The sequence below is a fragment of the Clostridium cibarium genome, assembly GCF_014836335.1.
Lineage (GTDB): Bacteria > Bacillota > Clostridia > Clostridiales > Clostridiaceae > Clostridium > Clostridium cibarium.
This window is the reverse complement of sequence record NZ_JACSRA010000006.1, coordinates 115344-173014: the sequence shown is the minus strand read 5'-3', so window position 1 is coordinate 173014 and position 57671 is coordinate 115344. Positions and strand designations below refer to the sequence as shown.

General features: G+C 29.6%; 50 protein-coding genes, 1 pseudogene and 1 other annotated feature (2 of these 52 cut by a window edge). Of the genes and pseudogenes, 40 read left to right on the top strand and 11 right to left on the bottom strand.

The annotated features are described in order from the left end of the window. Together H9661_RS05640 and H9661_RS05635 are read right to left on the bottom strand one after the other, a co-directional pair. Positions 1-226, bottom strand: partial view of an inorganic phosphate transporter gene (locus H9661_RS05640; protein ID WP_191767908.1) — the beginning only. It extends 773 nt beyond the left edge of the window; the window shows 226 of its 999 coding nt (coding positions 1-226); the start codon lies at positions 224-226; its stop codon lies off the left edge, out of view. After that, positions 219-845: a DUF47 domain-containing protein gene (locus H9661_RS05635; protein ID WP_143316684.1), complete on the bottom strand. Its 627-nt coding sequence runs from the start codon at positions 843-845 to the stop codon at positions 219-221. The genes H9661_RS05640 and H9661_RS05635 overlap by 8 nt, the downstream gene beginning before the upstream one ends. 178 nt (positions 846-1023) lie before the next feature. On the opposite strand from H9661_RS05635, the gene H9661_RS05630 reads away from it, so the two are divergent. From H9661_RS05630 to asnB, 4 genes are all read left to right on the top strand, one after another. Beyond that, entirely contained in the window at positions 1024-1731 is a 708-nt protein-coding gene (locus tag H9661_RS05630; RefSeq protein ID WP_143316685.1) for a response regulator transcription factor, read from the top strand. Further along, positions 1709-3166 carry a sensor histidine kinase gene (locus H9661_RS19995; RefSeq protein ID WP_143316686.1) on the top strand — a complete coding sequence of 486 codons (1458 nt, stop codon included), beginning with the start codon at positions 1709-1711 and terminating at the stop codon, positions 3164-3166. Before H9661_RS05630 ends, H9661_RS19995 begins: the two co-directional genes overlap by 23 nt. 80 nt (positions 3167-3246) lie before the next feature. Next, complete coding sequence (locus H9661_RS05620) at positions 3247-4497, top strand: hypothetical protein (RefSeq protein ID WP_143316687.1); 1251 nt, start codon at positions 3247-3249, stop codon at positions 4495-4497. A gap of 57 nt (positions 4498-4554) precedes the next feature. After that, positions 4555-6456, top strand: a complete 1902-nt coding sequence (gene asnB, locus H9661_RS05615) for an asparagine synthase (glutamine-hydrolyzing) (protein WP_143316688.1) — start codon at positions 4555-4557, stop codon at positions 6454-6456. A 68-nt stretch (positions 6457-6524) separates the two neighbouring features. Here asnB and cooS read toward each other — a convergent pair whose 3' ends face one another. Together cooS and H9661_RS05605 are read right to left on the bottom strand one after the other, a co-directional pair. Further along, entirely contained in the window at positions 6525-8399 is a 1875-nt protein-coding gene (gene cooS, locus H9661_RS05610; protein ID WP_143316689.1) for an anaerobic carbon-monoxide dehydrogenase catalytic subunit, read from the bottom strand. A 157-nt stretch (positions 8400-8556) separates the two neighbouring features. Then, the gene (locus H9661_RS05605; RefSeq protein WP_143316690.1) at positions 8557-8970 is read right to left on the bottom strand and encodes an RrF2 family transcriptional regulator; all 414 of its coding nucleotides are present in this window, start codon (positions 8968-8970) and stop codon (positions 8557-8559) included. 396 nt (positions 8971-9366) lie between these two features. On the opposite strand from H9661_RS05605, the gene H9661_RS05600 reads away from it, so the two are divergent. The 16 genes and pseudogenes from H9661_RS05600 to H9661_RS05525 all read left to right on the top strand — a co-directional run bounded on the left by H9661_RS05600 (position 9367) and on the right by H9661_RS05525 (position 26488). After that, complete coding sequence (locus H9661_RS05600) at positions 9367-11244, top strand: carboxylesterase family protein (RefSeq protein WP_143316691.1); 1878 nt, start codon at positions 9367-9369, stop codon at positions 11242-11244. A 279-nt stretch (positions 11245-11523) separates the two neighbouring features. Then, on the top strand, positions 11524-12351 hold the full coding sequence (gene licT / locus H9661_RS05595) for a BglG family transcription antiterminator LicT (RefSeq protein WP_143316692.1): 828 nt from the start codon (positions 11524-11526) through the stop codon (positions 12349-12351). A gap of 314 nt (positions 12352-12665) precedes the next feature. Beyond that, on the top strand, positions 12666-13514 hold the full coding sequence (locus tag H9661_RS05590) for a hydrogenase small subunit (protein ID WP_143316693.1): 849 nt from the start codon (positions 12666-12668) through the stop codon (positions 13512-13514). A gap of 15 nt (positions 13515-13529) precedes the next feature. Beyond that, positions 13530-14933 carry a nickel-dependent hydrogenase large subunit gene (locus H9661_RS05585; protein WP_191767907.1) on the top strand — a complete coding sequence of 468 codons (1404 nt, stop codon included), beginning with the start codon at positions 13530-13532 and terminating at the stop codon, positions 14931-14933. Then, on the top strand, positions 14933-15406 hold the full coding sequence (locus H9661_RS05580; protein WP_143316793.1) for a hydrogenase maturation protease: 474 nt from the start codon (positions 14933-14935) through the stop codon (positions 15404-15406). The genes H9661_RS05585 and H9661_RS05580 overlap by 1 nt, the downstream gene beginning before the upstream one ends. After that, on the top strand, positions 15399-15683 hold the full coding sequence (locus tag H9661_RS05575; protein WP_143316695.1) for a hydrogenase maturation nickel metallochaperone HypA/HybF: 285 nt from the start codon (positions 15399-15401) through the stop codon (positions 15681-15683). The genes H9661_RS05580 and H9661_RS05575 overlap by 8 nt, the downstream gene beginning before the upstream one ends. After that, positions 15643-16302 carry a hydrogenase nickel incorporation protein HypB gene (gene hypB, locus H9661_RS05570; RefSeq protein WP_143316696.1) on the top strand — a complete coding sequence of 220 codons (660 nt, stop codon included), beginning with the start codon at positions 15643-15645 and terminating at the stop codon, positions 16300-16302. Before H9661_RS05575 ends, hypB begins: the two co-directional genes overlap by 41 nt. Before the next feature lie 140 nt (positions 16303-16442). Then, positions 16443-18695 carry a carbamoyltransferase HypF gene (hypF, locus tag H9661_RS05565; protein ID WP_191767906.1) on the top strand — a complete coding sequence of 751 codons (2253 nt, stop codon included), beginning with the start codon at positions 16443-16445 and terminating at the stop codon, positions 18693-18695. Next, entirely contained in the window at positions 18696-18938 is a 243-nt protein-coding gene (locus H9661_RS05560) for a HypC/HybG/HupF family hydrogenase formation chaperone (protein ID WP_191767905.1), read from the top strand. Then, entirely contained in the window at positions 18926-19960 is a 1035-nt protein-coding gene (gene hypD, locus H9661_RS05555; RefSeq protein ID WP_191767904.1) for a hydrogenase formation protein HypD, read from the top strand. The genes H9661_RS05560 and hypD overlap by 13 nt, the downstream gene beginning before the upstream one ends. Positions 19961-19975: 15 nt before the next feature. Next, positions 19976-20980, top strand: a complete 1005-nt coding sequence (gene hypE, locus H9661_RS05550; protein WP_143316700.1) for a hydrogenase expression/formation protein HypE — start codon at positions 19976-19978, stop codon at positions 20978-20980. Between the two features lie 257 nt (positions 20981-21237). Continuing rightward, the gene (locus H9661_RS05545) at positions 21238-21681 is read left to right on the top strand and encodes a GNAT family N-acetyltransferase (RefSeq protein WP_191767903.1); all 444 of its coding nucleotides are present in this window, start codon (positions 21238-21240) and stop codon (positions 21679-21681) included. Between the two features lie 28 nt (positions 21682-21709). Continuing rightward, a pseudogene (locus H9661_RS05540) lies at positions 21710-22951 on the top strand (MFS transporter). Positions 22952-23015: 64 nt separating this feature from the next. After that, positions 23016-23648 carry a GntR family transcriptional regulator gene (locus H9661_RS05535; protein WP_143316703.1) on the top strand — a complete coding sequence of 211 codons (633 nt, stop codon included), beginning with the start codon at positions 23016-23018 and terminating at the stop codon, positions 23646-23648. 142 nt (positions 23649-23790) lie between these two features. Further along, positions 23791-24915, top strand: coding sequence for an ABC transporter ATP-binding protein (locus tag H9661_RS05530; RefSeq protein WP_143316704.1), 1125 nt, complete (start codon positions 23791-23793; stop codon positions 24913-24915). 1 nt (position 24916) lies between these two features. Further along, positions 24917-26488: an ABC transporter permease/substrate-binding protein gene (locus H9661_RS05525; protein ID WP_191767902.1), complete on the top strand. Its 1572-nt coding sequence runs from the start codon at positions 24917-24919 to the stop codon at positions 26486-26488. Between the two features lie 54 nt (positions 26489-26542). Here the strand turns inward: H9661_RS05525 and H9661_RS05520 are convergent, their stop codons facing one another. After that, complete coding sequence (locus H9661_RS05520; protein ID WP_243240343.1) at positions 26543-27889, bottom strand: jacalin-like lectin; 1347 nt, start codon at positions 27887-27889, stop codon at positions 26543-26545. A gap of 289 nt (positions 27890-28178) precedes the next feature. On the opposite strand from H9661_RS05520, the gene H9661_RS05515 reads away from it, so the two are divergent. Continuing rightward, complete coding sequence (locus tag H9661_RS05515; RefSeq protein ID WP_191767901.1) at positions 28179-30659, top strand: CoA-disulfide reductase; 2481 nt, start codon at positions 28179-28181, stop codon at positions 30657-30659. A gap of 76 nt (positions 30660-30735) precedes the next feature. On the opposite strand, the gene H9661_RS05510 is transcribed toward H9661_RS05515, so the two are convergent. After that, positions 30736-31527, bottom strand: coding sequence for a DeoR/GlpR family DNA-binding transcription regulator (locus tag H9661_RS05510; RefSeq protein ID WP_143316707.1), 792 nt, complete (start codon positions 31525-31527; stop codon positions 30736-30738). A gap of 362 nt (positions 31528-31889) precedes the next feature. Here H9661_RS05510 and ulaG point away from each other — a divergent pair, with 362 nt between their 5' ends. From ulaG to H9661_RS05475, 7 genes are all read left to right on the top strand, one after another. Continuing rightward, positions 31890-32954 (top strand): L-ascorbate 6-phosphate lactonase, encoded by a 1065-nt coding sequence (gene ulaG / locus H9661_RS05505; protein ID WP_143316708.1) that lies wholly within the window; start codon positions 31890-31892, stop codon positions 32952-32954. A gap of 36 nt (positions 32955-32990) precedes the next feature. After that, positions 32991-33425: a PTS sugar transporter subunit IIA gene (locus H9661_RS05500; protein ID WP_143316709.1), complete on the top strand. Its 435-nt coding sequence runs from the start codon at positions 32991-32993 to the stop codon at positions 33423-33425. Positions 33426-33561: 136 nt separating this feature from the next. Beyond that, positions 33562-35019 carry a PTS ascorbate transporter subunit IIC gene (locus H9661_RS05495; RefSeq protein ID WP_143316710.1) on the top strand — a complete coding sequence of 486 codons (1458 nt, stop codon included), beginning with the start codon at positions 33562-33564 and terminating at the stop codon, positions 35017-35019. 27 nt (positions 35020-35046) lie between these two features. Then, a complete protein-coding gene (locus tag H9661_RS05490; RefSeq protein ID WP_143316711.1) occupies positions 35047-35340 on the top strand; it encodes a PTS sugar transporter subunit IIB in 294 nt (97 codons plus the stop codon). A gap of 78 nt (positions 35341-35418) precedes the next feature. Further along, on the top strand, positions 35419-36447 hold the full coding sequence (locus tag H9661_RS05485; RefSeq protein WP_191767900.1) for a hypothetical protein: 1029 nt from the start codon (positions 35419-35421) through the stop codon (positions 36445-36447). A 54-nt stretch (positions 36448-36501) separates the two neighbouring features. Next, positions 36502-37206 carry an L-ribulose-5-phosphate 4-epimerase gene (gene araD / locus H9661_RS05480; protein WP_191767899.1) on the top strand — a complete coding sequence of 235 codons (705 nt, stop codon included), beginning with the start codon at positions 36502-36504 and terminating at the stop codon, positions 37204-37206. A 14-nt stretch (positions 37207-37220) separates the two neighbouring features. Beyond that, positions 37221-38075: an L-ribulose-5-phosphate 3-epimerase gene (locus H9661_RS05475; protein WP_143316714.1), complete on the top strand. Its 855-nt coding sequence runs from the start codon at positions 37221-37223 to the stop codon at positions 38073-38075. Positions 38076-38121: 46 nt separating this feature from the next. On the opposite strand, the gene rpe is transcribed toward H9661_RS05475, so the two are convergent. Together rpe and H9661_RS05465 are read right to left on the bottom strand one after the other, a co-directional pair. Beyond that, positions 38122-38766, bottom strand: coding sequence for a ribulose-phosphate 3-epimerase (rpe, locus tag H9661_RS05470; protein WP_191767898.1), 645 nt, complete (start codon positions 38764-38766; stop codon positions 38122-38124). Positions 38767-38781: 15 nt separating this feature from the next. Beyond that, positions 38782-39759, bottom strand: coding sequence for a sugar-binding transcriptional regulator (locus tag H9661_RS05465; protein WP_191767897.1), 978 nt, complete (start codon positions 39757-39759; stop codon positions 38782-38784). A gap of 224 nt (positions 39760-39983) precedes the next feature. On the opposite strand from H9661_RS05465, the gene H9661_RS05460 reads away from it, so the two are divergent. From H9661_RS05460 to H9661_RS05410, 11 genes are all read left to right on the top strand, one after another. After that, positions 39984-40796 (top strand): transketolase, encoded by an 813-nt coding sequence (locus tag H9661_RS05460; RefSeq protein ID WP_143316717.1) that lies wholly within the window; start codon positions 39984-39986, stop codon positions 40794-40796. Positions 40797-40809: 13 nt separating this feature from the next. Next, a complete protein-coding gene (locus H9661_RS05455) occupies positions 40810-41739 on the top strand; it encodes a transketolase family protein (RefSeq protein ID WP_191767896.1) in 930 nt (309 codons plus the stop codon). Positions 41740-41782: 43 nt separating this feature from the next. Continuing rightward, positions 41783-42433 (top strand): fructose-6-phosphate aldolase, encoded by a 651-nt coding sequence (gene fsa, locus H9661_RS05450; protein WP_143316719.1) that lies wholly within the window; start codon positions 41783-41785, stop codon positions 42431-42433. A gap of 254 nt (positions 42434-42687) precedes the next feature. Beyond that, positions 42688-44316 (top strand): flavin monoamine oxidase family protein, encoded by a 1629-nt coding sequence (locus tag H9661_RS05445; RefSeq protein WP_143316796.1) that lies wholly within the window; start codon positions 42688-42690, stop codon positions 44314-44316. A gap of 173 nt (positions 44317-44489) precedes the next feature. Next, positions 44490-46097 carry an FG-GAP-like repeat-containing protein gene (locus H9661_RS05440; protein WP_191767895.1) on the top strand — a complete coding sequence of 536 codons (1608 nt, stop codon included), beginning with the start codon at positions 44490-44492 and terminating at the stop codon, positions 46095-46097. Between the two features lie 126 nt (positions 46098-46223). Beyond that, the gene (locus H9661_RS05435) at positions 46224-47144 is read left to right on the top strand and encodes a magnesium transporter CorA family protein (RefSeq protein ID WP_143316721.1); all 921 of its coding nucleotides are present in this window, start codon (positions 46224-46226) and stop codon (positions 47142-47144) included. A gap of 76 nt (positions 47145-47220) precedes the next feature. Continuing rightward, on the top strand, positions 47221-48897 hold the full coding sequence (locus tag H9661_RS05430; protein ID WP_191767894.1) for a GH3 auxin-responsive promoter family protein: 1677 nt from the start codon (positions 47221-47223) through the stop codon (positions 48895-48897). Between the two features lie 215 nt (positions 48898-49112). Continuing rightward, positions 49113-50348 (top strand): peptidase U32 family protein, encoded by a 1236-nt coding sequence (locus H9661_RS05425; RefSeq protein ID WP_143316723.1) that lies wholly within the window; start codon positions 49113-49115, stop codon positions 50346-50348. A 162-nt stretch (positions 50349-50510) separates the two neighbouring features. Then, positions 50511-50758, top strand: a binding site (T-box leader). Between the two features lie 55 nt (positions 50759-50813). Continuing rightward, positions 50814-51449: a class I SAM-dependent methyltransferase gene (locus H9661_RS05420; protein WP_143316724.1), complete on the top strand. Its 636-nt coding sequence runs from the start codon at positions 50814-50816 to the stop codon at positions 51447-51449. Positions 51450-51591: 142 nt separating this feature from the next. Beyond that, positions 51592-52161, top strand: coding sequence for a beta-class carbonic anhydrase (locus H9661_RS05415; RefSeq protein ID WP_143316725.1), 570 nt, complete (start codon positions 51592-51594; stop codon positions 52159-52161). Between the two features lie 148 nt (positions 52162-52309). Continuing rightward, a complete protein-coding gene (locus H9661_RS05410) occupies positions 52310-53683 on the top strand; it encodes a cation:dicarboxylate symporter family transporter (protein ID WP_191767893.1) in 1374 nt (457 codons plus the stop codon). Between the two features lie 131 nt (positions 53684-53814). On the opposite strand, the gene H9661_RS05405 is transcribed toward H9661_RS05410, so the two are convergent. From H9661_RS05405 to H9661_RS05395, 3 genes are all read right to left on the bottom strand, one after another. Beyond that, positions 53815-56235, bottom strand: a complete 2421-nt coding sequence (locus H9661_RS05405; RefSeq protein ID WP_191767892.1) for a PGAP1-like alpha/beta domain-containing protein — start codon at positions 56233-56235, stop codon at positions 53815-53817. A 185-nt stretch (positions 56236-56420) separates the two neighbouring features. Further along, entirely contained in the window at positions 56421-56570 is a 150-nt protein-coding gene (locus H9661_RS05400) for a hypothetical protein (protein WP_185966798.1), read from the bottom strand. A 45-nt stretch (positions 56571-56615) separates the two neighbouring features. Then, entirely contained in the window at positions 56616-57353 is a 738-nt protein-coding gene (locus H9661_RS05395; protein WP_191767891.1) for a 3'-5' exonuclease, read from the bottom strand. 196 nt (positions 57354-57549) lie between these two features. Here H9661_RS05395 and H9661_RS05390 point away from each other — a divergent pair, with 196 nt between their 5' ends. Next, positions 57550-57671 carry the beginning of an aminopeptidase gene (locus H9661_RS05390; RefSeq protein WP_191767890.1) on the top strand. It continues 1000 nt past the right edge of the window, so 122 of the gene's 1122 nt are visible here — the first part of the coding sequence; the start codon lies at positions 57550-57552; its stop codon lies beyond the right edge, outside the window.

Here is a 57671-nt window from a genome sequence, read left to right as displayed (position 1 = left end):
CTTTACTGCTTACTATGTCATCACCTACAGTTTTAGCAACTGCTGTACCAGTAAAGGCACCAATAAAATTAAATATGGCACATAAAAGTATTGCGTTCTTTGGTTTTAGGGCTTTAGTAGTAATAGAAGTAGCAACAGCAGTTGCTGTATCGTGAAATCCGTTTATAAAATCAAATGCTAGAGTGAATACTACTATAAATATTGTTAAGATGATGGTGCTATGCATTCTTAATGACAACTCCCTCTACAATATTGGCAACTTTTTCACAGTTGTCTATAGTGTTTTCTAAGATTTGATATATTTCTTTCCATTTAATAACGGTTAATGGATCTGTGTCTTTTTGAAATAACTCTGCTATAGTTATTCTACCTATTTTATCTGCTTCACTTTCATACTTACTTATGTTTGAAATTTGTTCTGGAATATGCTTGGATTTATATCCATGTATTCTTAGTTCATCCATTAGTTCTACAAGACCTTTAGTAGCTTGTACTAATAAATCACCAATAATTTTAGATCCATCAGTACATTCTTCTATATTAAACATTATGAATCTGTGCATAGTTGAGTTAATTAAATCTAATATGTTATCCATTTCGTTTACGATTTCATATATATCTTCTCTGTCTATGGGAGTAATAAAAGCTTCGTTTAATTCTTTAATTACACTACGAACTAACTCATCTCCCTTGTCTTCTAAGTTTTCAGTTTTTATTACATCATCTTCCTTATTGGCTAAAGAGTCTAGATTTGCTCTTAATATTAGCGCAGCTTCATTTACATTTTTAGCTGAATCTGAAAACATTTTAAAGAATTTGTCTTCTTTTTGATTACTATTAAACATATGGTCACTCCTTCGTATAATATAGGAATACAATTTATACATACTCAAACACTATAAGTATATTCCTTTTGTGGAAAAATTGAAATAGTTTTTTTACTTGTAAAAAACTAATTTAGCTATATTTGTATATAGCCAATAACTTTTGTTATAATTTAACATAGGATATGGGGGTGCTAATATGAATGAAAAAATACTTATTGTAGATGATGAAAAAAGTATTTTAAATGTATTAACCTATGCATTAAAAAAGGAAGGTTACATAGTAGAAAGAGCCTATGATGGACAAGAAGCTCTTAATAAAGTAGAAAGTTTTAATCCACAGATTATAATTTTAGATTTAATGCTTCCTGTAATTAATGGTTATGATGTTTGCAAGAAATTAGAACATAAAAATATAGGAATTATTATGCTTACAGCAAAAAATGATATTGTTGATAAAATACTAGGATTAGAATTAGGAGCAGATGATTATCTAACAAAACCTTTTGATATAAGAGAAGTACTTGCGAGGATAAAATCATTATCAAGAAGAGTAAAGAAAAATAGTAACGAAAAACAAGATAAAAATATAATTAAAATAGGAGATTTATATGTTAACAAAACGCAAAGAACTGTGAGTATAAAAGAAGTAAAGATAGATTTTACTGCAATGGAATTTGATTTGATATATTTATTGTTATCTAATTTAGAGGTGGCTTATTCTAGAGAACAGCTTTTAGATAAAGTATGGGGAATTAATTATATTGGGGGGACAAGGACTGTAGATACACATGTTCAAAGGATAAGAAAAAAGTTAGGGGAGGATTATCAAAATTTGATACAAACTGTTCATGGAGTAGGGTATAAAGGGGTTGAACAAATAAGTGAAGATAGGAATCAAGTTTAAACTTATATCATTTACAGCTTTAGTACTACTACTTGTTATATCTTTTTTAAGTATTCTGGTACTGAGCGGAATTAAAAATTACCAAAATAAAGAGGCGGAATCTACTTTGTTTAAACAAAAAGATATGTTTGAACAATATTTTAGTGAAAGCTCTGATGCTGAAAATAATGGGATTAATAATAAGATGCAACAATCAGTTAGAGGAAGTATTTTTAATAAACCTTGGCTTAGAACAATACCCGCTAGTGTATATGATACAAAGGGAGAATTACTTTCAGGATTTAAATCAAATGGGAAATTCAATGAGAATAAAGATAAAGAAGAAATGATTAAAGTAGCTATTGATGGAAAAGTGTCTTATATAAAGGTTAATGATGTAATCTATTTTTATTCACCTATTAAGTATAGAAATGATATTGTAGCAATTTTAGAACTTGAATATTCAGTTAAAGAAAATGGTCTATTCTATAATAAAATTAAAAACTTATTTTATGGAACTGGTCTTATGGCATTAATTCTTGGAATACTAATTGGTATTATTTATTTCTTTAATTTTACAAGAGATATTTATAAAATGAAAAATTCAATAAAAAGCATTCAAAATGGAGAATTCAATAAGGTTGAACAGGTGCATCGTAATGATGAATTGGGAGAACTTAGTGAAGGATTATTATTTATGAGCAATACTATTGAAAAGAATATTGCAGAATTAAAAGTAGAAAGAGACTATTTAAGTATGGCTGTAAATAAATTAGAAGAAATGGACAAACAACAAAAAGAATTTATAGGAAATGTAACTCACGAATTTAAAACACCTATCACTACAATAAAAGCATATGCAGATTTAATTGGAATGTACAACAACGATTTAAGTTTAATTAATGAAGGATCAGTAAATATTTCTAAAGAGTGTGACAGATTAACGTCGATGGTAGATAGTGTTTTAAATTTATCTGCTTTGGAAAAATATGATTTTGAGGTAATAAAGAGTGAAGTGAATATAAAGGAAGCTTTTCATGATATTTGTGAAAGAATGATGGTAAAGGTTAGAAAGAATAATCTTACTATGAACTATGATATTGAGGATATTGTAGTTACAGTAGATGAAGAAAATATAAGGCATATTGTAATTAACTTAATTGATAATGCAATAAAATACAATAAGCCGGGAGGAAATATAGAAATTAGATGTTACAAAAATTATGACAGGATAGTGTTAAGTGTTTCAGATACTGGGATAGGGATTAAAGAAGAAGCTTTAGGTAAAATTTTTCAGCCATTTTATAGAGTTGAAAGTCATAGAAGTAGGGAATCAGGTGGCGTAGGACTTGGATTAGCATTAGTAAAATCTTTAGTAGAAAAATTAAATGGAACTATAGAAGTAGAATCCAATATAAATGAAGGAACTACTTTTTCTATGGAATTTCCTATATAGAGTTTACAAAATTGTGACATTCTTATTATATTTCTGTGATTAATATTTGTTAACATAGGAATGGTAAAGGAGAAAATTAGATGAATAGGAAAAAGGTTCTACTTATAATCTTGACTTTAGGAATTACAATTACCATGAGTTTTATTATAACTAAATATCTGGTGTTAAGTGATTATGAAGAAAAAATGAAGGTAATGGCATATATACCTTCTGCGGAAGTAAATGAAAGAGGATATCAGATTGATAAGTATGAAAAGATTAAAAGTATTGCTTGGTTAAGTAATAATGAAGTATTAACCTTGACTAGCAAAGATGGACAAGAAAAGGATGATGTAAGGGCTAAAGATATAAGTTATTGCAGTATTTATAATTTAAATACTAAGATGCATAAAGACTTTCAAGATGTGGATATAGCTGATTTTTTAGGAGTATCAGAAGATAAGAGATATGTACTCTATGGTGAAAAAATTATTAATTTAGAAGGTAATTTTCATAAGAATATAAAAGCGTTGGATTTATTTACAGGTGAAATTACAGATGTTGATACAGAGATGGCTAATGGCAATGCTGAGCTTAGGTGGTTAAGTGGAAATTACATTTTAGTGAACTATTTAAATAAGTGGGCAATAATTAATTTAGATGGGGAAGTTAATATAGAAGGTAATTACGAAAACAATTCAGGATATGCGCGGCTAACAGGTGTAGATGATATAAAAAACTCTGGAGATAATATAAGTGGTAAGTTTTACTATACACAAATAGATAATGAAAAAAATACTGCTAAAATATGTTCAATAGATATAATAACTAGAAATACAAAAATGATATACAAAAATGACATGATTTTCTATGCTGATAAAAAAGGGAAAAATATTATAGCAGATTATTATAAGAATAATGGAAAAAAATCTTCTAATGGAGTGTATTTGAATAGAAGTTTTGGACTCAATATTATTGATGATTCAGGTGAGATCACTAAAAGTATAGATTTGCCTATGGGAAGAATGTCAACATCTTATGTGTTGTCACCAGATGGGAGTAAAGCAGTTTATGTAGAAGGGCCAAATGGGATAAATTTAGGTAATAAAGATAAAGATTTTGCAGTTAAAGTCGTAGACATAAAAACTGGTGAGATAAAAGAAATAATTAAAGATTCGGGTTTAATTGATAAAAATACAGGGTATACTGGGAAAACTAGTGAGAAAACTGTATTTGGGAATATATCCAATATTAATTGGGATGATTCAAGTAGATCATTTTCCTTTACTTATGGAAGTTCAAATACAGGTGATTACAAGATAAGCACTTATATAGTTACTCTTGATAACTAGAGTATAAAATAGAAAATATTTTTCATTTGTGTTGAGCAAAAGAAAAGGAGTAGTAAAATGTGTGGATTTATTTCAGTCTTTAAAAAAAATCATTCAAGTAAAATAGATGAAAACAAAATAAGGAGATGCTTAGATAATATAGTTCATAGAGGACCTGATGATGAAGGTATTTATAATGATGAAGAAGCCATTTTAGGCTTTAGGAGGCTAAGTATTATTGATTTAGCTAATGGTCATCAACCTTTTGAAAAAGATTCATATGAAATTGTGTTTAATGGAGAAATTTATAATTATAAATCTATAAAAGAAAATTTGGAATTAAAAGGCTATGATTTTAAAACTAATTCTGATACAGAGGTGTTGCTTACTAATTACATTGAAAAAAAAGAAAAATCAATATATGACTTAAGAGGAATGTTTACATTTATTATATATAACAAAAATACAAAGGAAGTGTTTGGGGCTAGAGATCAGTTTGGAATAAAACCATTATATTATATAGATAACGAAGATTTTGTAGCTTTTGCATCAGAGTATAAGGCGTTAATGCCACTTATCAAAGAGCTGAAAGTGGATGAAAAAAGTCTACAAGAATATCTATCATTTCAGTATGTTCCAGGTGATAGAACTATGATAGAAGGTATTAAGAAAATTCCACCTGCTCATTATTTTAAGATTGAAGATAATAAGCTTGTTTTTAAGAAATACCATACTATTGATTTTAATGAACAAGATATAAGTAAAGAAGATGTATATAAAGTTATGGAGGATTCTGTTAATTCTCATTTGATTTCGGATGTGGAAGTAGGAACTTTTTTATCCGGTGGAGTAGATTCTTCTATAATAGCAGCCTTAGTTAAAAAGACTAATCCCAAAGTAAAATCTTTTACAGTAGGTTTTGATGTACCTGGTTATGATGAAATAGATATTGCAAAAAAGACCAGTGAAATTTTAGATATAGAAAATATTCATATTAATATAACAGAGGATGATTATATAAAAGCTATTAAGGAGGTAGTCTATAAATTTGACGACCCAGTAGCAGACCCTTCAGCAATAGGAGTGTATTATTTAACCAAAGAAGCGAGTAAACATGTTAAGGTAGTTTTATCTGGAGAAGGTTCTGATGAGTTATTTGGAGGATATAATATTTATAAAGAATATTTTTCATTAAAGCCAATTTTCATGCTTCCAAGGATAATACAAAAATTTATTAACTATATAGCAAAGAAGCTACCTAATAAAAAGGGTAAAAATTATTTAATTAGAGGTACTACACCACTTAGGGAAAGATATATAGGCAACGCAAAAATTTTTGATGATGAAGAGAGCAAGAAGGTTTTAGTAAATTATAAAGATGAGTATGGATTTAAAAATGTTGTGAAAGGAATTTTTGATGAAAGCAATATAAAAGGCTATAATTATGTTACTACAATGCAAAATGTAGATATCAACACTTGGTTAGAAGGCGATATTTTAGCTAAGGGAGATAAAATGGCTATGGCAAATTCTATAGAGCTTAGGGTACCATTTTTAGATAGAGAGGTGCTTGAAGTTGCTGAAAAAATTCCTTTAAATAAAAGAGTATCTAAAGAAAACACTAAATTACTACTAAGAGAAGCTTTTGAAGGGATAGTTCCTAAACATGTTGTAAATAGAAAAAAACTTGGGTTTCCAACACCTATTAGAGTGTGGTTAAATCAAAGATTGGGACAAATTGTTAAGGAAACAATAATAAATGCAAAAGTTAATAATTATATAGATAAAGAGTATGTTTTAAAGTTACTAGAAGATCATCAGAATCATAAAAGGGATAATTCCAGAAAAATTTGGGTTATATTTATTTTTTGCATTTGGCATCAAATTTATATAGAGAAAAACGCTGAAGAATTTTCTTTAGAAGAAGAAAATATTAATGGGTTTCAAGAAGATGATGAAAATGGTAAAGTTGCATTATAAGCATATTACAAATAAGAAGTTGCAGAATACTAGATAAATTGGGTAGTTTTCTGCAACTTCTTTTAGTTTTAAATATTAATTCCAATACGTCTATTTTTAATTATTTTTTCTAATTCGTCAGCAGCTTTAATAACATCTTCTTCAACGATAAGTCTACCACCAGTAATATTTACTAAATCTTCTTTTAGAACTTTAGTTACAACTTCACTTCCATCAATAAATGGAGAAATGGCAACATGTAGCGGTAATCCTAATGATAATCCAAAAGCAGCATCAGCTAATGCTTGTTCTTCAAGCCATTGAGGAGCTGATAATACAAGTGGAAGTTCTGGGATATCTATCCGTAAATTTTCAGCAAGTTCAGTTGCGACCATTTCAAGTCTTCCAATAGCAAGGCATGGTCCAAAGTTTAAAACAGGTGGAATACCTAGCGATTTGCATACAGCTTTTAAATTATCACCAGCAAGTTCAGCAGCTCCAGGAGACATTAGTCCAACATTCTCAAGTCCTCCTGAAGAACATCCAGCTGATAGAACTAAAATATCTCTTTTTATTAATTCTTTAGTAAGTTCTACTGTAAATACATCATGACCTTTAGCAGTTAAGTTTGAACAACCAACAACTCCAGCTATGCCTTTTATTTTTCCTTGTGCTATTAAATCTATAAGAGGTTTCCAATTGCCACCTAAAAATTCCTTTAATGAACCTTCACTAACTCCTGTAATTACATCATCATGACCATGATCTTTAGGAATATCAATAGTAACTGAGTTTCTTCTATTTTTATAACTTTCTAATGCCTCATTTATAATTCTTTCGCTTAAATCTTCTATGTTAATTGTATTAAAATCTATAAAATCAGCAGTTTTCTTTTTAGCTACATCATCGATACAAAGCATTTTCACATTAAATCTTTCTGCTACAGGCTCAAGTCCTGGTATCGTACAATTGAATTCAGATACTATTAAGTCTATTCCTCCTGTTGCAAGAACTGCTTCACTTGTGTAGTTGTTTCCAGCATGTCCTGAGAATACTTCAGTATAGTGTTCTCCTCTTAATTGCAAATCTTGACCAACACATGTGCATCCAACTAACCTAAAACCTTTTGCACCTAAAGCTATAGCTTTATCTTTTATATCTTTATCAATTAATCTATCTTGAAGATGTGATATATCAGAATGTTGATGTCCTGTTACCATAATGTTTATATAATTGGCGTCTATAACTTTAAAGCCTACTTTTGCCTGTCTTATTTTCGGCGCGCCTAAAATAACATCATTTAATAAGTTTGTTAACATTAGACCATACACACCTGTGGCAACACCAAGGCTTAAAGAATTTAGCAACATATCAATAGGATCACTGTTTAAATTTGTTGATGTTTTTACTATGGCATCGAAAACTTCTGATTTAGCTCCACCAGGCAGTATATTTAATTCTTCCCATCTTTTAAATCTAGGAGTATACGATAGTTTTTTTACTAGTTCCATTTTTTCGAATCTTGGTTTGTATAAATCTTTTAAAACTTCATCAGCAACTTTAATTGCTTTTTGATTTATATCATTTTCTTTAATATCAAAGATTTCTGCAATTTTATCTAATGTCTCTGGACTTTTGATTTTAAGATTTCCTTTGCCTTCACCTATATTTTTTAAGTTTCTTGCTGTATTTTCTACTACATGAAGGTAACATGCAGAGCCTGCAGCTATTGCTCTTAAAAAGTTTCTTGCAACAATAGTGTCAGCATCGGCTCCACAAACTCCTCTAGGAGATTTAGGTGTTATCTTACAAGGTCCATTTGAACAAAGCTTACAACATATACCTTCTTTCCCAAATTTACATTTAGCCTTTTGAGTTTCTACTCTATTGAAAGATGTTTCTACATCTTCTTTAGTTGATAAAAATTCACATAATTTGCAATCTGCTGATTGACACATAGACATAATAATTCACTCCTTTTAGTTTTTTATAAAAAATCATTGGTTTTATAACAAAATTAATGATTCTATAGATATTAAAATTTAAAGTATACTAACTAGGTATACTTTGAGATAAAATATAAAAGGCAAAGCCTAATATATTTTGGATAATTATTTAAAGTTACCAAGGATCATTTTTTAAATCTTCAAAATTAACTTTTTCTAATTTTTCAACCATTGTACTTTGAATATTGATTAAAGCTTTATGTATGGAACAATGACCCAGTTTATTTGCACTGCATGATTCTTTATCATAAACGCATCTAGTTACTATAATAGGGCCCTGTATAGCTTCAACTACATCTTTTAAAGTTATATTTATCGGAGCCTTTGCAAGAGCATAACCTCCATTCACTCCTCTAAAAGATTTAACTATTCCTGATTGGGTAAGTTTTCTAGTCAATTTTAATAAAAATCTAAGAGGGATGTTTCCTTTTTCCGATAGGGATTTAGCATCTAGTCTATTATCTAAACCTTCTTTTGAGAGCATAAGTATTATTCTAAATGCATAATCAGATTCTTGATTTATGTTCATAATATCTACTCCTTAAACTATACCTAATTAGTATAGTTTATGATATATTACTTTTGATTTTTTGTCAATACGTAGAAAATATACTATTATGAACCAAAGGTATTTTGAATTATATTTTTTAATTTATTGACAAATGGAATAGGAAAATGTATTATAAAATCAACAAAAATTAAACGATTACAACGGCGGTTGGATTGTTACTAGTTAGACTAGGCAAGACCTTAATTGATTGGAAGAAACGTTTTCCGATTAATTAAGGCTTTTATTTTCTTAAAATTGCTATAAATATTTATTTTGAGTTGCTTTATTAATATACAAAAGGAGGGGATGTTATGAGGTAAAAATGAAAATGTTTGTAAAATAATATAGTGAATCTAGTAACGAGGGGGAGAAAAAATGAATAAAAATCTTAAAAAGATATTTACAACTCTAGCAATAATTGCAGCTACTACAAATTTTGTTTTACCATCTACAAGGATTAAAGCAGCAACAGAGTCAATTATAACAGAGACTATTTCTGTACAAGCTATTACTGCAAATACCTATGTTGGTGATATGGGAGTAATGGTTGATTCTTTTGAAATAGATGTTAATGATATGTCAAAAACAGCAGATTTACAGGCGACAGATTTTGATATAACAGGGAATTATGATGGATACCCGTTAAATTCAGAAGGCAAAGTTTCACAAGATAATTATACTAATGACGAAATTAATCTTACAGTGGAAGGGAATAAGATTAAGTTATCATTTAAACCATTTAAATATCCAGGAGGAAATGTATCTAATTTTGGAGTAGTTTGCAACAAGTATCCAGAATTATCTTTTACTCAAACAAATGTTACAAAGGTTAATACACGTACTGTAGATGAATTTGAAAATCTAACATTCAAAGGAAGTAACGGTGTAACTATTCCGTATAGATTACGTACTGTAAATACAGGAAAGCCAGAACCGTTAGTAATATGGATGCATGGATCAGGTGAAGTGGGAATAGATAATTTTAAACCAATAACTGCAAATAGAGGAGCGGTAGCATTTGCAGAATCAGGATATGCAACAAATGTTATAGCAGCACAATATCCATATAAATTTTCAGTAGAACTTACAGATACAGAATTAAAAGATATGAAAAATTTCTTTAATGCATATGAAGAATTAATTAATAAGTTAGTTACTGAGGGAAAAGTAGATAAAAATAGAATATATCTTACAGGAGCTTCAATGGGAGGCGGATTAACATTAAGATTTTTATTAGAAAAGCCAAATCTTTTCGCAGCCTCTGTTGCAATAGCTAGTAGAGGAACGGTAAAAGATTTATCTGAATTGAATACAATTTCAAATATTCCAATATGGTTATTTCATGCAGAAGAAGATGGAACAAATAGCAGTACAATAAGTAAAGATATCTACAATAAGCTACAAGGATTGGGAAATGATAAGTCTAAGCTTACAATATATTCTACAGAATATATGAATTCATTAAAATTATATGGTGGGCTTCTTCATGGTTCTTGGGTACCTACTTTAAATAATAAAGAAATGATGAGTTGGTTATTTTCGCAATCTAAAGAAGCGGTAGGTGGTTTTAATAATAACTCTACTTCATCACAGAATATAGTTAGTAATATAACTAATAAAGATGGAGTGAATAAGATAACTATAAATAATCCAGATTTTAAAAGTGGAGTAAGAGTTGAAATAGCTGATGTTCAATCAGTTAAAGATGGAAAAGGCTCATTTGAAATAGTTGCGGAAAACAACATTGTTAGATTACCATTTTCAGTAATTGATGATAAGTTGTTGGTTAATGGAGCTAAGATAGTGTTTGATTTTAATGTTGAGGAAAATTCAGATATAACAAGAAATATAACAGGTCTTAAAAAGATATTTGTTTTCAATTTATCAGTTGTTAATGGAGATAGTAAGACACCAATTCATGGATTTAACGAAGGTCAAGCTGAAATAACTATTGTCTTAACTGATGAAGAAATGAAGGAGTTAGATAGAAATAACTTATCAGTATTTTATTATAATGAGTCTAGTAATAAATTTGAAGCTTTAGAAACTAGAGTTGAAGGAGATAATGTTATTTTTAAGACAATCCATTTTTCAAAATTTATAATAGCAGACTCAGCTTTAGATAAGAGTATGAGAGAAGTTATGCCTAAAACAGGGGATTTGCTAGACATAAATAAAATTGTGCTAATGATGATGCTTTCTTTAATAGGTATATTAATAGCAATAAAGAATAAAAAGTTAACTGCAAAATAACAAAATATAATCACTAGGAAGTAATGTTTTTTTAGTGATTATGTTTTTTAATTTAATTTGATAAAAAAATAGTAGAAAATAAGTGAAATATGTTGACAATAGGAATAAATAAATGTATCATTAAATTAAAATTTAAACGCTTACAAACGGATATTGAGATTGTTACTGATTCGATCAGGCGATACCTTAATTGATGAATAGAAATTCATGATATTTCTTTTTATTGGTTGAGGTTTTTATATTATATGGTAACATAATATAACAGATGGGAGGATAGGAATGGTAATAAAAAAAATATTTAATAATAACGCCATATTGGCAAAGGATACAAATAGACATGAGTTCGTTGTAATGGGATGTGGAATAGCATTTAAGAAAAATGTTGGTGATAAGGTTGATGAATCATTGATAGAAAAAACATTTATCCTTAAACATAAAGATGCTTCAGAGAAATTTAAATTACTATTAGAAGATGTTCCAACAGAACATGTTTCGCTTTGTTACGATATTATTGAATACGCAAAGAATATATTGGGTGTTGAATTAAATGATTATATTTACGTAACTTTAACTGACCATATTAGTTATGCAATAAAAATGTTTGATGAAAATATTAAAAATTCAAATGTATTAATATGGGAAATAAAAAAGTTTTATCAAAAGGAATTTGCAATAGGGGTAAAGGCATTAGAATTTATTGAGAGTGAACTTGGTAAGAGATTGCCAGAAGACGAAGCAGGAAATATTGCACTTCATTTAATAAATGCACAAGTCAATAATTCAACTAGCAAAGTAGAGGATATTGCACATCAAACAAAAATGGTTCAAGATATATTAAATATTGTTAAATATACATATAATATTACCCTTGATGAAAATTCCTTAAACTATGAAAGATTTGTTACACATTTAAGATTTTTCTTTCAGAGGCTAAATAAAAAACAAATTATAGAATCAGAAGATGACTTTTTATTAAAACAAGTTAAATCAAAATATAAAAAGGCATATGAATGTATGCTTAAAATAGAAAAGTATTTAGAAATGACATTATCAGAAGAAGAGCAATTATATTTAACTATACATATTCAGCGTGTAACACAGAGATAAATAATTTATATGTTTTTGCTGTTGAGTAAGTGAGACTATTAACATAGATAGGACAAATATTATTCTATCTATACTAATAGTCTTATTTTTATTTAGTTATTTTAGTGTTCTACAAAGGAGTGAAAGAATGAAGTATAAATCTTTATTTATACAAGCATTCATTTCAGGGATTTTTGGGAGCTAAATTGCGGAATTTAGATGGCTTTTTCTATAGAAATATACGCTAGAGATTAATTAATGCAAAGATTATTAAGAATAAAATAATTTTATTTAGAATAAGATTTAACATTGAGTAAGTATTTGAAGGTGCTAAATTGTCAATAAAAAAATGTCCTAGAGGTATAATAAATTCAACATTTCGTAGGATTAAAGAAAACAATTTAAAAAAAATAAATTTAATTTGGTTAGAGGCTTGCGGATGTTCAGGAAATATTATTTCTCTTTTAGATGCAAATGATCCAGATGTTCCTTACTTTTTAACTAAGATGGTCAATATGACTTATAATAATAGCATTATGGGAGCAGAAGGAGAAAGGGCCTTTGATAACTTTCTAGAAACATTAGATACAGAATTTATTTTAGTTGTAGAAGGTGCAATAACAACTAAAGATAATGGAATTTATAATATAGTTGCTGAACATAATGGTAAACTCATTTCAGGAGCAGAGGCAGTAAATTTGGCAGCTGGAAAAGCAAAATATATTATATCAGTTGGTACCTGTGCATCTTATGGAGGTCCATCAGCTGCTAGACCAAATCCGTCAGGCAGCGAAAGTGTACCTGATTTTATTAATAATTATAAAGTAATAAGGGTACCAGGGTGTCCAGCAAATCCTAGATGGGTAATTAGTACTATAGCACATTTGATTTCTTACGGAATACCAGAATTAGACTCAGATGGACGACCTTTATTCTTATATGGAGAAACAATACATACAAATTGTTCAAGAAGATCTTATTTTGATAAAAAAATATTTGCTTCAAAATTGGGAGATAAGGAATGTATGTTTAATCTAGGTTGCAGAGGGCCTATTACAAGGGCAGATTGTGCTATTGGTAAATGGAATGATAGAGTAAATTGGCCTGTGGAAGATAATACTCCTTGTATTGGCTGCGTAAATAGTGGATTTCCTGATGGGATGGAACCTTTTTTTAATCAATAAATTGGAGAAAAAATTATGACAGATAAGATTGTTATAAATCCTATAACAAGGATAAGTGGTTTTTTGCAGATAGAGGTAACTATAGAAAAGAATATAGTGATAGATGCTAAAAGTAGTGGATTCTTATTTAGAGGATTTGAAGAAATGTTAAGAGGAAGATCACCTTTTGATGCTATTTATTTTACTGAGAGAATATGCGGTATATGTTCAACTGCTCATGGAATAGTTTCTGCTACAGCTTTAGAGAATGCATTAAATGTTAAACCTGATAAAAATGGAAGTATGCTAAGGCAGATAATTCATGGATGTGAATTTCTGCAAAATCATATAAGACATTTTTATCAATTTACAATGCCAGACTATGTACAGATTGAAGTTAATCCAGCAGATGAAGGACGTGAAAGAAAGTATAAGTTGCCTAGTGATACTAATAAAAGGTTAAGTGAGCATTACAAAGAAGCATTCAAATACAGTAGAGATGCTCATAAAATGCTAGCTCTTTTAGGGGGGAAAGCTCCTCACAATCATGGGATTTTCGTAGGAGGTGCAACATCTAATATTGATGCTACAAAAATAATTGAACTTAAGTCTATATTATATTCTATTAAAGATTTTATTAATAATATTATGTTAGAAGATATAAGTGCAATATCAAAGTATTATTTGGAAGACTTTGAAAATGGAAAAGGGTATGGTAATTTTTTAAGTTATGGAGCTTTTCATGAGTATCTAAATGAACCTATGATTTATGTAAAAAGCGGAGTGTTTATTAACAATGTAAAAAAAAGTTTTGATAGAAATAAGATAAATGAAGATATTACTCATTCTTATTATTCAAATATAAAGAAAAATCTAGATGAAGATAATAATTTTGAAGCAGACACAAGTAAGAAAGATGCTTATAGTTGGGTTAAAGCAGCAAGATATGATGGCATTCCTATGGAAGTAGGCCCATTAGCAAGAATGTGGATATCTGGAGAATACATTAATGGAATATCAACTTTAGATAGGACTATTGCAAGAATTTTAGAAGCAAAAAAAATATGTAATATAGTTGAGGATCTTATAAATAAATTAGAAGTTACAGTAAATTCACAAGAAAAGTGGGAAGTTTCAGAAGTGGCTAATGGGGTAGGACTTAGAGATACTTCAAGAGGAGCTTTAGCACATTGGATAACTATAGAAAATAAAAAGATAAAAAATTATACAATAATAACTCCATCAGGATGGAACTTATCGCCAACAGACTCTAAAGGTAATAAGGGGGTTATAGAAAGAGCATTAATTGGGACTTATGTGGAAGATGTTAAAAATCCAGTTGAAGTTGGTCGTGTAGTAAGATCCTTTGATCCTTGTGTTTCGTGCGCCACTCATATAATAAGCGACAAATTCAAGGACTTTAGTATAAGGGTTGTATGATGATTAAGGTTATAGCAATAGGAAATACATTGATGAGTGATGATGGGATTGCAATTAAGGTAGTTGATAATATTCATGAAGATTTAGAGAAACTGGGGATAAAGTGTGTAAAAGCTGAAACTGATTTTAATTTTGCACTAGATAATATAGAATGTGGAGATTTTATATTTATTGTAGATAGTACATTATTTAATTTAAATTGTGGACAAATTACGCAAATTTCTTTAAACAAAGTGGATAAATATTCAAAACATTTGCTTTCTGCTCATAATATGAATCTAATATGGTTAATTAACAATATGGGCGTAGATGTAAAAGGAATAATTTTAGGAATAGAGATCCATGATATTAAATTTGGCATAAAAATTTCAGATGGATTGGAAAGAAAATTTTCTGAAATATGTAATGCGGTTTTTAGAATAATTAAGGAGAAAAGTTTGGAATGTTATAAGGAAGGAAAAAGTAATGCATGAGGCATCTATAGCTTTTGAGATATATAAAATAGTTGATGAAAATATAAAAAACTACAATCTTAAAAATGTAATCTCAATATCTATCGTAGTTGGAAATTACAATGGAATAAACGAAAGTTCACTTAAATTTGCATTTAAGGCAATAAGTAAAGGAACAATTTGTGATGGGGCAAAAATAGTAATAAAGCCAGTTAAAGGTTTTGAATTATTAATTGAAGGGATAGAGGGGGAAGAGTATGAAGAGCATAGCAGTACAGAAAAGGATATTACAATCTAACACTGAATTCGCAGATAATAATAGGAAGCTGCTAATGGAAAAAGGTATATTTACTATGAATATATTTGGATCACCTGGTTCTGGAAAAACTTCAATGCTTGAAAAAATAATAAAGACATTAAAAGATAAAATATCACTAGCAGTAATCGAGGGCGATTTATATACAACTAGGGATGGCGAGAGAATTGAAAAGTATGGAATTCCTGTTGTTCAAGTCAATACCTGTGGAGCATGTCATTTAGATGCATCTATGATAGAAAAATCGATTAAGGCTTTGGATATAGATAAGCTAGATTTGATTCTTATAGAAAATGTAGGAAATTTAGTTTGTCCTGCATCATATGATTTAGGGGAAAATAGTAGAATGACAGTATTAAGCATAGCAGAGGGAAATGATAAGCCGCTTAAATATCCATTTATTTTTCAACAATCAGATGTTGTAGTGTTAAATAAGGTAGATATTTTGAATTTTACTGATTTTGATTTAGATGAATTTTATAAAGATATTTACTCTCTAAATAAAGATATAAAAATTTTTGAGATATCAGCTAGAACTGGAGAAGGGATAATAGATTTATGTAATTACTTTGTAGGAAAAGTTCTAGATAAAACTCAATAATAGTATTAGTGTTTAAAAAATGTGAATTTATTTATAAAAACATCACAGCTTCGTGATGTTTTTTCTTTTTATGAGTCATAATAAATAAACTATTAAGTATATGATAATAGAAGATTTTGATTCTAGGAGAGTGCAGTGCGGTGGTTAGAAAATATATATTAGTAACTGGGTTAGTACAAGGAATAGGTTTTAGACCTTATATATATAAAATAGCATTAAAAAACAATTTGAAGGGTTTTGTTAAAAATAGTAATGTTGGTGTAATAATCGATATTGAAGGAGAAAAAAGTTCTATAGGAAATTTTCTTTATCAATTGAAAGAAGGAGGACCAGAAGCTTTAAGTATAGATAAAATAGTAATAGAAGATAAAGAATTAATTAATTATAAAGTATTTAAAATAGAAAAAAGTTCAAAGGAAAGTAGAGGAATTACTTTTATATCACCTGATTTAGGAACTTGCAAGGAATGTTATAAAGAAATAATGAATAAAGAAAATAAGAGATATATGTATCCATTTACTAACTGTACAAAATGTGGGCCAAGGTACTCTATAATTAAATCACTTCCTTATGATAGATTTGCAACAACTATGAATTTTTTTAATATGTGTAATGAGTGCAATGAAGAATATAAAAACATATTAAACAGGAGATTTCATGCAGAAAGTAATTGCTGTGCCATTTGTGGACCTAAGTTGCAACTAATAGATAATGAAGGAAGGGTAGTGAATACTTTAAATCCTATTGAAGAGGTTATTAAGTTTCTTAAGGAAGATAAGATTATATCAATTAAAGGTATAGGAGGATTTCATTTAGTTTGTAACGGAAAAAGTGAAAATACAATTGAACTTCTTAGAAAAAGAAAGTATAGAGAGAGAAAGCCTTTTGCCGTAATGATTAAGGATATCGAAACTGTAAAAAAATACTGCTATTTATCAAAAGAAGAAGAGAAGATATTATCAAGTAATAAAAGACCAATAGTGGTATTGGATACAATTGAAGATAAGTTACCTTTAAATATAGCTCCAGGAAATAATACGTTAGGAGTTATGTTGCCATACTCTCCTATACATTACTTGCTTTTTCAAAAAGAGTTAGAAGTACTAGTTATGACAAGTGCAAATCTTAATGGAATGCCTATAGTATATAAAAATGAAGATGCTATTAGTCAATTATCTGAAATAGTGGACTATCATCTTATTAATAATAGAGAAATATATAATGCAATAGATGATTCTGTAGTTAGAGTTATCTTAGGAGAAGAAAGAGTAATTAGGAGAGGAAGAGGCTATTCGCCAACATATTTAAAAGGAGATGGATTTAAGGAAAGTATAAGTTTAGGTTCTTATTTGAAAAACAATTTTTGCCTAGTTACTAAAGAAAATATAATCTTAAGCCAATATATAGGTAATTTAGATAATGTAGAAACCTTAAAAAGATATTATATGTCAATAAGAAATTTATCTGGTATCTATAATGCAAAACCAGAATTAATAGTATATGATTTTCATCCAGGTGGCTTTTCAAAGGGCTATTTAAAAACATTTAAAGGGAAAAAAATTGGAGTTTATCATCATCATGCACATTTAGCAAGTGTTCTTTTTGAGAATAGAGAAAAGGATAAAGTTATAGGAGTAGCTTATGATGGATCAGGCTTTGGTGAGGATGGAGCAATATGGGGAGGAGAATTTTTAATAGTTGATTGCAAAAAATTTAGTAGAGTTGGGCATTTAAATTCGGTGCAGATGCCAGGAGGCGATAAAGCTGTGAAAGAACCAGTTAGAATGGCTATTTCATATCTTTATAAGACGTATAAAAACAAAATAGATGAAGTGCTAAATTTAATTAATTTTAATCTTATTGAAAAAAAATATATACAAATTATAAGAAAAAACATAAACTGTCCTAAAACATCCAGTATGGGAAGGCTTTTTGATGCAGTATCCTATTTATTAGGTTTCAATAGAAATGTTACTTATGAGGGAGAGGCTGCAATATATTTAGAGAATATATCTATAGCTGGTGTAGTAGAGAGTTATTATTTTGACATAGATTTAAAAAATCAAAAGTATATTATTAATACAGATAAAATTATTATAGGAGTAATTGAAGATATAAAGAAGCAAATCAAACCGGGGATAATTTCTAGAAAATTTCACAATACGATAATAAAGTTAACATTAGAATTATGTTTACAAATATCAAATGTCAATAAAATAAAAAAAGTTGCTCTTAGTGGAGGGGTATTCCAAAATAAAATACTTCTTGAGGGGGTATATAATGCTTTAAAACAGAATGGATTTATAGTTTATATTAATAAGCAAGTTCCTTGTAATGATGGGGGGATTTCTTTGGGTCAAATAGTAATAGCAAATGCAAGGGAGATGGAATAATTGTGTATTGCAGTTCCTTTAGAAGTAATTAAGTTATGTGAAGGCAATGAGGCAATAGTACATTATAAAGGAGTGAGTATGAAAGTGAATATAGGTCTTTTAGAAAATGTGGTTTTAGGAGATATTTTACTTGTACATGCAGGGTGTGCTATAGAGAAACTAAATAAAAAAGAGGGGAAGAAGACACAAGAGTTGTTTGATGAATTACCTATTTTTGAAGAAGGCGATATATGGAATGCTTAAAAATAAATAGAGAAATAAGGATAATGGAGGTTTGTGGCACTCATACCTTAGCTATTTTGAGAAGTGGGATAAGAAATATTATACCTAATAATATAAAGATAGTTAGTGGACCAGGATGTCCAGTATGTGTAACAAATCAAGGATATATAGATGCTTGTATTGAGCTAAGTAAAAGGGAAAATATAATTATTACAACTTTTGGGGATATGATTAACGTACCTGGAACTAATAGCTCACTAAAGGTTGAAAGAGCATTAGGTAATGATATTAGAATACTGTATTCACCGTTAGATGCAATAAATACTGCTAAAAAGAATCCAGACAAAGAAGTTGTATTTTTAGCTATTGGGTTTGAAACTACAGCACCATTAATTGGTCTCGCTATAGAAAAAGCAAAGATAGAAAATTTAAAGAATTTTAGCGTGTTTTGTGGTGTGAAAACAATGCCACAAGTAATTAGAATGCTAATAGAAGATGAAAAAGTTAATATTGATGGTATCATTTGTCCAGGTAATGTAAGTACTATAATCGGAGGAGACTCTTTTAAGTTCATTAGCAAAGAGTTAAGCATACCAGCAGTTATAGCAGGATTTGAAAATAGAGATGTTATTGCAGCTATATATTTACTTATAGATATGCTAAAGAAAAATGAGTGTGGAGTTACAAATATCTACAGAAGGTTTGTGAAAGCTGAAGGTAATAAAAAGGCAAAAGAGATAATGAATAAAGTTTTCATGCCTTCTGATTCTTTATGGAGAGGTCTTGGACTTATAAAAAATAGTGGTTTGGAGATTAGAGAAACATACAGTGATTATGATGTAAAAGTTAAGTTCAATATAAAAATAGAAGATTCCCCTTTAGTTAAAGGATGCATATGCGGAGATATATTAAAAGGAGAAAAATCTCCGGAAAATTGTATGCTTTTTGGGAATATGTGTAGTCCTAATAGCCCAGTTGGAGTTTGTATGGTATCTCGGGAGGGAGCCTGCAAAATATATTATCAATATATAAATAATTATTAGAAAGGGGTTTGTAGAATGGATATTATAACTTTATCACATGGTAGCGGAGGAAAAAGTACTCATGATTTGATTAAGAAAATATTCTATAAATATTTTCATAATGAAATACTTTTACAGCAAGGAGATTCTGGTATAGTGGATAAGTTAAATGGTAAGATAGCTATTACTACAGATTCATATGTAATAAAACCGCTATTTTTTCAAGGAGGGGATATTGGTAAGTTATCAATATGTGGGACAGTAAATGATTTAGCTGTTAGTGGAGCAAGGCCACTTTATATTAGTGTTGGATTTATTATAGAAGAAGGAATGAAAATTAGTGAACTTGAAAGAATTGTTGAGTCTATGGCTAAAACAGCAGAAAGTTGCAATGTAAAGATAGTTACTGGAGATTCGAAAGTTGTGGAAAGAGGAAAAGGTGACAAACTTTATATTAATACTGCAGGTGTAGGTATTGTTGAAAATAGTTTTGACATATCAGGAAGATCAATAAATGAGGGAGATAAGATTATTGTAAATGGAACTTTAGGGGATCACGGGATAACAATACTTTGCGAAAGAGAAGAATTGAATTTTAAAACTCAAATAGAAAGTGATTGTAATGCGTTATATCCTTTAGTTCAAGATATTTTAAGTGTTACTAAGAAAGTTAAATTCATGAGGGATATTACGAGAGGAGGGTTAGCTACTATACTTAATGAGATAATTAAGGAAAGAAAGCTAGGGGTAGTATTAAAAGAAAATTCTATTCCAGTTAATGACGAGGTTAATGTAGTTTGTGAAATGTTGGGATTTAATCCTCTCTTTATAGCTAATGAAGGGAAATTGGTTGTTGTGGTTTCTAAAGAAGAGGCGCATGATGTACTTAGGATAATGAGAAGTAATCCATTAGGTAAAAATGCTGCAATTATAGGAGAAGTAATTCAAGATAATGCTGAGAAAGTTTATTTAAATACTAAAATCCATGGAACAAGGATTTTAGGTATGCTGGAAGATGATCTTATACCTAGAATATGTTAATAATCATTAATAAAAGTGTTGAAGAGCAAATAATCTTCAGCACTTTTTATTTATTATCTGCTTTAAAATGTAAATAATATTTGATATAAATGAAGTTAGAGTATTGAACACTTTGGAATATTATTACATTGATTCTAGAAATGTTAGCGCTTACAATATACTTAAATGTAATTAAAATGGGAACAATTAAATTGGGGATATTAAGCAAAATAGAAATCTAATAAAACTTATAATGGACAGAGGAGAAAATTGGGGCTATGAATAAAATTAAATATAAATTTATAACATGTAAGGATAGAGAATTTGATCAAGTAATTGATTTAAGATTTTCTATACTTTTTGAGCCATATAATATTATTGAGAAATATGATTATGATAAATTAGATGAAATAAGTTTCCATTTAGTAGCATTAAGTGGAGATAGAGTTGTAGCTTATTCGAGGATGACAAATATAAATGGAAAAGGTAAGATTACCAATGTTGTTGTTAGTTCTAATTTTATTAATAAAGGAATTGGATTAGAAATGATGAAAAGTCACATTAGTAATGCAAAAAAAAACAATATAGATTATTTATATTTAAATGCTAGATTGGATACTATTGATTTTTATATAAAGGTTGGATTTAAATGTGATGGTTCAATAACTAGATCTGAAAAGAGTGGATTGGATTTACAAAGAATGTTTATTGAAAAAATATAAATTACTAAGGTTGAAAGAAGGATGTTAGATGAATGTTGGGAATGGGGTTATAAGTAAAATCAATAATCCATTTGTTTCTTTAAAACACAGAAATTTTAGATATTATTGGATAGGGATGTGTGTTTCACTTATAGGTACCTAGATGCAGAATATAGCTCAGCCTTGGCTTGCATATAGTTTGACAGATTCACCTTTTTTATTAAGTCTTATTGGAATTCTTCAATTTACTCCAATGTTGATTTTTTCATTATTTGCAGGGGTAATTATAGATAAGTTTTCCAAAAAGAAAATTCTTATATTTACTCAAACAACTTCCCTAATAATTACTCTTATACTTGCTATACTGGTTTGGAGTGGACAAGTTCAATACTGGCACATATTACTTATGGCCACGTTACTTGGAATCGTTAATACCTTAGATATGCCATCGAGACAGTCTTTTATTATAGAACTTGTAGGCAAGGAAGATTTGATGAATGCTATTGCATTAAATTCTATGGTTTTTAATGTAGCTAGAATTATAGGACCAGCAATTGCAGGAATAGTAATGGGATATTATGGTGTAAAGGTATGCTTTTTTGTGAATTCAATAAGTTTTGCAGCTGTTGTAGTAGGTTTATTTTTTATCAAAACCAAAGAGGTGGAAAGAAAGGTTAAAAGTGATACTAAGATAATAGATGAGATTAAAGATGGACTTAAGTATATTTACAAACATAATATTCTTTTAAATACAATTATAGTTGTTTTTATTGTGGGGACATTTGCACCAAACTTTAGTGTACTTGTACCCGTATTTGCAAAAGAAATACTTAATCAAAATGAAGCTGGATTTGGTATTCTTATGTCTTTTATGGGGATGGGATCATTTATTGGAGCTATGTTTATTGCAACATTAAGTAAATCAGGACCAAAGAAGATTTTCATTTATGTAGTACCACTAATTGTAGGAGGATTTTTAATTTTCACTGGAATAAGTAGTGCTTATATACTGACAGGGATTTTTCTTGCATTTACTGGATTCTTTTTTATTTGTTTTAGCTCTAGTGCAAATTCAACTTTGCAGCTTAATGCAAGAAATGAGTATAGGGGAAGAGTAATGAGCGTATATACTTTAGTTTTTGCTGGATCTACTCCTATAGGAAATTTCTACGCAGGAGTTATTACAGAAACTTTTGATGCAAGAATAGGTTTTATAGCTTGTGGTTCTATAATAATTATGTTAATGATTTTATTATTTATATTTAGATTAAAGAGAAGAAGAAGTGATTAAATTTAAATTAGATATGATATACTAATTTATGAAGTTTATAGTATAAAATAGGAGAAAATTATAGATGGAAAATAAAATAAAATTAACGACTCCAAGGTATCAACAAATAGCAACTGATATTGCGTCCAAAATAGCAGAGGGGCATTATAAGGTTGGAGATAAAATTTATGCTAGATCTTCTTTAGCTAGTCAGTATGGAGTTTCATCAGAAACGGCAAGAAGAGCAATTTGTGTTTTAGATGATTTAGATATTGTTGATACAACAAAAGGTAGTGGTGTAATCATAAAATCATATGAAAATGCTATTAAATTTATTAGGCAGTATGATAATCTTCAAACTATTGATAGTTTAAAGAAAAATATAATTGAAAGTGTAAATAAACAGAAGAAAGAATTAGATTATTTTAGTAATGTTCTTTCAGATTTAGTAGACAAAACAGATAGATTTCGTTCAACTAACCCATTTATTCCATTTGAGATTGAAATTACAGCTGAAACACCATATTTGAATAAGTCAGCAGCAGATATAAATTTTTGGCATAATACAGCTGCTACTATTATAGCAATAAAAAGAAATGGTAATTTGTTGATGTCGCCAGGGCCATATGCAAGTTTTTGTGAAAATGATGTATTTTATTTTATAGGTGATAAAGATTGTCTTGAGAGAGTTCAAAAATTCTTATTTTTAGAGAAATAATTTAAATTATTAAACATCTTAATTATTACTTTTATAAGTGTAATTAAGGTGTTTTTTTATTTAGAAAAATTAAGTGAGATTTGACAAAAGTAACAACTTAATGTTATCGTTAAGTTGTTACTTATGAAAGGGGGCAATAAAATTGATTAAATTTAAAAATGTTACGAAGAAATTCAAAAATAGTACAGTTTTATCTGATATTTCCTTTGAAATTGAGAAAGGACAACTAGTGGCAATCATAGGGGGGAGTGGTTGTGGAAAAACAACAACCTTAAAAATGATTAATAAACTTATAAAAATGACATCAGGGCAAATTTATATAAATGGACAAGATATAAATGATAAAGACGTTATAGAACTAAGAAGAAATATAGGATATGTCATTCAACAAACTGGATTGTTTCCTCATATGACTATAAAAGAAAACATTGAATTAATCTCTAAAATAAAAAAAGAAGATACTAAAAAAATCACACAAAGAACATACGAACTTATGGATATGGTCGGTTTAGATAGTGAAAAGTTTCTTAATAGATATCCAACAGAACTTAGTGGAGGACAACAACAAAGGGTTGGTGTAGCAAGAGCATTTGCTACAGATCCAGATATTATATTGATGGACGAGCCGTTTTCAGCTCTAGATCCAATAACTAGAAATGGATTGCAAGATGAACTTATAAATCTTCAATCGAAAATGAAAAAGACCATAGTCTTTGTAACGCATGATATGGATGAGGCTGTCAAATTGGCTGATAAGATATGCATCATGCATAAAGGAAAGATAGTACAATATGATACTCCTGAAAATATTTTAAAGAATCCAATTAATGAATTTGTATCAGAGTTCGTAGGAAGAAAGAGGATTTGGGGTTCTCCAGAATTTATTAAAGCTGAAGATATTATGATAGAAAATCCAGTAACCTGTCAAAGTAATTTATCTTTATTTAAATGTATTGAGAAGATGAGATCTTCTAAAGTTGATACTCTTATGGTGGTTGAAGATAAATCTAAGAAGCTTGAGGGTATTATTAAGGCAAAGGATATACGACTTAGTAGTGATAAGACTACTGAGGTTAATAATATAATTAACAAAGAGTTTCTATATGCTAATCCTAAAGATACTTTAATTGATATTTTAAATATGATTAATGATAATGATATATCAAATGTACCTGTATTAAACGAGGAAGGAGTACTAGTTGGGTTGATAACAAAAAGTAGCCTTGTTACAACTCTTAGTGATCCATATATTAAGGAGGATGTGTAGTATGAATTTCTTTGAATATTTTTTTGAAAATAAGTCGCAAATATTTTCACTTACTATCGAGCATATTCAGCTTACTTTTATTTCAGTTGCAATAGCTATTTTAATTGGTGTTCCACTAGGAATATTTATATGTTATATAAAAAAATTAAACAAGCCTATACTTGGAGCAGCTAATGTAGTTCAGGCAATTCCTAGCATGGCATTATTAGGATTTGCTATACCATTTTTAGGAATAGGTACGCTTCCTGCAATTGTCACCGTTGTTTTATATTCATTGTTACCAATTATTAAAAATACTTATACAGGGATAGATAGTATTAATGAACAAACTATTGAAGCAGCAAAAGGAATTGGTCTTACAAAGTTTCAAGTTCTTACGAAGATTCAAATTCCTTTAGCGTTACCGGTTATAATGGCTGGTGTTCGTATTTCAGCTGTTACAGCTGTAGGGTTAATGACCATGTCAGCATTTATTGGAGCTGGAGGATTAGGGTATTTAGTATTTTCAGGTATAAGAACTGTAAATACAAATCAAATTCTAGCTGGTGCTATACCTGCATGTATTCTTGCACTATTTGTAGATTTTTTAGCATCACTTGTTGAAAAACTTGTAACTCCAATTAGTTTACAAAAAGTGAATAATACAGATTTTGCAAGATTAAAAAAGCAAAAAAGGAGAAGCAAAAGCATCTTAGCTATATCTGCAATGGCAGTTTTAGGGATATTTATTTTTACATCTTTAGCAAATAGAGTTGAAAGCAGTAAAGTTATAACAATAGGAAGCAAAGATTTCACTGAACAACATATTATTTCTAATATGATAGCTGATGTTATTGAAAATAAAACTGATATTAAAGTTAATAGAAAAATAAATTTAGGTGGAACACAAGTTTGTTTTGGAGCTATGAAGTCAGGAGACATAGATATGTATGTTGATTATAGCGGAACTATTTATGGAGATGTATTGAAGTATGAACCTATTAGTGATGTTGATAAAGTATATAACGTTGCAAAAGATGACTTGAAAAATAAATATAATATTGAGACTTTAAAGCAAATGGGATTTAATAATACGTATACTTTAAGTGTTACAAAAGAAACAGCTGAAAAGTACAACTTAAAAAATATAAGTGATCTATCTAATATTACTAGTAATTTGAAAGTTGGAACTACTTTAGAATTTTTAAATAGAGCTGATGGACTACCTGGTATTTCTAAAACCTATAATCTGAATTTTAAAGATACTATCGGTCTAGATGGATCCCCACGTTATACGGCACTATTAAATAAAGAGGTTGATATTGTAGATGCATTTTCTACTGATGGACTTCTTAAAAAATTTAATTTAGTTTCATTAGATGATGATAAGAAATTTTTTCCTCCATATTATGCCACACCAATAATTAGAGAAGAAATTTTAGAAAAACACCCTGAAATTCAACCGTTGATTGAGGAATTAGGGGATACTTTAACTAATGATGTTATGAGGGAGTTAAATTACAAAGTTGATGAACTTCAAATGGAGCCAGATGTTGTAGCACAGGAATTTTTAAAAGAACATGGATTGATTTAATTGAAGGTTTGTTTATAATATAGAAAAAGGCCCCTACAAAAAGGGGCTTTTTAATTATAATGTTTTATAAATTGCACCAAGCCTATCAACTTCATCATCAGCAAAGCCATATACTCCAGCAATAGCATATCCTTTTGGAGCTGTAAAAGTTTTAACTTCATCCTTGGTGCCACCTTCTAATACATGTCCTAAATTGGTAGTTAGCTTAATATAGGAAATTCTATTTGTTCCGAAAGTGCTTTTTTGAGCTTTAGAAAGTTCCATTGATGTTATATATTCATTTTTACCTAGAACAAGTTCTTTATAAGTACCACCTGTTCCACCAGCTTGAGCTACAGTGTTATTGTAGGTAAAAGCTATGGAATCAAGACGTGATCCACTTCTAATAGCAATTTTAGTTGGCATACTATTATTCATCTTTTCACTAAAGCTAAATCCAGTACCACCTGCTCCGCCGAAGGTTTCACTCATTTGAATTTCTTTATTAAGTGAGTATTTAAATGTTGTAGTAATAGGGTAATGGTCAGAAAGTTGATTACCACTGGCATCAGTAAATTCTTTTTCAAGAAGTGCATAGCTTGTAGCAGTTAAGTTAACATTTTTACCACTTCTGTAGAATATTTTATCAACCACCTCATTGTTTGGGCCATTTCTGTGAGCTGTGTCCATCAAAGCATCACCATCTTGAGGTACGGTACCATTTCTAATGAGTTGAATCCATGCATCTGTTAATCCACATTTTTTAACAACAGCATCCTCAAAGTTATCACCAGCTCTTGTATAACGTGAGTTAGTGTCACCTATAACAATAACAGCTTTTCCAGTTGAACGTTCGTTTATAAGGGAAGCAAGTTGTTCCATGTTTGAACGTCTAGCCTTAAGAGAACCTTCATCAGTGTCAGCATCTGCGTGAATATCATAAATATCAACAAAGTAACCAGGTTCAATTTCCATAGAAGAATATAAGATTCCTTTTGGTGTCATTTGATCTGCACCATGTGTTATAACCCCATAAGAGTCTTTCCACTTATAGCGTGTTGTTTCATAAAGAGGGAAGCGAGACATAAAGTTCATCCCATCACCCGTTGGGACATTACCACTTGTAGGGGTTAAGTAAGGAAGTGTAATCTTTGATGTTAAATCATTATGATAAGCAAAATCTTCTTGAACACTAACGAGATCATAGTTATTTAATAGTGGACTCATTAAACGAGTATTTGCACTTGGATTACTGCTAGAAAGCATCGCTGGCAACCCAGCTACATTTAGAGATAGAACTTTAAATGTTTTATCCGATTCATAAGTTTGTGCAGTTATTTTTGTTATAGGTAGTATAAATGTAACAGCCAGAATTGCAGCTGTTAGCATTGATGTGAATTTTGTTTTACGTAATAAATTCATTATAATTCCTCCTCAAATTATTTTTGATCCAATATTAATCCATATATGTATTAAAATTTGGAAATATAAAACAATAGTACAGTATCTATTTAGTTAAGTCTATACAATATTGGATAATTTATCGTTAAATGGTAGTAAATTTATCTTAAAATAAAGTTAAAAAAGTTATCTTATTATCTATGTGATAAAGTCACAGATGAAAAGAGATATATGGGTTAAACTAAAATAAAAGAAGAAAAAGATTGTTAAAAAGCTAATTATATAAGTTTTAATAATAAGGAGAGTTACTATGGCTAAAAGAATTATTATAGTAGGTGGAGTTGCAGGAGGAGCATCAACTGCAGCAAGACTTAGAAGATTAGATGAAAATGCAGAAATAATTATGTTTGAAAAGGGTGAATATATATCTTTTGCTAATTGTGGTCTTCCGTATTATATAGGAGAGACAATTAAGGAAAGAGATAATTTAATTGTTCAGACAGTAGAAGAAATGAGTGGGAAATTTAATTTAGATATAAGAAATCTAAGTGAAGTTATCAATATAGATAAAGAAAATAAAAAAGTTACTGTAAAAAATTATAAAACAGGAGATATTTATGAAGAAAATTATGATGTGCTAGTTCTATCACCAGGTGCAAGTCCAATAAGACCAGGAATTTCAGGTATTGATGAATGTGATAATTTATTTACACTTAGAAATATTCCAGATACAGATAAGATAAAAGATTATGTCGATAATCATAAACCTAAAAATGCAGTTGTTATAGGTGGAGGATTCATAGGTCTTGAAATGGCTGAAAATCTCTATGAAAGAGGGATAGATGTTACTCTAGTAGAAGCTAGTGAACAAGTTATGGCTCCTTTAGATATAGAGATGGTAAGTATAATTCATGAGCATTTAATAGACAAAAATGTAGAGCTAATTTTAAAAGATGGAGTAAAAGTATTTAAAAATAAAGGTAGAAAAGTGGTATTAAATAGTGGTAAAGAAATAAGTGCAGATATGATTGTATTGTCTATAGGAGTAAGGCCTGAAACTACAATAGCTAAGGAAGCTAATTTAAAGTTAAATGATAGAGGTGCTATTGTAATTGATAAATATATGAAGACATCTGATGAAAATATTTATGCATTAGGTGATGCTGTAGAAGTTATGGATTTTGTAAACAAAAAACCTACAATGATTCCATTAGCTTGGCCTGCAAACAGACAAGGAAGAATAGTTGCAGATAATATTTGTGGAAGAAATTCTGAGTATAAAGGTACTCTTGGTTCATCAGTTTCAAAAGTATTTGATTATACTGTAGCTACAACTGGAAACAATGAAAAAACTCTAAAAAGACTAGGAATTAATTATAAAACTATTCATATTCACCCAGGATCACATGCAGGATATTACCCAGGCTCTTTTCCTATAGCATTAAAAATGATATTTGATCCTAAGACTGGGAATATATTTGGAGCCCAAGGGGTAGGCATGGATGGAGTTGAAAAGCGAATAGATATAATAGCTACAGCAATAAAAGGTAATCTTAATGTTTATGATTTACAAGATATTGAAGTGTGCTATGCACCACCATATAATTCAGCAAAAGATCCAGTAAATATGTTAGGATATTATGCTTCGAATATAATGGAAGGTCTTGTAGAGACAATTCAGTGGCATGAGGTAGATAAAATTGATAAAGAAAAATCAATAATATTAGATGTGAGAGAAGAATTTGAGCTTGTTACAGGGAAAATTGATAACTCCATGCATATTCCTCTTGGAAAACTTCGAGATAGGTTAGATCAAATACCAAAAGATAAAAATATTTATGTTACGTGTCAAGTTGGTTTAAGAGGATATGTTGCTTCACAAATATTGAAGCAACATGGAATAAATGCTATTAATGTGGATGGAGGTATAAAAACATACTCCTATGTAAAAAGAGCTGAAGAAAGTATAGGAAATCAGCAGATAAAAAATAAAAAACTAAATGAAGAGGTAGCAGTTATGGATTTAGAGGATTTAGATATAACAGAGATAAATGCAAAGGTAAGTTTAAATGCTTGTGGACTTCAATGTCCGGGGCCAATAAGGAGAGTTTTTGAAGAAATAAATAAAATGGAAGATGGAGAAGTTCTTGAAGTTAAGGCTAGTGACCCTGGTTTCAGCAAGGATATTAAATCATGGTGTGAGAAAACTAATAATTCCTTATTAAAATCAGAATTTAATAAGAATGAAAAAGCTTTTGTAGCTTATGTACAAAAGGGAACAAATAAAAAAGAAACTGGTAATGCAGTAGTAGCAGCTGAAAAAAATGGTGCAACCTTAGTTGTATTTAGCGGCGATTTAGATAAAGCTATAGCTTCATTTATAATTGCTACAGGAGCTGCTTCTATGGGAAAAGAAGTAACTATGTTCTTCACTTTTTGGGGTCTTAATATATTGAAAAGCAAAAATAAGCCAAAGGTTAACAAAGATTCCATGGAAAAGATGTTTGATATGATGTTACCATCACATCCTGGTAAGTTGCCATTATCTCAAATGAATATGATGGGAATGGGATCTGCTATGATAAAACAAATAATGAAAAAGCATAATGTTGATGACTTAGAAACATTAATAGAAAATGCTATTAAAATGGGAGTTAAAGTTGTTGCATGTGCTATGAGTATGGAACTTATGGGAATTAAGGAAGAAGAATTTATTGATGGAGTTGAAATTGGTGGAGTTGCTTCATATTTAGGATCTACTGAAGATTCAGGATTAAACTTATTTATTTAATATTAAAAAGTAAATTTTTATTTATAAAAATACCGTATTTTTAGGCAATACGGTATTTTTTGTGTATTAAGTTATTCTATTCACTTGAAGCATTTACGGTTAATACTTTTATTCCTTTATCCTTTATTTGTTTAATTTCTTTTTCGTCAGCATTTGAATCAGTAACTAAATAAGATATTCTATTAATTTCACCAACTAGAAAGTTGTGATTTTTACCTACTTTTGAGTTGTCAGCCAAAATTATTGTTGAACCAGTACATTTTTTTAACATCATTGAATTAATAGTTGTTTCTTGAAGTACACAAGTGCTAATTCCTAAGTTAGCACTTATGCCACTAACTCCAAGAAAACATTTATCTGCGGAAATTTTAGATATCAGTTGCGCAGCATAATCTCCAACCATGCAAAGTTTTTTTCTGCTAACTTCACCTCCAGTTAGAATTAAATCAATATTGGGACTAGTTGATATTTGAAGTGCTTTCCCATTATTAGTGACTACAGTAACATGTTTATCTTCTAAATATTCAAGTATTAGAAGAGCTGTAGAACTAGAGTTTATGAATATTATATCACCATCTTCTATTAATTCAGCTGCACGCTTAGCTATTGAATGTTTAAGTGATAAATATTCTTCAGTAGAATGATTGAATGAAGGATCATCATCTAATTCTTTTGATATAAGTTTTGCACCTCCATAAAACTTTTCAACTATTCCATTTTGTTCAAATAGTTGTAAATCTCTTCGTATAGTTATTGGAGAAACTCCTAATTTTTTTGAAAGGTCATCTATTTTCACTGTTTCATTATCTTTTAAATATTGTAGTATGAGTTGTTGTCTTTTAGATACCAAACTATTACTGTTTTTCATAATTATTCACAAATCCTCCTAACTTTTAAGATAAACTTATTAATTGATTTTCAGTGATTTATCATTAAAAATGTCTCTTTATTTATATTATATATATATATGGAAAAAATCAATCAAAAGACTCGGAAAAATGATTAACTAAAAGAACAATGAACTTAAAAAGGCTTTTTATGTTCATTTTATGAACTTTTTTATGAAAAAAGTGAGCTTTTTGATAAAAAACTATTGATTAATGTTCAGGAATAAGTTATTATTAACATAAAGAAAACGATAACAATTAATTTTATGAACGATTCGTTCGCTGAATGAGTTGTTTAAATAAACATTAAACAAAGCAACTGAGTTTTAAGGAGGAATTTAATATGGGAAAAATTAATGAAATTACTAGAGAATCATGGATATTAAGTACATTTCCAGAATGGGGAACATGGCTTAATGAAGAAATAGAACAAGAAGTGGTTAAACCAGGTACATTTGCAATGTGGTGGTTAGGATGTACAGGTATATGGGTTAAATCTGAAGGAAATGCAAATTTTTGTATAGACTTATGGGTTAATAGTGGAAAGAAAACAAAGGCGAATCCGCTAATGAAATCTCAACATCAACATCAAAGAATGATTGGTTGTAAAGCGATGCAGCCAAATTTAAGAAATTCAGTTTGTGTAATTGATCCTTTTGCAATTAAAGAAGTAGATGCTATTTTAGCAACTCATGATCATAGTGATCATATTGATGCAAATGTTGCAGCTGCGGTAATGCAAAATTGCTCTTCAGATGTAAAATTTATAGGACCAGAAGCTTGTGTTGAGCTTTGGAAAAAATGGGGAGTTCCAGCTGAAAGGTGTATTGCTGTGAAACCAGGTGATGTTATAAAAATTAAGGATACAGAAATAGTAGCACTTGATTCTTTTGATAGAACAGAACTTGTTACAGCACCACAAGGAGTTACTCTAAAGGATAGAATGCCACAAGATATGGACAAGCTAGCTGTAAATTATCTTATAAAGACTCCAGGTGGAAATTTGTATCATAGTGGAGATTCTCACTATTCAAATTATTACGCAAAGCATGGGAATGAACATAAAATAGATGTTGCGTTAGGTTCATATGGAGAGAATCCAAGGGGAATGACAGATAAAATGACTTCTGTAGATATGTTAAGAATGGCTGAATGTTTAAATACAAAAGTAGTTATTCCATTTCATCATGATATTTGGACAAACTTCATGGCAGATCCAAAAGAAATAATTGTATTGTGGAATATGAAAAGGGATAGACTAAAATATCAATTCAAACCATTCATTTGGGAAGTTGGAGGAAAGTTTGTTTATCCAAATGATAAAGATAATATGGAATATCATCATGATAGAGGATTCCATGATGCATTTGCAATAGAACCAGATCTACCATTTAGATCATTACTATAATAAAAGGATACCCTATTATTTTTGGAGGTGAGGATTTTGTTCAAAGAATTATTGGAGAAAAAAAGATATTCCTTTCATGAGGGATTTGATAATTGGGAAGATGCTGTTAAAGCAGCAGTAGAACCTCTTATTGAGGAAGGGGTAGCTTTACCAGAGTATGTTGATGAAATTATTAATTCAGTTAAAAAGCATGGGCCATATATTGTTATAGCACCAAATATCTGTATACCACATGCACAAGAAGGAAAAGGTGTTAATGATACAGCAATTTGCTTTATGAAAACAGATAAACCAGTTCATTTTAGCGATGATCCAGAACATGATGCACAACTGTTTTTTGTATTAGCTTCAACAGATAATGAAAAGCATATGAAAAATCTTATGCAATTAGTTGAATTTATTGAAGATGAAAATATTGTTAAAAGATTGTTGGAATCACATTGTTATGATGATATTAAAGACTTAGTTTAAAATAAAAGAGCGTTAATTAAGGAAAAATGTGCTTTCAAAGATTAAGTAGTAGCATAGTATCAGATGTTAATTTTGAAAGCACATAATATATCATTATTTAAATAATCAGAAAATTAAAAAATTGGAGGGTGTGAACATGGATATAATATTAATGGGCTGGAACTTTTTCCAGACAAATATTCTTACTCAACCGGCATTTTTCATAGGATTTATAGTATTAATTGGATATTTATTGTTAGGTAAGCCAATATATGATGCTATAGCAGGTTTTATTAAAGCTACAGTTGGTTATTTAATATTAAATGTTGCAGCGGGAGGATTAGTTAGTAACTTTAGACCAATATTAGCAGGACTTAAAGATAGGTTCAACTTAACAGCAGCAGTAATAGACCCGTACTTTGGTCAAACGGCAGCACAAACTGCTATAGAAAAAGCAGGAAGATCATTTTCGCTTATGATGATAGTTTTACTTATAGCATTTATATTTAACATTATCTTAGTGCTACTTAGAAAATGGACTAAAGTTCGTACTGTATTTATAACAGGTCATATAATGGTTCAACAATCTTCTACAGCTTTATGGATGGTATTGTTCTGTTTCCCTGGTATTCCAGATATGAAAGCAGTAATATTATTAGGTTTATTACTTGGAACTTATTGGTCAATTTCTTCTAACCTTACAGTTGAAGCAACTCAAGAATTAACTGAAGGCGGTGGATTTGCAATTGGACATCAACAAATGTTTGGTGTTTGGTTAACAGATAAAGTTGCTAAAAAGTTTGGGAATAAAGGAAAGAAAATAGAAGATTTAAAACTTCCAGGATTTCTTTCAATCTTTAATGATAACGTTGTAGCAACAGGTATTTTAATGATGGTTTTCTTTGGTGTAATAATGGGTATACTAGGAACAGATTTGATGCATGAAATAGATAAAGGATTTGCAGCAAATAGAAATTTTGGATTCTACATAATGGAAAAATCTTTAAACTTTGCAGTTTACTTAAGCATATTACAGCTTGGTGTAAGAATGTTCGTTTCAGAACTTACTGTATCATTCCAAGGTATTTCTAATAAAATATTACCAGGTTCAGTTCCAGCAGTTGATTGTGCAGCAGTATATGGATTTGGTCATGCTAATGCTATAACAATTGGATTCATATTTGGAGCATTAGGGCAACTACTTATAATATTAGGTCTTGTTGTATTCAAAAGCCCAGTATTAATAATCACTGGATTCGTACCAGTGTTCTTCGATAATGCAACTTTTGCAGTGTTCGCAAATAAAAGAGGTGGACTAAAGGCAGCTATGATTATTCCATTCATATCAGGAATGATCCAAGTTGCGGGAGGAGCATTTGCAGCATACTTCTTCCAAACAGCACAATTTGGTGGATGGCATGGAAACTTTGACTGGGATACAGTATGGCCAGTAATTGGAGTATTTATGAAATATGGTGGATATTTTGGGGTTGCTGCAGCTATTTTAGCAATGCTTGCTATACCACAACTTCAATATAGAAAAAATAAAAAACATTACTTTACAGTTACTGAAGATTATGAAGCATATGCAAATGATATGGTTAAAGAAAATTAATATTAATAAATGTAGGAGGGATTAGTTATGTTAAAGGTAATTGCAGCTTGTGGAAATGGAATGGGTTCAAGTCAAATAATTAAAATGAAAATTGAAAAGGTATTCAAAAAGTTAAAAATAGATGTTCAAATTCATCATACTAGTGTTGGAGAAGCAAAAACTCAGGCATCTAGCTACGATGTGGTATTTTGTTCGGAAGCATTAAAAAATAATTTTGCCCAAGCAGAAAAATCAGGAACAATAATTATTGGACTTAAAAATCTTTTATCTGAACAAGAAATTGAACAAAAAATAGCTGAAAATATAGTTGATAAAAAATAGAGAAGATACTTTGTAGGATTTATTGAAATATATATGTATTTTAATAAATCCTACAAATTTAATGAGGTGAATGGATATATGAAAATAGTAAAAAAACATTTGGATGAAATGTTCCGCGCATATGCAGCAAGTTCAATAGAAATCGATGGTCAATTACAATTGTTAGTAGCATCTGAAGAAAAAGGACATCCTTGCTATTCGTATAGTGGAAAAGATTTTAATCATCGACATACAGTTTGGGATAATGGTGGAGGATGTATGTCAATTATTCCAATTCCTAATCGAAAGAATGAATTTTTAGCTGTTCGTGATTTTTATTTAAAGGAAACTCCAAGTAGTGCTCGCTTAGTATGGGGACATTTAGTAGATGGAGAATGGGTAACTGAGACAGTTGCAAAGTTACCATATTTACATCGTTTTGATGTGTGGGATGTTGATGGAGAAATTTATGTTGTATGTGCAACTATAGCTGATGAAAAAGCTTCAAAAGATGACTGGAGCCATTCAGGAACAATATATTATGCTAAGTTATCACAAGTGCCAACTGATGGATTGGAACTTAAGGTTCTTAAGGATGGATTGTTTAAAAATCATGGATATACTCGTCATATGGTTGATGGTAAACCATGTGGAACTTTTGGATGTGATCAAGGAGTATTTGAAGTTATTCCTCACAAAGATAGTGAATGGGAAGTTAAGCATCTGATGGATGGACAAGTTAGTGAAGTTGCTTGGTGTGATTTAGATAATGATGGTAAAGATGAATTGATGACCATTGAACCATTCCATGGAAATTCAATAAAGATTTATAAACTTATAGATGGGAAATATACTGAAATTTATTCTTATCCATATGAAATAGATTTTGCTCATACATTAGTAGGAACAACACTTTGTGGCATTCCAAGTTTTGTTGGTGGTGTAAGACGCAAAGAGGCGGAGTTGTTTTATATACAGTGGGTTGATGGAAAATGCCAAGAGACAATTATTGAAAAAGGTGTTGGTCCAGCCAATGTTGCCATAATAAATTTAGAGGATTGTGATTTGATAGTATCAGCTAATCATACTGATAATAAAGCAGCAGTGTATACAATAACAAGAGAATAAAATTAAACTTTTTAAAACAAATAGTTTAGAGATTTATAGAGTGGAGTGAATAATATGTTAGAAGATTTAAAGAAAAAAGTATATGAAGCAAATAAGCTTCTTCCAAAATATAAATTGATAACATTTACTTGGGGAAATGTTTCAGCAATTGATAGAGAATCTGGACTTATTGTCATTAAGCCTTCAGGTGTTGAGTATGACGATATGACTGCTGATGATATGGTGGTTGTAGATCTTGAAGGTAAAGTGGTTGAAGGAAAATTAAATCCTTCATCAGATACACCAACTCACGTAAAATTATATAAAGATTTTAGAAATATAGGAGGAGTAGTGCATACACATTCTAGGTGGGCAACAATTTTTGCTCAGGCAGGAAAGGGAATAAGTGCTTATGGTACTACTCAAGCTGACTACTTCTATGGACAGATTCCTTGCACTAGAGATATGACTAAAGTGGAAATAGAAAATAATTATGAATATAATACTGGAGTTGTAATTAGTGAAACTTTTAAAGGATTGAATCCCAATCAAATGCCAGCAGTATTAGTGAAAAATCATGGGCCTTTCACATGGGGAAAAGATGCTTTTGATGCAGTTCATAATGCGGTTGTATTAGAAGAAGTAGCAATGATGGCTTTTAATACGGAAATAATTACAAATTCCTCAGTGAATTCAATGCCTAAGAGTTTATTAGATAAGCACTTTATGAGAAAACATGGACCAAACGCATATTATGGACAAAAAAATATTGAAGGGTAAGGTAGGTAATTAATATGAAGGATTATATGTTAGGACTTTATGAAAAATCAATGCCTAACCAGTTAACTTGGAAAGAAAAATTATCATGCGCTAAAGAATCAGGTTTTGATTTTCTTGAAATAAGTGTAGATGAAACAGATGAGAAACTTAGTAGGTTAGATATGTCAAAAGAAGAAAGGCTTGAAATTGTTAAGGCGATGATGGAAACTAGTCTTCCTATAAGAACTATGTGTCTTAGTGGACATAGAAAATATCCTTTAGGTAGTAGTGATGAAAATGTTAGAAATCGTGGACTTGAAATAATGGAAAAGGCAATCGACTTAGCTTGTGATTTAGGAGTAAGAATAATTCAGATAGCAGGATATGATGTGTATTATGAAGAATCAACAGGAGAAACTAGAGAATTATTTAAAAGAAATTTAGCTGAATGTGTTAAAATTGCAGGTAAAAAAGGAGTGATTTTAGCCTTTGAAACTATGGAAACAGAATTTATGAATACTGTAGAAAAAGCAATGAATTATGTTAATTCAATAAAATCTCCTTATCTTCAAGTTTATCCTGATTGTGGAAATATGAAAAATGCTTCACTTTTATATAATACAAGTGTTACTGATGATATTAAAAAAGGTGAAGGACATATTAGTGCAATGCATTTAAAAGAAACTGTTCCAGGAAAGTTTAGAGAAATCCCTTTTGGAACTGGGCATGTGGATTTTGAAGAAATAATTAAAACCGCATGGTTAATTGGGGTAAGAAAATATGTTGCAGAGTTTTGGTATGTTGGAAACGATAATTGGAGAGAAGAAATAATTAAAGCAAGAAAATTTATGGACAAGCATTTTTATGAATCTTTGAAGGATGTGAAATAATATTAAAAAATGACTGTAGAAAAGTAAGTTATCTACAGTCATTTTTTTATTTGCTGAATGCTTTTATATTATTACTAATATCATTATTTTTAAATAGGTCAGAGCCAACAACCAATAAATCTGCTCCAGCGTTTAAAATATCTTTATAATTTGAAGATTTCACACCACCATCTACACTGATATTAAAAGATAAATTTAAGTCTTCTTTAAGTGATTTAAGTTCATTAATTTTATCTAAAGTAAATGGAATAAATGATTGTCCACCAAATCCAGGATTAACGCTCATAATTAGAACTAAATCAACATCATGAATTATATGTTTAAGTGAACTTATTGGGGTAGCTGGATTTATTGCGATACCTGCTTTAATGTTATAAGATTTTATCTGTTGTATTAATCTATGTAAGTGGTGATTCCCCTCATAATGTACTGTAATAATATCTGCTCCATAATCTACAAATTCTTTAATAAAATTAGATGGATTATTAATCATAAGGTGTACATCTAAAGTTAGTTTAGTTGAAGATCTTATTGCTTGCAAAATGGGAAAACCAAAAGAAATATTAGGAACAAATTGGCCGTCCATTATATCTATATGAATAGTTTCTATATTATTGTTTTCAAGTTCTTGTATTTGAGAACCTAGATTTAAAAAATCAGCTGAGAGAACAGAAGGTAAAATTTTTTTCATAGTTAAAACTCCTTTTTAATAATTATTTTGATATTGAAGTAGTTTATGTATTGTTTTATCATCAGTTATTAAAGTTTTTATATAACCACCCCTTAAAGCTCCTAAAAGCGCTTTAGATTTATTTTCTCCACTAGCTATACATATTACATTTTCAATATTTTTCAAATCATCTAGTTCAAGACCAATTAATTTTTTATCAATATCTAGATCAATCTTGTTTCCGTTTATGTCAATAAAATGTGCACATATATGACCTACAGCACCTTTTGATTGAAGATGATGTCTAGTATAGCTATTTAGATAGCCGCGCCATAAGGTGGTCTCTGATTCATTATCAACAGTGCCAAGTCCGGTAAGTACAATATTTGAGTGTTTAGCTAAGTTTAATGTATCAGCTATTATTGGATCTTTAATTAGGGTTTCTTTAGAAGTTATATCTTCAACATAAAGAGGGGCATACAAATAGTGATATTTTCCGCCATAAGTTTGGGCAATTCTTCTAGTTAAATCTATTGCATCTATTTCAGGATTGTTTTTAGAAGCAGCCCCCATAATTTGAACAACTGTTAGTGGAATATTTTTATTATTGTTTAAGAAATTTATAGTGTTAAAAATAGTTTTACCCCAAGATACTCCTAGTATAGTATCTTTATCTATAATATTTTCTAAGTAGTATGCTCCAAGTCTTCCGAGTTTAGAAAGAATTTCGTTACTAGAAGAGTTTTTAGTATTAAGGACACGAATATCTTTTAAATTAAACATATTTGTAATCTGATCTTCTAAATCAATATCTCTTTCCCATGGTTCATTAATTTTAATTTGAACTACACCTTTATCTTTTGCTTCTTTTAGAAGTCTTGAAATCTTAGAACGAGAGGTGAAGATTCTATTTGCAATTTCTGACTGAGTCATATTGTGATTGTAATATAAACTAGCAACCTCAGATAAGAGAAATAATTTTTCGTTTTCATTTAAATTATCATAATCTTTCATTATTATCACCTATATTTGAGTAAATTTTAATTATATGAATAAATGTTCATCTAATTATATAAAATTTATGAAGTTATATCAATGAAAATGAATAAAATCGAAAAGAATAATGCACATATGTGCATTAGTTGAGAATATGTTGAATGAACAAAAAACATATGTTACTATTTAGACAAGATAGAAAAACGTTTAAATTTATTCTCAGAAAGTAGGAGGTTAAAGGAATGGATAAAGAAGTTCTGTTTAATAAGTCAAAAGAAATAAGAAAGAATATTATTGAAATGATATATGAGGCTAAATCAGGACATCCAGGTGGAGCTCTATCATGTACAGATATTATTACATATTTATATTTTGAAAGGATGAAGGTTTATGTAAACGAACCTCATAAAGATGGTAGAGATAGATTTGTATTAAGCAAGGGTCATGCAGCTCCTGCACTTTATGCTACTTTAGCAGAAAAAGGTTTCTTTTGTAAGGATGAGTTAATGAAATTAAGGAAGATAGGAGCTTTACTTCAAGGACATCCAGATGCTAAGAATATTCCAGGTGTAGATGTATCTACTGGATCACTAGGGCAAGGGATTTCAAATGCTGTTGGAATGGCATTAGGATTAAAGTTAGAAAATAAAGATTCAAAGGTTTATGTTCTATTAGGCGATGGAGAACTTCAAGAGGGGTTAGTATGGGAAGCAGCAATGTGTGCAGCTCATTATAAATTAGATAATCTAGTGGCTATAGTTGACTATAATGGACTACAAATAGATGGGAAAAATGAAGAAGTTATGAGCATTAGTCCATTAGATGAAAAGTGGAAAAGCTTTGGATGGAAAGTAATAAAATGTGATGGTCATGATTATGAAGAACTTGATAAGGCTTTTGAAGAAGCAGATAAGGCAAATAATACTCCTGTAGTGATTATTGCTAAGACTATAAAAGGAAAAGGGGTAAGTTTCATGGAAAATCAGGCTGGATGGCATGGACAAGCACCTAACTTAGAACAAAAAGAAAAAGCAATAACAGAGATTTGCGGATAGGAGGAAAGTTAATATGGGAAAAGCAACAAGAGAGTCATATGGAATGGCGTTAGTACAATTAGGAGAAAGCAATGAGGATGTTGTAGTTTTAGATGCAGATCTTTCAAAGTCTACAAAAACTAATGGCTTTAAATCAAAATTTGATGATAGATTTTTTAATATAGGAATAGCTGAGCAAAATATGATGGGAGTAGCTGCTGGACTTGCTAACGTTGGGAAGATACCATTTGTAAGTACATTTGCAGTGTTTGCAACAGGAAGAGCTTTTGAAGTTATAAGAAATTCAATATGTTATCCAAAGATGAATGTAAAAATTGCAGTGACTCATGCGGGCATAACTGTAGGTGAAGATGGTGGTTCACATCAATCAATTGAAGATATTGCTTTAATGAGTGCATTACCAAATATGACAGTAATAGTTCCATCAGATCATAGAGAAGCAATGGCAGCTGTTCATGCAGCAGCTGAAATAAAAGGTCCTGTATATTTAAGATTTGGAAGATGTAATACAGAAGACATATTCGATGATAACTATAAATTTGAAATTGGCAAAGGTGTAGAAATTAAATCAGGAAATGATGTAGCAATAATAGCTACAGGTATGATGGTTCAAAAAGCTATCAAGGCAGCAGAAAAATTAGAAAAAGAAAATATAAGTGCAAGAGTAATAAATATTTCAACAATTAAACCAATAGATGAGGAAATAATTTTAAAAGCTGCTAGAGAAACCAAGGCTATAGTAACTGCAGAAGAGCATTCTATAATAGGTGGACTTGGAGCTATGGTTTCTAGTTTAGTGTGTGACAAGCATCCAACAATAGTAAAGAAGATAGGTATTAATGATGTTTTTGGTGAATCAGGAACACCAGATGAGTTAATGGAGAAATACAAATTAACAGATGATGAAATAGTTAGAGTAGTAAAAGAAACCATAACAAAATAGAAAGTTAATTTAGAAATATAGATTAAAACGAGGAGTGATTAAAATGAAAATATTTATTGATACTGCCAATGTTGAAGAAATTAGAGAAGCTAGCAAATTAGGAGTATTAGCTGGGGTTACAACAAATCCATCATTAATAGCTAAAGAAGGAAGAGATTTAAAAGAAGTAGTTGAAGAAATTTGCTCAATAGTAGATGGACCAATAAGTGCTGAAGTTATCAGCTTAGAATCAGAAAAAATGATAATAGAAGCAAGGGAATTAGTTAAATTACATAAGAACATAGTAATCAAAATACCAATGTGTGAAGAAGGATTAAAGGCAGTAAGTGTGCTATCAAAAGAAGGAATAAAAACAAATGTAACTTTGATTTTTTCACCACTTCAAGCATTACTAGCAGCAAGAGCTGGAGCTACATATGTAAGTCCATTTTTAGGAAGATTAGATGATATAGGGAATCCAGGGATAGATATAATAAAGCAAATTGTAAAGATTTTTGAAGTACATGATATTAAGAGTGAAATAATATCAGCAAGTGTAAGAAATCCAATGCATGTACTAGATGTTGCAATGGCAGGATCACATATTGCAACAATTCCATATAGTGTTATAATTCAGATGACTAAACATACATTAACAGACCAAGGAATTCAAAAATTCTTAGAAGATTATGATAAGGCTTTTGGTAATAATTAATTAGCTAGACAAATGTATTTTTATATATAAATTAATAACAATTAAGTGCTACTGTGAAATATAAGTTAGATTTATATTTTGCAGTAGCACTTACATTTTACAGATATGATTATTTATTATGAATTTAGTATCATTCCAAGAATATAATATTATATTGAGTTGATGATTTTATTGTCAAAAGGGGTTGAAGCTATTTGTATAGGAGTGTTAGGTATACTCAACCAAATAATCCTACAAATTTTGAAAGGCATGAAATGTTACAAGTTGCATTAAAAGAAGCAAAGCATATTGAAGATTTTGATAGTATAATAGAACTTTTAAGTCCACCAATGGACATTACAACAATTGGAGTTCCAGGAGAGTTTAAGGGAGTAAAAGTTGGAATAATTGGAGGGGGTCTTGCTGGCCTTTGTTCTGCTTTCGAATTGAGAAAACTAGGCTTTGACATGACTATTTTTGAAATGCAAAAAGAGCGTATAGGAGGCAGGGTTTATACCTATTATTTTGATAGAGAAAAAAGATATTATGGTGAAGTTGGAGCTATGCGAATACCTGTATCCCATGAAACTATTTGGCACTATATTAATCTTTTTAAATTAAAAACTAGACCTTTTATTCAAAACAATGAAAATGCAATTATATATGTAAGAAATAGACGAGCTAGAAATGACTCCAAGGGTATAAGTGTAATGGAAAATATTTATCCGGAATTTGAATTAAATACATGGGAAAGAGGTACTTCATGGCAAGAACTTATAGAGTATGCATTAGGAACTAATCTTTTAAAACTTAACCCAATGGTGAGAAGAGAAATATTACAAGTAAAAGAGGAGTATTCTCCCATGATTAAGTATTTAGGGAGTTTTGGAGTACGTAGAGTTTTCGAAGAAATGGGTTTAAGTGAAGGTGCTATTGAATTAATTTCATGTGTAGCTCCATTTTTGGGATCATTTTATTATAATAGTTACTATGAAAATCTCCAGGAAGATTACACGGTAGATTCTGCATTTAGATACGAGCTAGTAGGAGGCTCAGTTAATTTGCCTCTTGCTTTTTATTATTCACTCATATCTAAAAGACCTAAAGATTATCAGAATATAGAAGAAAGCAATTTAGGAAATGTAACGTGGAAAAACGGTAAAGCAGTTACTGGAATTTATAAAAATAATGATAAAATCATTCTTGAGTATAGGAATCAAATAACTTCAGAAATTTCTTTAGAGGAGTTTGATTTTGTTATTTGTACGATTCCTTTTTCAAGTCTTCGTAATGTAAGAGTATATCCTATGTTTAGCAATAAAAAAATGCAAGCTATTAAAGAAGTAAAATATGTATCTTCACAGAAGACAGCTTTTATGTGTAGTGAACGTTTTTGGGAAAAAGGTAATGCCAAGGAGAAAATAATAGGAGGAGGAACATACACAGATCTATCTATCGGAACTATTTGGTATCCGGGTTATCATAGTGTAATAAATAGTGATAATTATAATTCATACAAGGAACCAGGAGTATTATTGGCATCATATAATCTTGAACAGGATGCTATACGTTTGGGAAACCTAGAGGATAGAATACGTACTGAGGAAATAAAGAGACAAGTTGAGGCAGTTCACGGACTTAAGAGGGGATATCTTGATTATGTAGTGGAAAATTATAAAACTGTACACTGGAATGAGGAAGAAGGATTTTATGGTGCATTTTGTTATTTCATGCCTGAGCAACAAGCTGAATTTTCCTATTCAATGTCAACACCAGAATATAATAATAGAGTATATTTCGCAGGTGAACATACATCTTTAACCCATGGTTGGATGCAAGGAGCATTAAATAGTGGGATGAAAGCTGCAAATTCCTTAGTGGAGTATTGTAAAGTTATTAAGTAAATATCACATATTAAAAACTGAATTTGATTAATTTCAAATTCAGTTTTTTAATGGGACTTTTAGATATATATTGTAATAATATGAATATATTAGTTAAAAACCCAGGAGAAATATGTTATTATAATAATGGTATATTGTAAAAAAAAGTAAGAAATAAGGAGGAGAAAGCGATTATGAAAATTACATTAAAAAGAGTATTAGCAGTAATGCCATTATTTTTACTGTTTTTCCTAACTGGCAAAGAAGTAAAAGCTGATACAAATGATGGATTTACTTATCCAAGTGCGTATGGGTGGTGGAATGAGACAGGCTATGATGCTAATAAAATAGCTGAGAGAACAGTTAGTGGAGATTTTAATGGAGATGGAAAAGAAGATGTGGCAGCAATGTATGACTACGGCAACGGAGAAAGTAGGATACATGTGTTTTTGTCAACAGGAAGCTCATTTAGTTATCCAAGTGGATATGGATGGTGGAGTGAGACAGGCTATGATGCAGGAAAATTGAAAGGAAGAATGGTAGCTGGAGATTTTAATGGAGATGGAAAAGACGATATAGCAGGAATGTATGACTATGGCAACGGAGAAAGTAGGATACATGTGTTTTTGTCAACAGGAAGCTCATTTAGCTATCCAAGTGCGTATGGGTGGTGGAATGAGACCGGCTATGATGCAAACAAGATAACAGGAAGAATGGTAGCTGGAGATTTTAATGGAGATGGAAAAGACGATATAGCAGGAATGTATGACTACGGTAATGGAGAAAGTAGGATACATGTATTTTTGTCAACAGGAAGTTCATTTAGTTATCAAAGTGCATATGGATGGTGGAATGAGACCGGCTATGATGCAAACAAGATAACAGGAAGAATGGTAGCTGGAGACTTTAATGGAGATGGAAAAGACGATATAGCAGGAATGTATGACTATGGCAACGGAGAAAGTAGAATACATATGTTTTTATCAACAGGAAGTTCATTTAGCTATCCAAGTGCGTATGGATGGTGGAATGAGACAGGTTATGATGCAAATAAAATAACAGATAGAATGGTAGCTGGAGATTTCAACGGAGATGGAAAAGATGATATAGCAGGAATGTATGACTATGGCAGTGGAGAAAGTAGAATACATATGTTTTTATCAACAGGAAGCTCATTTAGTTATCCAAGTGCATATGGATGGTGGCATGAGACAGGTTATGATGCAAAAAGAGTAGCAGGGAGAATGGTAGCAGGTAATTTTAATGGTACTGGGGGAGAAGATATAGCAACTATATATGATTATGGAAATAGCGAGAGTAGAGTTCATATATTCTTATCAAATAGTACAAGTTCTCCAAGTAGCAAAGCAGATGTGGAAAAGTTGCTTAATGTTGCAAGAAATGAAATAGGATATCATGAAATAGGGAATAACTGGACTAAGTATGGAGCTTGGTATCCAATGCAAAATCAACCTTGGTGCGCTATGTTTGTTAGTTGGTGTGCTAATCAAGCAGGAATATCAACTGATATTATACCAAAACATGCTCTTTGCCAGACTGGAGCAAATTGGTTCATGAATAGAGGATTATGGAATTATAGAGGTAGCTATACTCCAAAGCCAGGAGATATTATCTATTTTTATTATAGTGGAGCAATTAACCATGTAGGTATCGTTGAATCAGTTTCAGATAGTTATGTACAAACAATAGAAGGAAATACTTCTGATCAAGTGGCAAGAAGAACATATAGTTTTGGTGATTCTAGAATTGCAGGATATGGATCACCTCAGTATACAAGTTAGTTTAATTAAAAAGGACAGAACTTAAGGAGTTAATTAAGTTCTGTTTTTTTATATATCTTTATATTGTTTTATAAAATAAAATATGTTAGTATTCAATAAAAATATAGAAAAAACTAGGTGATATATATGGTGTATTGTTTAAAAGATAATATTTTGCAAAAAGATAGTATTGATAGTATAACTTGCGAAAAAAATAAAAAGTATGTTTTTATTTGTAGTTTTAATGAGTTAGAGAACATTAGAGAGAAAATAGGAATAGATAAAGAAATAGCCTTGCAATGTGTTAATGGAATAACATCAAAATTTGAAAGTAATTTTGGGTTTGATTTTATTTCTTTAATGGTTCCACATATAAGCGATCCACTAAGGGATCCATATAGAATATGTGTTTATTTGAATAATAACATATTAGCATTTATTTGTGATAATGAAAAAATTATAACTGATTATATCGGATACATATTTGATGGTAATCAAAAGATTACAAGCATATCAAAAGTTCTTGATATTTTTTTTGATAAACTTACAGTGGAAGATACATATGATCTAGAGAATATTGAGGAAGAAATTTCTGAACTAGAAGAAGGATTAATAAATTCTGTTGACAATGAGTGCTTTAAAGAAATAATGATGTTAAGAAAAAAACTTTTAATACTCAAGAGATATTATGAACAATTTTATAATATAGCTGAAGGTGTAGAAGAAAATGAAAATGGATTAATTGATCAAAAGACTATTAAATCTTTTAAAATGCTTACAAATAGAATTAATAGATTATATGGTTCAGTGATTAATTTAAGAGATTATGTGAGTCAAGTAAGAGAAGCATATCAAGCTCAAGTAGATATAAATCAAAATAATTTAATGAAAGTATTTACTGTTATTACTACTATATTCTTACCTCTTACATTAATTGCTGGATGGTATGGAATGAATTTAAAAATGCCTGAATATGAATATGAATATAGCTATCCAATAGTGATATTTATAAGCATTCTTATAGTTTTGGGATGTATTATTTGCTTTAAAAAGAAAAAGTGGTTTTAGTTGTATAAATAACGGGGTATTATAATAAATTTTATCATATATTTAATTAAAGAGAAATTTTTCGGAAGTATGTGTTATGAGTATGATAAGCAAAATGCTTTACAGAACTACTATATTTGCAGGTGGCCTGTTGGAAAAAAGCTTTAATAAAAAAACAAAGGATCCTCTTAGAGTAAATGAGCATGTTTTGAAAAAAATATTAAAAATGAATGCTAAGAGTGAGATAGGACTAAAATATGATTTTGATCATATTAATTCTGTAGAGCATTTTAAGAAGAAAGTTCCATTAAGCCAATATGAAGATTATGATAATTATATAGAACGAATGGCAAAAGGTGAAAAGAATATTTTAATTTGTGATGATGTAAAGTACTTTGGACATACATCAGGAACTACAGGAAAACAAAAGTTAATTCCATGCACTAAGAAAAGTAGATTAGTAGCTGCAAAGTATATGGCGTTGCTTATTACTAGATTTTCATATAACAATTTTAAAGAAAGTTGGAATTATGGAAAAGGATTAATGATATCAGATATGGTAATGACCACTTATAGTAAGGGAGGAATTCCAATTTGTTCGGCTACTTCTGGAGGAATGAATGGAATAAGTGAAATATTACCTTATTTATATACTTCTCCTGTAGAAGTTATGGAAATAAAAGATAAAGAGGATTCAATATATCTACATCTTCTATTTGCATTGGAGGAAGTTAAACTTTTATATATAAGCGGAGTTTTTATTTCAAATGTTTTAGATTTATTTAGAATTTTAGAAGAAAAACATGAAGATTTAGTCAAAGATATAAGAAGAGGTTATATAAATAAAAAATTAAATTTGGATGAATTTACTAGAAAAAAGATAAATAAATATTTATCATCAAATGCTAGTAGAGCAGATAAGTTAGAAGAAGAATTTAATAAGGGATTTAAAGGGATAAGCAAAAGAATATGGCCAAGTCTTACTTATATTACTACAGTAACAGGAGCAAATTTCAGCATATATGATGATAAGGTGAACTATTATACGGATTCATTACCTATATATTCTCCTGCTTATGGTGCAACAGAAGCTATGATAGGAATTAATCCTTATTCTGATAAAATTAGATATGTAATTTTACCAGATACAGCCTTTTATGAATTTATTCCACTTAATGAATGTGAGAAAAAACAAATTGAAACTTTATGCTTAAATGAAGTAAAAAAGGAAGAAAAATATGAAATTTTAGTTACGAATTATGCTGGTCTTTATAGATATAGAATTGGGGACGTTGTAAAGGTAATTGGGTTTTATAATAATTCTCCTGAAATTGAATTTTTATATAGGAAAAATCAAGTGCTAAATATGGTGGCTGAAAAGACTAATGAGGAACATATAACAAATGCAATAAGGAATACTGTAAAAAAAATGAACTTAAGTTTGGTAGATTATACTACAAAGCCAGATAATTCAATAACTCCTGGAAGATATATTTTTTATTTTGAATTAAAAGATATAATATCGGATTCTAAGAAAAGATTATTACAAGAAGTATTGGATAAAGAAATCAGAGCTTCAAATTTAGCTTATGATAGAGCAAGGAATAATAAACGATTAGGGATTGTGAAAATAATGCTTTTAAAACCAAATACTTTTAAATTAATGAAAGAATCTCTAATTAGTAAAGGTATATCTAAAAATCAAATTAAAATTCCAAGGGTAGTAACCAATAAGGAGTATCTGTTAAAGATTTTAAGTGAAAACCATATTTAAAAATAAAGTGTTTCATATTAGATTTTTAGCATATGATAAACTTGAGAAAATATACATTTGCAAGTGTAATGTTGTTAGTTTATTATATAATATGTAAAAAAGGAGATTGTTTTTATATAGATAAAAGATGAGATCTAAATATTATAATTAGAGTGTACAATTTTACTATATATAAGAGAATAAAGAATAAATTAAGGACATGAGGATGAATTTATATGAAAAATAAATTAAAAAAACCAGAACTTTTAGCTCCAGCAGGTAGTTTAGAAAAATTAAAAATTGCCTTTCAATATGGAGCAGATGCTGTTTATTTTGGTGGGGAGATTTTTTCCTTAAGAGCAGCAGCTAAAAACTTTTCATATGAAGATATGGAAGAAGGGGTTAAGATAGCCCATAATCTTGGAAAAAAAATGTACTGTACAATAAATATAATGCCTAAAAATGAGGATTTGGAAAAATTACCTGAATTTTTGAAAAAGCTTGAGGAAATAGGAATTGATGCTGTCTTAGTATCTGATCTTGGTGTGTTTTCAATGGTAAAGAAACATAGTAATTTACCAATACACATAAGTACACAAGCTAATACAATTAACTATGAAGCATGTAATATGTGGGAAAGCTTTGGAGCTGAACGTGTTGTTTTAGCTAGAGAATGTTCACTTAAAGAAATCAAGGAAATCCGAAAAAATATTTCTGAAGAGTTAGAACTAGAAGTTTTTGTTCATGGATCAATGTGTATTTCCTATTCTGGAAGATGTCTTCTTTCAAGTTATATGGCTGGTAGAGATTCTAATAGAGGTTCATGTGCTCAGTCATGTAGATGGAAATATTCTTTAATGGAGCAAAAGAGGGAAAATGAATATTTCCCAATAGAAGAGGATTCAAATGGTACATATATTATGAATTCAAAGGATTTATGTATGATTGAATATATACCAGAACTTATGGAGGCAGGAATTTCATCATTAAAGATTGAAGGTAGAAATAAGAGTGAATATTATGTAGCTATAATTGTAAATGCATATAGAAAAGCTATTGACTTGTATTATAGTGATCCTGAAAATTATGAATTACCAAATGTATTATTGAATGAAATGTATAAAGTAAGTCATAGAGAATATCATACAGGATTTTTCTTTAGCGAGCCTAAGAGTGAAGGGATAATATATAATACTAATGATCATGTTAGGGAATATGATGTTGTAGCAATTGTACATGAATATGATGAAGAAACTCAAATAGCATTATGTAAACAAAGAAATAAATTTATTTTAGGAGACAAGGTTGAAATTTTATCTCCAAATTCATTTGGTGAATCCTTTGTTATTGAAGAGCTATATAATGAAGATGGAGAAGCTATAGAGACTTGCCCGCATCCTGGAATGATGTGTAAGGTAAGGATACCATTTAAAGTTGAAAAAAATAGTTTTATTAGGAAAGAATTAGTATAAGAATTAGGGGTTTAGAGTTATAACTTTAAACTCCTAATTTATTTAGTGATTTATATATTATCTCAAAATATAAGAATAAGAAATTTATAAAATGAATGTACAAAAATAGGAAAATAGTATATTATATTAATATAGCATACAAAACATATATGACATATAAGTTAATATGCATTGAGAAGAAATAGTAGTATAGTTGAAATTATCAGAGAGAAGTCTTTAAAGCTGAAAGAGATTTTTAATGGATTCTATGTGAATGCATCTTTGAGCACTGCCTCGAATAAGAATTAGTAGATAGCAGCGGGAACTCCCGTTATAGAGTTATAGTATGGTAGTACTAGATAAATGAGATTCTATTAAGTTTGTTTAATAGTAATTAGAGTGGAACCGCGGAATAAACTTCTGCCTCTATATTTTAGAGGTGGAAGTTTTTTGTATTTATATTAATAAAAGAGGAGGAAATTTAAAATGAGTTCAAAAAAATATTTTGACAATATAGCTTCTAGTTGGAATAAGATGAGAAGTGAATATTTCAGAGATGAAGTTAGAGAAAGGATACTTGAGAAGTTAGATGTGCAAAATAAGGTAGTTGGAGATTTAGGGTGTGGTACAGGATTTATATCGCTAGCTCTAGCTAAGAGAAAAGCAAATATAGTTTTTTCAATTGATCAGGCAAGAAACATGCTTAAAGAATTAAAGATGGAAAGTATAAAGCATGGTTATAATAATATATATCCTGTGAAGTCCTTATTAGACGATTTAGTTATATTTGATGAAACTCTCGATGCAATAACAATAAATATGGCACTTCACCATGTTATAAATGCTCAAAAAGCAATAAAAGAAATGTATAGAGTATTAAAAAAGGGAGGGAAAGTTGTAATTTCAGATGTTTATGAGCATAATGGTCAATGGGCGAAAACTGAAATGTTCGATGAGTGGTTAGGATTTAGTAATAATCAAATATATAAGTGGCTTGATAGCAGTGGATTTAAAAATATTTCTATAGAGAATACTGAGCTAAAAGCTAGGGGATATTCTAGTAAAGGTGAATATACAGAAACAGATATTTTTGTGGCTACTGCAATAAAGGGAGGAGATTAAATAAAATCAAGAACCGTTAAAAGTGATAAAAAATATAACTAAAAAAATAAATTGGAATAAAAAAGTAGAATTGTAGTAAAATTCTACTTTTTTCATTAATATAGTTTATGGTATAATGGTTGAAATTTAGAAGGAGGTTTATATGAAAAAGCTATATGAAATATTAGAATATAATATTGATTTTGTACAAAATAAAATTTATGAAAAATATTCCACATCTAAAAATCCTGATAAAAAGATAGTAATTTTATCTTGTATGGATACTAGGTTAACAGATTTATTACCAAAGGCATTAAATCTAAAAAATGGAGATGCTAAGATAATAAAAAATGCAGGTGCAGCAATAATGCACCCTTTTGGAAGTATAATCAGAAGTATAATAGTTGCTATATATGAATTTGAAGTTGATGAAGTATTAGTAATTGGTCATCATGGATGTGGTATGTGTAATTTGGATACTGGAGAGCTAATAAGCAAAATTAAAGACAGAGGAGTATCTGAAGATGTAATAGACACATTATTTCATTCAGGAATTGATATAGAAAAATGGCTTAAAGGATTTGATTCAGTAGAAGATTCAATAAAAGATAGTGTGGAACTAATAAAAAGACATCCATTAACGCCTAAAAATGTTGTTGTACATGGTTTGGTAATATCTCCAGAGACAGGAAAGTTAGATGTGGTTGTTAATGGATATCTCAATAATGAATAAATTATATGACAGACATTAATCTTAGTTTTAAGGTAATGATCTGTTTTTTTTTGTTTTCTATATATTAACATTGACACGGAGAATTATTATTGATATCATATTAAACATATTAAACATATAAGACTTATAAATATTTAAGGAGGAAATTATGGATAGTACATTTTTTACAAAGTTTATTATGATTACTAGTATAAATACATTAGTATTTATTGCAATTTTATTTGGAATATTTTTCGGAATGAGAAAGTTTGAAAAAACAAAAGCTAGCTTTTCAAAGCGTATGATTATATCTACAATAATAGGTTTAGCTCTTGGACTTCTCGTTCAATTAGTTGCAGGATTTCCAGGTGACACTGTTGATGTAAAATGGATAGGTGAGGTTGTTAAGTGGTATAGTTTAGTTGGAAATGGATTTATGGATCTATTAAAGATGTTAGTTGTACCATTAGTATTCCTTTCTATATTAAGAGTAATAATTAATATGAATGCAAAACAAAATTTAGGAAAGCTTACAACAAGGTCTATATTAGTTTTACTTGGGACAACAGCAATCGCTTCTATTGTTGGTATAATAATAGGAAATATATTCAAGCTAGGGGTTGGTGTTGAGGCAGTTGAAGGTAAAGCTGAGATGAAAGATGTCATTTCAATAGTAGACACACTAAGAGGGCTTTTACCAGCTAACCCTGTAAAGGCTATGGCTGATTCTAATATAGTAGCTGTTGTCATATTTGCAGCCTTTATTGGTATCGCAATTAAAAGGTTAAGCGCAAAACATTCAGAAGTTATAAAACCAGCTGTAGATTTGATAGAAGCTTCATACAAAATAATGACAAGCGTTGCTAAAACAGTAATTAGATTTATGCCATATGCCGTAATTCCTTTACTATCAAACACAATTGCAGGAAAAGGCATAGGAGCAATATCAGTTGTTATTAATTTTATTATTGCATTATACGTAAGTGTAGCTGTAATGTTTGTTATACACTTAGTAATAGTTGCGTTAAATGGATTAAATCCAATTAAGTATTTGAAAAATGTTGTAGAACCACTAATTTTAGCCTTTACTTCACGTTCTAGTCTTGGAACATTACCAGTAACTATTGATACTTTAACTAAAAAGGTAGGGGTTGAAAATGGTATTTCAAGTTTTGTTGGAAGTTTAGGGTCTAATATCGGAATGAATGGATGTGCAGCCATATACCCAGCATTAATGTCTGTTACTATTGCTAATATGTCGGGAACGCCAATGGATTTTAGTTTTTACGCTATGCTTGTAGTTATAGTAGTAATTAGTTCGCTTGGTATTGCAGGATTACCAGGGACAGCAATAATGTCAGTATCAGTTGTAATATCAGGTATGGGAATGGGAGCGTATTTCCCACTAGCAGGCGCTATTTTAGCAATAGATCCAATTCTAGATATGGCAAGAACTATGTTAAATGTTAATGATACTATGGTAACCGCAGTTACAGTAAGTAAAAGTTTAAATGAATTAGATAAAGAAGTTTTTGTAGGATAATGTTATATAAAGTAGAAAATTAAATTATTTATTGTTTGCTGTTAGCTAATAGAATAATAAAATGATATACTTGTATTAAAGTAAGGAAGCTTGGACAATTTTTTGCCCAAGCTTCTTTAGTTTTATAAAAATTAATTGCTTTTTTTCTTCTTATTTATTACGGTAATTGCTATTGCCATACTTGAGGCTATTAAAGTTATAATTATTATACAAGTTAATATATTTATATTTGAATTAGTAATGGATTTAGATTCGTCAAGAGAAGATGTATTTGTAGCAATAGCTTCAGTCATATTTCCACCTGAATTATTAGAATCTGAATCATTTAGGATCAATAATACTTGTTCATCCTGCTTATCCTTATCAGATTTTACTATTTTATCTATTTCGCCATTACCATCTTCATCTATTTGCAATTCCGTAGGATTTGATTTATCTGTTGTAGTAAATATTTTTGTTCCTTTCTCTATAGGGATGTTATCAAAGTGTCGTTCTTCTTTTAAATTATTATTTTCATCATACCAAGACATGTCATAATCCATTTTTCCTTTATCAGTTCCATGAAAGGTTACATTACAATTATTATCTTCATCGATAGCAGCCATCTTAATATTTCCGTTTTCGCCTATTCTATCTAAACGACCATATGAGCTAAAGTTAGTTGAAACAGTATCTGAGTTTAATATTTCACCATTTTTATCGATAGTGGCGGTAGTTGGAGAATCAATACGCATAACTATATAAGGTTTTCCATTAGTGATAGTTTTATTTCCTAAAGTGGAAGTTCCCTGTTTTAATATATCTGTTGTCCATTTTATTGGGTTTGAACTATTTACAAGCCCTCCATGAGTAGTTTCAGAAAAATATCTAACATTATTTGAATTGACATTATCTAAGCCACCTATCATTGTAGAAGATAATTTCGGTACTGTTCCATCTCCATTATTTTCATAGACAAGGGAGCTTACATCAATAGAGTCTAAGGTATTGCCATTCTTAAAAACTAAAGAACTAATAGTTTTTTCACCTGTACCAATTGCAAAGTAGGAGTTATTTAATGTGCTTAGTATATTAGAGCCATTTAGTGTAATTCCTTCTTGTTCAGCAACACATGAATCATAAATGTTTTGGAAAATTGTTTTACCATATTCACTATATTTGCTATAATCTATTTGCGAAATATGACTACTGAATAAACCATCTTTGAACTTTGAAGAAAATCCAACTGCATCAAAGTAATTTCTTGTTGGATAAAGTTCAGCTACACCAGAAAAACCTGATTTGACTTTTTTAGTCAAACCACATACACCTAAAGCAAAATCAGTTTTATTCCAATCTTCAGATAAAATTGACCAATTTAATACTGAATTTATAAGTGTAGGGGCTCCTTCATAGGGAGTGCCAAGAGTAATAACTTTATCAATTTTCGAAGTATCTAGAGTCGCGTAATTTGAAGCAACTATTCCGCCCATACTATGGCAAACTAAATCAACTTTAGAGACGTTTAATGTGTTATCTATAAAGTCTTTTAATTGTTCGCCAGCAGATACATTACTTTTTCTAAAATCGTAAGAGAAGAAATATACTTCTCTATCGGGAAATTCATTACAAATAGTATCGACTAAATTCTTGTAGGAATTTTGTGCTCCATATTCTCTTTCACTAGTAGAAAGAGGTACTTGATTTACAACTTTTTTTGTAAATAGAGTTGAAGAAATATTAATGTTTTTTCCTAAATTATAGATGCTATTTTCATCTGAAGGATTTAGTTTAACTACTGGATCCCAAATCTGTACAGTACAATCAGAATCTTTATATAGACGACTTCCCATTATTCCTGGAATTATTATAATTGGAGGAGAGCTGGTTAACTTTTTAGATATTGCATTTAGTTCTGATGATAAACTTTTTATATTATTGGTTTCGTAATAATTTTTAGGAATTATATTTTTAAGAGATTTTTGTAATAAAGAGTTATCATTTTTTGCTGAATTGTTCAAGTAACTCAAAGAATATATTTCATATTTACTAGAAAGATTTTTTATATAACTTGAGATGCTAGATGTATAATTTTCACAAGAATTATATTTATCTTGGGAAGAAAAAGTATTATTTGAAAGTTCATTGTTTAAAATAACAATTGACTTATCAGAATTTGAGGGGCTATTACTAGTAAACAAGTCATTAGATATTTGCAAACATTCGTTAATATCTGTTTCTTCCGAAGTTAATGCAGAAGTTATTCTTTCATTCAATTCCTTGGCATCAGATGTGAAGGAAAGAATATTTTTAGTTTTATCTGCAGTAATTATAGAAATTTTACTATTTGGAGACTTGCTCAAAATATTTTTGCAAAAGTTTGAACAAGCTGTGTTAAATTCTTTTTTTGATTGAGATGGCAAGTTGTTTGATATATCTAGTATAAGCGAAATATCTTTTTCTTTTGTAGTAACTGTAGAAGCTTTAGTAGTTAAATTGAAATTCGTAAATAGTGATAAAAATATAGTTAGTGATAAAAACATTATTATAGTTTTTGTATATTTGTTTTTCAATTTTAATCCCCCTTTTTGGTATATTAATTTATATAAAACTGAATTTCAGCATAATTTTTTGAAAAAAATTACATTATTAATAAATTATACAAAAATTTCAGGAAATATACAAGAGGGTTGCTGGAATTTAACATAAGAATAAAACCTACAAAATGTGAAATTTGTAGGTTTTACTGTATAAATTATTAAAAATGAGGATTGATTTCTTCTTTTTGAATTCTTTTTAAGTCTTTTAATCTCAAATGGGTTTTTTCCATAATTTCATCAAAAGATTCACCAGCAATAATCATTTCCTTAGCTATATTATGTAAAGATTTATTTTCATCCGTACTCATACTATTACCTCCTATCAATATCTATTTTGTGATACACATAGGAATTTATTCATTAATAAATTGTCTTGTTTTTCCCATAATATAGGCAAGTTTTATTATTTCTTTTTCTTCTAGAGTCATTTTCCTTCCATAAATTTTTTCAAATTGATTATATAAAGCAACTAAATTAATAGTTTCTTTTACTGATTTTTTTCGCTTTGAGGATGGATATGAATAAGTTTTAGGCTTGATTTTAGTATAGTTAATATGCTTAAAAACTTCAGAAGTATAGTAAGCGTCATTTAATGCATTGTGGAATTCATTAGTACTAGGTATATTAAAAACGTCAACTGCATTTTTTAATCCAATCTTGCATCCTTTAGGATAGTTACAGTGTTTTGAAGTATATTTTTGAATATCAATATATCTTTTGGGTAAATTTGAATCTGATAAATTATGAAAATTTATGTTTTTTATAAGTTGTTTTATATCATCACTTCCCCATACACCTAAAACTATATCAATAGTACCAATAAAATCTAAAAATTTTTCATATATTTGAGGAAAAGTTTCACATAAATTAACTTCAGAAGTGGTTATGCCTGTTAATTCCTCAACATACGGATGAATAATTAGATGAACAGTAGGTTTAACTAATGCATTAAATGAAGAGATTATTTCTAGGTGTTCATTAAGTTTCAAAGCTCCTATTTGAATTATTTCGAACATTAATGGAGGAGATTTAGCATTTTTGTCGTCAGGATGTCTTTGATTAAATTCTAAGTCAAATATTATATAATTCATTTAAAAATCTCCTAAAGTTAAAAGTCAATTTATAAATAAATATTAAAATAATTTTTCTAATATATCAAGTAAATGAAGAAATATTAAATTTGTTAATTTTATTATGTAATTCTATGAATTATTGTTAATTATAGATTAATAAAGTAAAATAGATTTATAGTATAAAATTGTAAAATGGAAAGTAGGTAATGTCATTATGGTAGATGAAAGGTTAAGTAAACTAGCAAAGTTGTTGGTAAACTATTCAACAGAAGTAAAACCAGGAGATAAAGTTTTCGTTTCTTGCAACGAGATTGCAAATCCTTGGCTTACTGAAAT

What these genes read in the sequence shown, in the direction of transcription:
- H9661_RS05635 (WP_143316684.1), bottom strand. Translation starts at nt 845, where the DNA reads ATGTTTAATAGTAATCAAAAAGAAGACAAATTCTTTAAAATGTTTTCA.
- H9661_RS05630 (WP_143316685.1), top strand. Translation starts at nt 1,024, where the DNA reads ATGAATGAAAAAATACTTATTGTAGATGATGAAAAAAGTATTTTAAAT.
- H9661_RS05620 (WP_143316687.1), top strand. Translation starts at nt 3,247, where the DNA reads ATGAATAGGAAAAAGGTTCTACTTATAATCTTGACTTTAGGAATTACA.
- asnB (WP_143316688.1), top strand. Translation starts at nt 4,555, where the DNA reads ATGTGTGGATTTATTTCAGTCTTTAAAAAAAATCATTCAAGTAAAATA.
- cooS (WP_143316689.1), bottom strand. Translation starts at nt 8,399, where the DNA reads ATGTCTATGTGTCAATCAGCAGATTGCAAATTATGTGAATTTTTATCA.
- H9661_RS05605 (WP_143316690.1), bottom strand. Translation starts at nt 8,970, where the DNA reads ATGAACATAAATCAAGAATCTGATTATGCATTTAGAATAATACTTATG.
- H9661_RS05600 (WP_143316691.1), top strand. Translation starts at nt 9,367, where the DNA reads ATGAATAAAAATCTTAAAAAGATATTTACAACTCTAGCAATAATTGCA.
- licT (WP_143316692.1), top strand. Translation starts at nt 11,524, where the DNA reads ATGGTAATAAAAAAAATATTTAATAATAACGCCATATTGGCAAAGGAT.
- H9661_RS05585 (WP_191767907.1), top strand. Translation starts at nt 13,530, where the DNA reads ATGACAGATAAGATTGTTATAAATCCTATAACAAGGATAAGTGGTTTT.
- H9661_RS05580 (WP_143316793.1), top strand. Translation starts at nt 14,933, where the DNA reads ATGATTAAGGTTATAGCAATAGGAAATACATTGATGAGTGATGATGGG.
- H9661_RS05575 (WP_143316695.1), top strand. Translation starts at nt 15,399, where the DNA reads ATGCATGAGGCATCTATAGCTTTTGAGATATATAAAATAGTTGATGAA.
- hypB (WP_143316696.1), top strand. Translation starts at nt 15,643, where the DNA reads ATGAAGAGCATAGCAGTACAGAAAAGGATATTACAATCTAACACTGAA.
- hypD (WP_191767904.1), top strand. Translation starts at nt 18,926, where the DNA reads ATGGAATGCTTAAAAATAAATAGAGAAATAAGGATAATGGAGGTTTGT.
- hypE (WP_143316700.1), top strand. Translation starts at nt 19,976, where the DNA reads ATGGATATTATAACTTTATCACATGGTAGCGGAGGAAAAAGTACTCAT.
- H9661_RS05545 (WP_191767903.1), top strand. Translation starts at nt 21,238, where the DNA reads ATGAATAAAATTAAATATAAATTTATAACATGTAAGGATAGAGAATTT.
- H9661_RS05535 (WP_143316703.1), top strand. Translation starts at nt 23,016, where the DNA reads ATGGAAAATAAAATAAAATTAACGACTCCAAGGTATCAACAAATAGCA.
- H9661_RS05525 (WP_191767902.1), top strand. Translation starts at nt 24,917, where the DNA reads ATGAATTTCTTTGAATATTTTTTTGAAAATAAGTCGCAAATATTTTCA.
- H9661_RS05520 (WP_243240343.1), bottom strand. Translation starts at nt 27,889, where the DNA reads ATGAATTTATTACGTAAAACAAAATTCACATCAATGCTAACAGCTGCA.
- H9661_RS05515 (WP_191767901.1), top strand. Translation starts at nt 28,179, where the DNA reads ATGGCTAAAAGAATTATTATAGTAGGTGGAGTTGCAGGAGGAGCATCA.
- H9661_RS05510 (WP_143316707.1), bottom strand. Translation starts at nt 31,527, where the DNA reads ATGAAAAACAGTAATAGTTTGGTATCTAAAAGACAACAACTCATACTA.
- ulaG (WP_143316708.1), top strand. Translation starts at nt 31,890, where the DNA reads ATGGGAAAAATTAATGAAATTACTAGAGAATCATGGATATTAAGTACA.
- H9661_RS05495 (WP_143316710.1), top strand. Translation starts at nt 33,562, where the DNA reads ATGGATATAATATTAATGGGCTGGAACTTTTTCCAGACAAATATTCTT.
- H9661_RS05490 (WP_143316711.1), top strand. Translation starts at nt 35,047, where the DNA reads ATGTTAAAGGTAATTGCAGCTTGTGGAAATGGAATGGGTTCAAGTCAA.
- H9661_RS05485 (WP_191767900.1), top strand. Translation starts at nt 35,419, where the DNA reads ATGAAAATAGTAAAAAAACATTTGGATGAAATGTTCCGCGCATATGCA.
- araD (WP_191767899.1), top strand. Translation starts at nt 36,502, where the DNA reads ATGTTAGAAGATTTAAAGAAAAAAGTATATGAAGCAAATAAGCTTCTT.
- H9661_RS05475 (WP_143316714.1), top strand. Translation starts at nt 37,221, where the DNA reads ATGAAGGATTATATGTTAGGACTTTATGAAAAATCAATGCCTAACCAG.
- rpe (WP_191767898.1), bottom strand. Translation starts at nt 38,766, where the DNA reads ATGAAAAAAATTTTACCTTCTGTTCTCTCAGCTGATTTTTTAAATCTA.
- H9661_RS05465 (WP_191767897.1), bottom strand. Translation starts at nt 39,759, where the DNA reads ATGAAAGATTATGATAATTTAAATGAAAACGAAAAATTATTTCTCTTA.
- H9661_RS05460 (WP_143316717.1), top strand. Translation starts at nt 39,984, where the DNA reads ATGGATAAAGAAGTTCTGTTTAATAAGTCAAAAGAAATAAGAAAGAAT.
- H9661_RS05455 (WP_191767896.1), top strand. Translation starts at nt 40,810, where the DNA reads ATGGGAAAAGCAACAAGAGAGTCATATGGAATGGCGTTAGTACAATTA.
- fsa (WP_143316719.1), top strand. Translation starts at nt 41,783, where the DNA reads ATGAAAATATTTATTGATACTGCCAATGTTGAAGAAATTAGAGAAGCT.
- H9661_RS05445 (WP_143316796.1), top strand. Translation starts at nt 42,688, where the DNA reads ATGTTACAAGTTGCATTAAAAGAAGCAAAGCATATTGAAGATTTTGAT.
- H9661_RS05440 (WP_191767895.1), top strand. Translation starts at nt 44,490, where the DNA reads ATGAAAATTACATTAAAAAGAGTATTAGCAGTAATGCCATTATTTTTA.
- H9661_RS05435 (WP_143316721.1), top strand. Translation starts at nt 46,224, where the DNA reads ATGGTGTATTGTTTAAAAGATAATATTTTGCAAAAAGATAGTATTGAT.
- H9661_RS05430 (WP_191767894.1), top strand. Translation starts at nt 47,221, where the DNA reads ATGAGTATGATAAGCAAAATGCTTTACAGAACTACTATATTTGCAGGT.
- H9661_RS05425 (WP_143316723.1), top strand. Translation starts at nt 49,113, where the DNA reads ATGAAAAATAAATTAAAAAAACCAGAACTTTTAGCTCCAGCAGGTAGT.
- H9661_RS05420 (WP_143316724.1), top strand. Translation starts at nt 50,814, where the DNA reads ATGAGTTCAAAAAAATATTTTGACAATATAGCTTCTAGTTGGAATAAG.
- H9661_RS05415 (WP_143316725.1), top strand. Translation starts at nt 51,592, where the DNA reads ATGAAAAAGCTATATGAAATATTAGAATATAATATTGATTTTGTACAA.
- H9661_RS05410 (WP_191767893.1), top strand. Translation starts at nt 52,310, where the DNA reads ATGGATAGTACATTTTTTACAAAGTTTATTATGATTACTAGTATAAAT.
- H9661_RS05400 (WP_185966798.1), bottom strand. Translation starts at nt 56,570, where the DNA reads ATGAGTACGGATGAAAATAAATCTTTACATAATATAGCTAAGGAAATG.
- H9661_RS05395 (WP_191767891.1), bottom strand. Translation starts at nt 57,353, where the DNA reads ATGAATTATATAATATTTGACTTAGAATTTAATCAAAGACATCCTGAC.